A 56,624-nucleotide genomic window follows, 5' to 3' on the forward strand; every position below is an offset into this window, starting at 1 on the left:
CCAGGCGCGGGACGCGGAGGCGCCGCTGAAGGGCGCCGTCCCGTGTGCCCACCCGTCCCGCCCCAGCGGGACGACTGCCCACACGGGCAGCGGGGAGCCGCCCCGCAGGGCGCGGCCCAACGGCGGGTGGGAGCCGCCCAGGCGGGCGCGGCCCACACGGGCAGGGGGCACCGCCCCGCAGGGTGCGGCCCGCGCGGGCCGAGGTGCCGACCCGCGGGGTGCGGGCTCGTGCGGGTGGGGGTGTCGGCCCGGAGAGTGCTGGGGGTCAGGAGCGGGTGGCCGGCGCCTTCGTCCGGTGAGGGTCAGGAGCTGGTGGCCGGCACCTTCGTCCGGTGGGGGTCCGGCGTCTCGTCGTCCGGGCGGATCCCCCGCATCCGCCCGTACGCGTACACACACCCCGCCAGCGCCAGGTCCGACAGCAGCATGAAGCCGATCGAGTACGACCCCTTCGCGCTGTAGATCGCGCCCATCACCAGCGGCGGCAGGAACCCGCCGAGTCCGCCCGTCGCGCCGACGATGCCGGTCACGCTGCCGACCTTGGCCTGCGGGGTGACCTGGGAGACCAGGGCGAAGACGGAGCCGCTCGCCGTGCCGAGCCCGGCGGCCATGACGAGGAGGGCGACGGTGCCGCCGGGGTTCAGGGGCGGGTCGAAGGCCTGGACGATGGCGAGGAGGGCGACGACCCCGAGGGCGACGGCCGTGACGAGCGCCGGGTGGACCCGGTCCGAGAGCCAGCCGCCGATCGGCCGGAACACCACCGTCACCAGCGCGAAGCCCGCCGCCTTGGTGCCCGCGTCCGTCGGGCCGAGTTCGTACCAGGTCTTCAGGTACGTCGGCAGGTAGACGCCGAACGCGACGATGCCGCCGAACCCGATCGCGTACAGCGCCGACAGTTCCCACGTCACCCGCAGCCGTGCCGCCGAGCCCAGGCGGGCGGCCAGGGAGGCGGTGGGGACCGGGCGGTCGGGGCGGTCCGTGATGAGGAACGCCGCGAGCACCGCGTACGCCGCCAGCGCGATCGCGACCACGAGGAACGGCAGGTTCTCGCCGTGCTCGGCGATCCGGGGCGTGAAGTAGCCGGAGAGCGCGACTCCGCCCATGCCCATGCCGAACACCCCGAGCGCGAGCCCGCGCTTGGCGGGCGGGAACCAGGAGTTGACGAGCGGGATGCCGATGGCGAACGTCGTGCCGCCGAGGCCGAGGAGGAAGCCGACGACCAGCAGCAGACCGTAACTGTCCTTGACGACGACCAGGAGCAGCACCGGAACGATCGTCAGCGCCGAGACCAGCGGGAACATCAGCTTCGCCCCGTACTTGTCGGTCAGCGCCCCGGCCGGGATGCGGCCGACCGAGCCGACCAGGACGGGTACCGCGACGAGCAGGGACTGCTGGAAGGAGCTGAGGCCGAGCCGGTCGCCGTACCAGCTCGCGATCGGCGCGATGAGGTCCCACGCCCAGAAGGTGAGCGTGAAGCCGATGGTGGCCGTCACCAGGTTGCGGTAGGCCGCCGCTGTGGGGGACTCGGTCTCGGTGGTCACCCCTCCAGTCAAGATCCGGGGGAGGGGCCCGGCGCGCCGGACTGGGCCGTACGGGCGTCGTTCAGGGCCAGGTCACCGTGGTCGGAGGCGTGCCGTCGTCCTCGACGCGCAGCCGGGCGCCGTCGTTCCCGGCCGACACCTCGACCGTGATCGCGCCGACGCCCGGCCGCCGGTGCGCCGCGGCGAGCGCCCCGCGCAGCGCGGCGAGGAGCCGGTCCGCCGTCTCCTCGTCGACGAGCGTGTCGACCGCGCCGGAGAAGTGCACGGACGGCTGGAAGCCGAGCGGGACCGCGGCCCCGCCGGTCTCGCGCAGCACCCGCCCCCGGAAGGAGGCCGGCGCGTCCGCCGGCGGCTGCTGGAGGGCGAAGATGGTCGTCCGGACCTCCTGGATCGTCGAGTCCAGTTCGTCCACGGCCCGGCCGAGCAGTTCGTCCTCGTCGGAGGAGCCGCCCGCCCGCCGCCGCGTCGACTCCAGCATCATCTCGGTGGCGAACAGCCGCTGCACCACCAGGTCGTGCAGGTCCCGCGCGATCCGGTCGCGGTCCTCGAAGACGGCGAGCCGCTCCCGGTCGTGCCGCGCGTCCGCGAGGACCAGGGCGAGCGCCGCCTGCGAGGCGAACTGCGAGGCGAGCAGCCGGTCCACCGCCGAGTACGGCCGGCCGCCGCGCCGCCGGGGCAGGGCGAGGGTGCCGATGAGCTTCCCGCCGCTCTGCAGCGGCAGCATCATCGACGGGCCGAAACGGGACCGGACGTGGGTGGTCATCCGGGGGTCGGTCGCCGAGTCCTCCACGAAGACGGGCTCCCCGCCGAGGAGTTGGACGAGGACCGGGGAGCCGGGCGCGATCGTCGTGCCGACCAGGTCGCCCGGGTCGTCCGTGGTGGAGGCGGCGACGATCTCCATCCCGCCCTCCCCGGTGGGCTGGAGGACCACGCCGGCCGAGGCGCCGGCGAGGATGCGGGCCTGCTCGGCGACGGTCGTCAGGGCGTTCTCGGCGGTGGCGCCGGTGAGCAGGGCCGTGGTCACCGCGGCCGCGCCCTCGATCCAGCGCTCCCGCTGCCGGGCCGTCTCGTACAGCCGGGCGTTGCCGATGGCGATCCCCGCCTGGGAGGCGAGGACCCGGAGGAGGGCGAGGTCCTCCTCGGTGAAGGGGCCCCCGCGCTTGTCGGTGAGGTACAGGTTGCCGAAGACCTCGGTGTGGACCCGGATCGGGACGCCGAGGAAGCCGTGCATCTCCGGGTGGCCCTCGGGCACGCCTGAGGAGCGCGGGTCGGCCGTCAGGTCGTCGAGCCGCAGCGGCCGCGGGTCCCGGACGAGGACGCCGAGCAGTCCGGTGCGGCCGTCGGGGAGGCGGCCGATCCGCCGCCGCTCCTCGTCGGTCATGCCGGAGGTGAAGAGCTCGGTGAGGCGGTGGCGCTCGGGGTCGACGACCCCGAGCGCCCCGTAGCGGGCTCCGGTCAGCTCGGTCGCGGAGTCCACGATGTGCTGGAGGGTGGTGCGGAGTTCGAGGTCCGTGCCGACGCCGAGGACCGCTTCGAGCAGCATGGGCAGGCGGGGGGAGTCCTCGTCCGTGTCCGCGGCCCCGGCGCCTTCGTCCATGAGTGTCATGGTCTCATCGTCGTACGAATCACCCGGTTCCGGATGGTTCAGTCCTCGTCGGCGAGCGGGTCCCGCTCCGCCAGCGGGTCCAGGACCATCGGCTGGACCTTGCCCTCCAGCATCGCGCCCAGCCCCAGGACCGCGCACACGTCCGGCCGTTCGGCGATGTGCACCGGCATCCCGGTCGCCTCCCGCAGCATCTGGTCGAGGCCCGGCAGCAGGGCGCTGCCGCCGACCATCATGATCCCGCGGTCCGCGAGGTCGGCCACGAGGTCCGGCGGGCAGTCCCGCAGCACCTTCCCGATGCCGTCGAGGACCGCCGTCAGCGGGGTGTGGATCGCGTCCCGTACGGCGGCGGTGTCGACGGTCACCGAACGCGCCAGGCCCGTGGCGACGTCCCGGCCGTGGATCTCCGTCCAGGCGGGCCCCTGCGCCGTCAGGCCGTTCCCGCTGAGGGCCAGTTGCAGCGGGCGCACCGACTGGCTCGGCAGCATCAGCTCGTGGTGGTGGCGCAGGTGCTGGATGACGGCGTGGTCGATGGCGTCGCCGCCGACAGGCATCCGCTCCGCCGTGACGATCGCGCCGAGCGAGAGCACCGCGACCTGCGTGGTCGCCGCCCCGCACACCAGGATCATGGTCGCGGTCGGCTGCTCGACGGGAAGCCCGCAGCCCACGGCCGCCGCGATCAGGGTGTCGACCAGCTCGACCCGGCGCGCCCCGAGACCGACGAGGGTCTCCACGGCGGCGCGCTGCGCGAGCGGGTCGCTGTCGTGCGGGGTGCAGGCGGCCGCGCGCAGCCGGGGCTTGCGGCGCAGCTGTCTGCGCAGCTTCTCGCCGAGGAGGTGACGGAGCATCCGCTGCGCCATCTCGATGTCGACGACCGTGCCGCCCGAGACCGGGCGCACGACCCGGATGTAGTCGGGGGTGCGGCCGGTCATCTTCTCGGCGAGCGCGCCGACGGCGATCAGCGCTCCGGTACGGGTGTTGACGGCGGCGACGCTGGGCTCGTCGACGACGAGCCCGACGCCCTTGACGAAGACCCGGGTGCGGGCGGCACCCAGGTCGACGGCGACATGGCAACGACGCAGCTGATCAAGGCTGACGGTCACGGCGGATCCTCCGGAGTGCGGTGCTGGCACGGGCGAGGGGGTCGCGATTCGCGGTCCTGTTCGCATCGTCCGGCCCTCCGGGGCGCGGCGCGCGCTGGGCTGCGCCGCCCGGGGCCCCGCGTGCGGGCCGTACCGGAGCCCCCACTCCCCGTGAGGAGGCTCCGGAGGCGATCCCTCCCGAAGCGGGCGAATCGCGGCGCACCGCCGTCGACCTGCGGTTTCCACACAGGATCCTCACGTTCGCGCCTACCTGACGCCGCACCGGGCCGCATAGCCTGCGGGCCCCATGGACTACTGCCACGCGTGCCGGCGGCATCTCAACGGGGCCCTCGCCTGTGCCGGGTGCGGGACTCCCGTCGAGGAGCTGCGGTACGAGACCCCCCGCACACCGGACCCCACCCCGGTCCACGCCCCGGCCTCCGCACCGGTCCACACCCCGGACCACGGTCACGGCGCCCCGACCCGTCCGGCGATCTACAGCGCTCCGGACGGGTCCTCGCCCTATGGAGCTCCCGGCGTCCACGGCGCCCCTGGCGTCTACGGCGCGAGCGCGCACGGCCAGGCCGCGGCCTACGGCATCCCGCACCAGGCCGGGCCCCATGGCGCTTCGGGCCGGCCCGCCGCCCACGGCGTCCCCGGCCATCCGGGGGCCTACGGCGACCCCGGCGGGTCCACCTCCTACGGCGTCCCCGATGGATCCACCGGGGACGCCGAACCGTCTCCGGGTGACGGCGTCGACGTCGATGACGACCCCGGCCGGCCCGCGCCCGAGCACGTCTACGAGCTGGACATCCTCGAACCGCCGCGCCCGGCCCCCGGCGGGCGCCGCGCCGCGGCCCGGGGCCGCTCCGCCGCGCGGCGGGGGCGGAAGGCGGGCCCGCGCCGGGGCCGCACGGTCCTGGTGGGGACGGTGGGCCTGGTCCTCGCGGCCGGGACGCTGTCCCTGGCGAAGATCGCCCTGGAGGAGCCGCCGCAGGACGGCGCCGCCACCGCCGTGGAGGAGCTGGAGGTCACCGAGACCCCGCTCTCGCCCGCACCCGCCGAGACCACCGAGCCGCCGGAGGGGTCGAGCCCGGCCCCGGCGACGGACGCGCCGAGCTCCGTTCCGACGCGCCCCCGCCAGGTCGGCACGGGCTCGGGGCCGGGCCCCGGCTCCGGCAGGGGTACGGACCCGGGACGCGGCACGGGTGCGGGTACGCGCCCCGGCGCGGGCGCGGGGACCGGCACCGGCACCGGCCAGGGAGGCGGCGGGGCCCCGGATCCCGCCCCCACGGCCACCGGCCCGGCCTCCCCGTCCGTCACGTCCACCGCGACCTCGTCGGCGACGCCGAGCGGCCCGACGCCGACCGGCCCGGGGACGCCCGGCGGCCCCGCGCCGTCGACCGCCGGCCCCACGCCGACGCCGACCCCGACGCCCAGCCCCACGCCGACGTGCACCCGCTTCCTCTGGTGGTGCGTCTAGGGAACCGGCCCCGAGGGGGGCTAGGCCACGTCCACGCCCAGCATCCGCTTCAACAGGTCGCGCAGCAGGGTCCGTTCGGTCTCGGTCAGTTCGCCGAGGGGCTCGCGGGCGAAGCCGAGGGAGTCGCGCAGCCGGCGGGCGGTGTCCAGGCCCTCGTCCGTGGGGACGGCCAGCTTGACCCGTCGGTCGTCCGGGTCGGGGCGGCGCTCGACCAGGCCGCGGGCCTCCAGGCGGTCGACGATCCCGGTGATGTTGGAGGGCTCGCACCTGAGCTTCTGGGCGATGTGCCGCATCGGCAGCGGGTCCAGGGCGAGCAGGCCGAGGACGCGGGCCTGGGCGCCGGTCAGCGCGTGTCGCGCGGCCGCCTGCTCGTACTCCTCGTAGTAGCGCGCCACGACCGTGCCGATCAGCTCGACGACTTCGAGGGTCAGGGGGTCCGTGCGTGAGGTGGCCATGGGGAGGAGTCTACCCAGATACTTGACAACATGAAATATCAAGGCGCATGGTTGTTTGAGGTAGTAAACCTTTTGTGATCTCAAGCTTTCCTGGAGGCCGTGCTCATGTCCGTTCTTCCCGCGTCCAGCCGTGAGTGGCACCTCGTCGCCCGTCCGCACGGCTGGCCCGTGCCGGCGGACTTCGCCCTGCGCGAGACCCCGGTCACCGAGCCCGCCGAGGGCCGCATCCTCGTGCGCAACCTGCACTTCTCCGTCGACCCGTACATGCGCGGCCGGATGAACGACGTGAAGTCGTACATCCCGCCGTTCAAGCTCGACCACCCGATGGACGGCGGTGCGGTCGGCGAGGTCGTGGCGTCCAACGCCGAGGGCTTCGCCGTCGGCGACCATGTCCTGCACGGCCTCGGCTGGCGCGAGTACGCCGACGTCCCGGCCCAGCACGCCACCAAGGTCGACCCGGCGCTCGCCCCTCTCTCCGCCTACCTCGGTGTGCTCGGCATGACCGGCCTCACCGCCTACGCCGGCCTCTTCGAGGTCGCCTCCTTCAAGGAGGGCGACGCCGTCTTCGTCTCCGGCGCGGCCGGCGCCGTCGGCAGCCAGGTCGGCCAGATGGCGAGGCTCAGGGGCGCCTCCCGGGTCATCGGCTCCGCCGGCTCCGACGAGAAGGTCAAGTTCCTCGTCGAGGAGCTCGGCTTCGACGCCGCCTTCAACTACAAGAACGGCCCGGTCAAGGACCAGCTCCGCGAGGCCGCCCCGGACGGCATCGACGTCTACTTCGACAACGTCGGCGGGGACCACCTCGAAGCCGCGATCTCCTCGCTCAACGTGCACGGTCGCGCCACCATCTGCGGCATGATCGCCCAGTACAACGACACCGAGCCGGTCCCCGGCCCGCGCAACATGGCGATGATCATCGGCAAGCGGCTGCGGCTCCAGGGCGTCCTCGTCGGCGACCACTACGGCCTGCAGGACCAGTTCGTCCAGGAGGTCGGAGGCTGGCTCGCCTCCGGCGAGCTGAAGCACCGCGAGACCTTCGTCGAGGGCATCGAGAACGGCGTGGACGCCTTCCTCGGCCTGCTCCGCGGCGACAACACCGGAAAGATGATCGTCTCGGCGACCCGCTAGTCTTCCCTCAGCCGTCGCGATCGTGGGCGCGAGTCGTCGGCGGAACGAACAAGGAAGACACCAGCATGTCCATCCAGCAGTCGGACGTCCTCTACACCGCCGTCGCCACCGCCGAGAACGGCCGTGACGGACGCGTCGCCACCGACGACGGTCAGCTCGACGTCGTCGTGAACCCGCCCAAGGCCATGGGCGGCTCCGGCGCGGGCACCAACCCCGAGCAGCTCTTCGCGGCCGGCTACAGCGCCTGCTTCCAGGGCGCGCTCGGCGTCGTCGCCCGCAACGAGAACGCCGACGTGTCCGGCTCGACGGTCACCGCCGAGGTCGGCATCGGCAAGAACGACGACGGCTTCGGCATCATCGTCAAGATCTCGGCGACCATCCCGAACGTGGACGCCGAGACCGCCAAGAGCCTGATCGAGAAGGCCCACCAGGTCTGCCCGTACTCCAAGGCGACCCGCGGCAACATCACGGTCGAGCTCGCCGTCTGAGGCACGGACGCGCACACCGGGCGAGGACCGCACCCCGAACGACCGGGGTGCGGTCCTCGCCGCGTGCGGAGGGCTGCGGCATCATGTCCGTGTTCTGAGGACGGGGGAGCCGAGTGGTGTCGAACAACGGGTCGGAGCAGGCCGGTCACGAGCTGATCGGCGGACGCTACCGCCTGGGCGAGCGGATCGGCCAGGGCGGCATGGGCGTGGTCCGGCGGGCCACCGACGAACTGCTCGGCCGCCCGGTCGCCGTCAAGACCCTCGCCCTCGACTCCGGCGCCGATCCGGCGGACGCCCTCCGGGAGGCCCGGGTCGTCGCCCGGATCCGCCACCCCCACGTGATCGTCGTCCACGACGTCGTCGAGCACGACGGCCTGCCCGCCCTGGTGATGGAACTCGTCGACGGCGGCTCGCTCGCCGACCGACTGGCGGCGGGCGAGGTGCTGAGCCCGCGGGAGGCCGCCCGGCTCGGCCTCGACCTGCTCGACGCGCTGTCCGCCGCGCACGCCCGCCACGTGCTGCACCGGGACGTGAAGCCCGCCAACGTCCTCCTGGAGAAGGACACCGGCAGGGCGGTCCTGACCGACTTCGGCATCGCCAGTCTCCCCGGGGCGACGACCCTCAGCCGGACCGGGGTCTTCATCGGCACCCCGGAGTACACGGCGCCGGAGCGGATGCAGGGCGGCGACGCCGGACCCGCCTCCGACCTGTGGTCGCTCGGCGCGCTGCTGTGCGCGGCGGCCACGGGCACCTCGCCGTTCCGCCGGGACTCGATCGGCGCCGTCCTGCACGCGATCGTGTACGAGGAGATCCGGCCGTCCGAGCGGATGGGACCGCTCGTCCCCGTCGTCCGGGGCCTCCTCGAACGGGACCCGGACCGGCGCCTGGGTGCCGCCGAGGCCCGCCGGATGCTGGCCGCGTGCGCGGCGGGGGAGGACCCGGAACCGGTCGCGTACGCCCCGACCGCCCGCGAGACCGGTCCGTCCGCCGCGCCGGTGCCGGTCACGGCCGGCGCGGACCCGGCCGCCGGGACCACGGAGACCGGACGGCGCGGCAGGACCGTGCCGCTCGTGGCCACCGCCGTCGCGCTGTGCGTCGCGGCGGCGACCGTGATGGCGCTGCGCGCCGTCCAGGGCGGTCCCGCGACGGGGGCGTCGCCGTCCGGCTCGCGGGGCCCCTCGGCGGCGTCCGCCCCCGCGACCGCGCCGACTCCGGCCCCCGGGGCGTCCGGATACCGGGAGGTCGCCGACGCCGGCGGGTTCACCGTGAGCGTCCCGTCCGGCGCGCTCCGCTCCACCGACGGGGAGCGGGTGTTCTACACGACGGGGGACGGGGCCGTACGGGTCGGGATCAGGATCAGGCCGCTGCCGCCCGGCGGCGCGCTCGGCGTGATGCGGTCCTCCGACGAGAGCGGCCCGAAGGACTACCCGGGGTACCGCGACGCCACGGTCGAGGAGACGACGCACCAGGGACTGCCGGCCGCGCGCTGGGAGTTCACGTGGAGCGGGTTCACCCCGGCCGAGGGCGCCCGCCACACCGTCGACGTCTGCTGGGAGCGGGGCAGCATCCTGTACGACCTGTGGGCCTCCGCGCCGGAGGGCCGCGCCGACGAGTCCAGAAGGGCCCTCGATACGGCGCTCGACTCCTTCCGTACGACCGGCGGCTGACCTGCCCCGGGGCCCGCCGGAGGCCCCGATAGGGTGACCCCCATGCGTGATTTCGGGGCGGGTTTCGGTTACTTGGTGCGGGGCCAGAAGTGGGTCGGCGGGCACGGACGTTGGTTCGGGTTCGGGCTGTTGCCCGGCCTCGTGACGCTCGTCCTCTACGCCGGCGCGCTCGTCGGCCTCGGCTACGGCGCCGACGACCTGACCGCGTGGGCGACGCCGTTCGCCGACGACTGGTCCTCGCCCTGGCAGGGCGTCTTCCGCGGCGCCCTGACGGGGCTCGTCTTCGCCTTCGGGCTCTTCCTCGCGGTGATCACCTTCACCGCCGTCACCCTCCTCGTCGGCCAGCCCTTCTACGAGTCGCTCTCCGAGGAGGTCGACCGCAGCGAGGGCGGCGAGGTCCCCGAGTCGGGCCTGCCGCTCTGGCGCGAGCTGTGGATCTCGGCCCGGGACAGCCTGCGGATCCTGGTGCGGGTCGCGTTCTACGGCATCCTGCTCTTCGCCTGCGGGTTCATCCCCGTCGTCGGCCAGACCGTCGTCCCCGCCATCGGCTTCTGCGTCTCCGGCTTCTTCCTCGCCGAGGAGCTGACGGCCGTCGCGCTCCAGCGGCGGGGCGTCGAGCTCAAGGAGCGGCTGCGGCTGCTCCGCGGGCGCCGGATGGCCGCCCTTGGCTTCGGCGTTCCCCTGACGCTCTCCTTCCTCGTGCCGTTCGTCGCCGTCTTCCTCATGCCGGGAGCGGTCGCCGGAGCCACCCTGATGGCCCGCGACCTGCGCGGCGAGAACGCCGACCGGGACGAGGACCCCGAGGAGAACGACCGTGAAGGCGGCAACCTTCCTCCCTTCGGTGGCGACCAGGGGGTGCACCACATCCCCCACTGGAGAAGGAACCCATGACGTCACACAAGCGGAAGACGGGCCGCCGGCGCGCGGTCGTCGGCGGCCTCGGCGCCCTCGCCGTCACCGGCGCGGCCGTCGTCGCCGGCGGTCTGCTCGCCCCGGCGGGCGCGGCGGGAGCCGTCGCGGCCTGGCCGCAGGCGAAGGGCGACAAGCCGGTCGCCACGACCATCGAGGTCTCCGGCACCTACGACGGCAGGCTGAAGCGCTTCCACGGCACCGGTGAACTCGGCTCGGACGGCCAGGACGAGGACCAGAAGCCGCTCTTCGTCCTCCAGGACGGCGCCGTCCTCAAGAACGTGATCCTCGGGACGCCGGCCGCCGACGGCGTCCACTGCCTCGGCAGCTGCACCCTCCGGAACGTCTGGTGGGAGAAGGTCGGCGAGGACGCCGCCACCTTCAAGGGCACCTCCGCCTCGTCGGTGTACGCGGTGTACGGCGGCGGCGCGAAGAGCGCCTCCGACAAGGTCTTCCAGTTCAACGGCGCGGGCAAGCTGGTCGTGACCAGGTTCCAGGTCTCCGGCTTCGGCAAGCTCGTCCGCTCCTGCGGCAACTGCGGGAAGCAGTACGCGCGGACGATCCTGATCGACGACGTGGACGTCACCGCGCCCGGCAGGTCCGTCGTCGGCGTCAACGCCAACTACGGCGACACGGCGACCCTGCGGAACGTCCGGATCCACGGCGACGCCCAGCGGAAGATCAAGCCGTGCACCCGCTTCACCGGGAACAGCACCGGCAAGGAGCCCGAGGAGACCGGCACCGGCCCGGACGGCACCACCTGCCGCTACTCGGCCGGGGACCTCTCGTACGACTGATCCCGCACGAGCCGCCCGGTCCTCAGTCGCCGAGGACCGGGTGCAGCTCCGGGCGCGCGTCCCACCAGGCCCGGTGGAAGGCGTTGTTGTCGACGTTCGCCAGGTACGCGCGGGCCGCCGCCCGGTACAGCAGCTCCGCCTGCGGGGCCGGTACGGCGGCCCGGTTCCAGGCGAGCCGGATCCGTCCCGTCACCGGATCGCCCTCCAGGGGACGCAGCACCGTGCCCTCCGCCGCCGGAGCCGTCGGCTGGCTCATCGAGATCGCCCGGCCCGACGCGATCAGGTCGTAGTGCATCTTGCGGTCGGCGACCCGGTGCCGCAGCGAGGGGGTGAACCCGGCCTTCCCGCAGGCCGCGACCAGCGCCTCGGGGCCGCCGTCGTCGTCCTCCACCAGCGTCATCCAGGACTCGCCCGCGAGCTCGGCGAGCGCGATCCGCTCCTTGCCGGCCAGCGGGTGCGCCGCCGAGAGACGCACGCAGAACGGCTCCTTGGGGACGAGGGTGCGGGCCGTCGTCCCCTCGGGCAGCGGCACCTCGTGGTCGTTGACCTCCCCGTACAGGACGGCGTCGTACCGTCCCGCGCCGAGCTGTCGGGTCAGCGTCGTCGCCGAGTGCTCCACGGTGACGGCGATCTCCCGCCCCGTCACGACCCGCTCCAGCTCCCCGAGCAGCCGGTCGACGAGGACGAGCAGGATGCAGCCGAGCCGCAGCGGGGTGTGCGGGGCGACGGCCCGGGCCCCGGCGACCAGCGCGTCCATCTCGCCGAGCACGAGCCGCGCCTTGGCGAGCACGAACTCGCCCAGCGGGGTGGGCTCCACACCGTGCCGGCCGCGCAGGAACAGCTCCCCGCCGGCGACCCGCTCGATCCGCCGCAGCTGCGCCGAGAGGGCCGGCTGCGAGACCCCGAGCCGCCCGGCGGCCCGCCCCAGACTGCCCGCTTCCGCTATCCGGCAGACGGCTTCGAGATGCCTCAACTCCAGCTGCATTTCAGCAGCGTACGCAGCGGCGCGCGGGCGCACCATAACCCGCGTCTTATGCCGGATGAGATGTCCCGAACTGGCCATGTCCACGCCCATACTCGGCGCGATGATCCGTCTCCCCCACCCTTGAACGGAGCACGACCTTGCACCCGACCAGACTCACGGCGGCCGTGGCCGCCCTGGCGCTCTCGGCGAGCCTCGCGACCGCCCTCGCCGGCCCGGTGGCCGCGGCGACCCCGCAGGCGCAGCCCGTGCCCCCGGGCCACGGCAAGGCGCTCGCCCTCGCCGCCGCCGACGAGGCCGCGGCCAGCGGCCTCGACGAACTGCGGCACGGCGCCGACGAGGACCTCGTCCGGACGTCCGTCACCCCCTGGACGAACGGCCTGTACTACGCCTCGTACGAGCGCACCTACCGCGGCCTGCCGGTCGTCGGCGGCGACGCGGTCGTCGTCTCCGACAGCTCCGGCAGGGTCCGCGAGGTCACCGGCGCCCCCGCCCCCGCCCTCCGGCTCTCCACGAAGGCGAAGGTGACGGCCGGGGCGGCCCTCGCCACCGCCCGGAAGCAGCTGGCCTCGGTCGAGAGCGCGAGCGCCCCCGAGCTGACCGTGCTCCTCAAGGGCGGCAAGGCCGTCCTCACCTGGCACACCCTGGTCATCGGCCGGACCGCGCAGAACGCCCCCAGCTCCCTCGACACCTACGTCGACGCGCGCACCGGATCCGTCGCCCGCGCCACCGACAAGATCCTGCACGCCGACGGCCGCGGCTACCACAACGGCAACGTCACCATCGACACCGCCGCCACCTCCATGACCGACACCAGCCGCGGCTCCTTCAAGTGCGGCGGGCAGAACGGCAGCGCCTACACCGGCTCCCCGCCGTGGGGCAACGGCACCGCCAACGACCTGGTGACCGCCTGCGTCGACATCATGTACGCGGCGCAGAAGGAACACTCCATGCTCAAGGAGTGGTTCGGCTACAACGGCCAGAACGGCCAGGGCGGCATGGTCCCGGCCCGCGCCGGCCTGAGCGAGGTCAACGCGTACTACGACGGCACGAAGACGACCTACGGGCGGTCCCAGACCGGCTCCAACCAGCTCACCGGCATCGACGTCGTGGCGCACGAGTACGGCCACGAGATCTTCGACCGGACGCCGGGCAGCTCGGGCTCGTCCAACGAGAACGGCGGCATGAACGAGTCGACGGGCGACATCTTCGGCGCGCTCACCGAGCACTACGCCAACAACCCGAACGACACCCCGGACTACACGGTCGGCGAGAAGGTCAACTTCTTCGGCGACGGCAAGCCGATCCGTTACATGTACAACCCCTCGCTCGCCGACAACGCCCCCAACTGCTACCCGCAGTTGACCTCGGGCACCGAGGTGCACGCGGCGGCCGGCCCGCAGAACCACTGGTTCTACCTGCTCGCCGAGGGCTCCAACCCGGGCGGCGGCAAGCCCAGCAGCCCGATATGTTCCGGCGGGCCCTCCTCCGTGACCGGCATCGGCATCCAGAAGGCCGGCAAGATCTTCATGGGCGCCCTGCTCATGAAGACCTCCTCCTGGAACCACCCCGCCGCCCGCAAGGCGACCCTGGCCAGCGCCAAGAACACCTACGGCAGCGCCGAGTGCAACGCCGTGAAGGCGGCCTGGAACGCGGTCGGCGTGCCGGCCCAGTCCGGTGAGACCGACTGCGGCGGCACCACCACCCCGGACTTCTCGCTCGCCCTGAACCCGTCCTCGGGCTCGGTCCAGCCGGGCGCCTCCGTCACCTCCACGGTGAACACCTCCACCACCGGCGGCAGCGCGCAGACCGTGCGGCTCTCCGCGAGCGGCGCCCCGAGCGGGGTCACCGTCTCCTTCAGCCCCTCCTCGGTGACCTCCGGCTCCTCGTCCACGATGACGGTGCAGGTCGCGGCGGGCACCGCCAACGGCACGTACCCGATCACCGTCACCGGTACGGGCTCCGCCACGCACACGGTCACCTACCAGCTGTCGGTCGGCACCACGACCCCGCCCACCGGCTGCGACAGCACCGAGCACACCTACCAGGGCACCCTGGCCTCCGGTCAGGCCCAGGCCCAGCCGGACGGCTCGTACTACTACTCGGCGACCTCCGGCACCCACGTGGGCTGCCTGCGCGGTCCGGCCGGCGCCGACTTCGACCTGTACCTGCAGAAGTGGAACGGGTCGACGTGGGCGGACGTGGCCGTCGGCGGCACGGCGACCGCCGACGAGGACACCAGCTACTACGGCACCGCGGGCTACTACCGGTACGTGGTCCACGCGTACAGCGGCTCCGGCGCGTACACGCTGGGTCTGAGCGCCCCGTAAGGGGGTGAGCGGGGCGCCGTCGCGGACCGGGGGTTCCGTGACGGCCGCCCCGGAGGGCCGGACGGTCGTATGTCCCACGACCGTCCGGTCCTTCCTCCGTGCTCAGCCCACCTCGGCCAGCACGAACCCCGGCTCCTCGGACCCCGCGTCCGCGATCCGCCCGCCGTCCGGGCCCCAGGCGCCGGCCAGGCCGCAGCCCGTCCCGTCCTCGTTGGGTCCGAGCACGTTGCCGAGCACCACGTACAGGCCGAAGTCCCGGGCCCGCGCCGGGTACACCTTCTCGAAGGAGTCGTTGTCGGCGCCGAGCACCGAACTCGCCAGATACACGGCGCAGTCGTCGGCGGCGGCGCGCTCGGCGAGCTCGGGGAAGCGGTTGTCGTAGCAGGTGGCCAGGGCGAAACGGACCCCGTCGAGCGCGAACCGCCCGTCGGCGGAGCCCGGCTCGAAGACCTCGGCCTCGACGCCGTACAGGTTCCGCTTGTCGTAGCGGGCGAGGAGGCCGCCGTCCGGGCCGATCACGAGCGTGGTGATCCCGGCGCCCGAACCGCCCGTCCGCACCGGCCCGTTGACCACGGCCGCCGCACCGGCGGCCCGACAGGCCTCCCGTACGGGGTCGAGGCGGGGGTCGTCCTCGGTGAGGACGAGGCCGGGCGCGTCCCGGATCAGGGACGGCTCGTACCCGGTGAGCGAGAGCTCGGCGAAGACCACGACCCGGGCCCCCTCCGCCCCGGCCGCCCGGACCAGACCGGCGATCGTACGGACGTTGGCGTCGATGTCCCCGGCGACAGGGATGAACTGGGTGGCTGCGACGATCATGACGGCCATCATCCCGCGCCCGACTGTAAGGGTCAAGATCGGCCGGAGGGTATTAACGTCAGTCGGCGGGCACGAGCCGCTCCGCCGTCTCGCGGAGCACGCCCAGGAACGCGGTCGCCGCGACCGTCGGGGTCGTGGGCGCCGCCGCGCAGATCCGGCGGTGCGGGACGTCCTCCGGGTGGACCGCGACGAGGGCGACGTCCCGGCGCACCGAAGCCGCCGCGAGCGCGGGCACGAGCGTGACCCCGAGACCCGCCGCCACCGCCCCCAGCTTGGCGATCCAGTCGTGCGCGAGCAGCCCCGTGCGCGGCCGGAACCCGGCGGCGACGGCCGGCCGGAACAGGGTGTCCTCCAGGCGCTCCCGGCCGACGATCCACTCCTCGTCGGCCAGCTCCGCGAGCCGCACGGCCCGCCGCCCCGCGCACGGATGCCCCCGCTCCAGGGCCACCAGCATCGGCTCGTCCAGCAGGCGGTGCAGGACCACCCCGGGCGGCGAGGGCGCCCCGGGCGCCGGGGCGACCACCGCGAGGTCCTCCTCTCCCGTGGCCACGAGCCCGAGGTGCTTGGCCGACGGCCCCTCGACGCGCGTGACCACGACCCCCGGGTGCCGCTCCCGGAAGGCGGCCTGCGCGCGCGGCACGAGGGAGGCGGTGGCGCTGGAGAAGGCCCCGAGCCGCAGCAGCCCGCCGTCGAGCGTGCGCAGCGAGGCCAGTTCGGCCCGGGCCGCGGCCAGCCGGTCCCGTACCGCCTCGGCGTGCGGCAGCAGCACCCGGCCCGCCTCGGTGAGTCGCACCCCGCGCGGCAGCCGCTCGAACAGCTCCGCGTCCATCTCCTCCTCCAGGGACCGCACTTGGCGGGAGACCGCGGACTGCGTGTAGCCGAGGTCGTGGGCGGCGGCGGTGAAGGAGCCGGCGCGGGCGACCGCGAGGAAGGCCTCGTACAGGCCATGCGAGACGGGCATGGCGGCCATGCTAGACATTCGCTTGTCGCATGTCCGGGGTGGGCCTAGCGTCGACGGCATGGACACCACGCCCCAGAAGATCGCCTTCCTCGGCCTCGGCTCCATGGGGCTCCCCATGGCCCGCCGCCTCCTCGACGCCGGACACCCCCTGACCGTCTGGAACCGCACCGCCGCCAAGGCCGACGCCCTCGTCGCCGACGGCGCCGTCCGCGCCGCGACCCCCGCCGAGGCCGTCCGGGACGCCGACGTCGTCGTCACGATGCTCGCGGACCCGGCCGCCGCCCTCGCCGTCGCGGACGAGCTGATCCCGGCCCTGCGCCCCGGCACCCACTGGATCGACACCTCGACCGTCGGCCCGGACACCGTCGCCGCCCTCGCCGCCCGGCTCCCCGCCGGGGTCACCCTCCTCGATGCCCCCGTCATGGGCAGCGTCGACCGGGCGGCCGTCGGCGAACTGCTGATCCTCGCGGGCGGCGACACCGCGCCCGTCGCCGGCGTCCTCGACCGGCTCGGCACCGTCACCCCCTGCGGAGGCCCCGGCACGGGCGCCGCCCTCAAGCTCGTCCTCATCAACGCCGTCATCGGCGGGGTCGCGCTCGTCGCCGAGACCCTCGCGCTCGCCGACTCCCTCGGCCTGCCCCGCGAACTCGCCCTGCGCACTCTCGGCGCGGGCCCGCTCTCCGGCGCCGTCGGCCGGGCCACCGCCACCGGCTCGCACTTCCCGGTCGCGCTGGCCGCGAAGGACGTCGCCCTGGCGACGGCCACGACGAAGCTCCCCGTCCTGGAGGCCGTCCACGCGGCCCTGACCGAGGACCCGTCCCTCCTCGGCGAGGACCTGGCGGCGCTCGCCCGCTAGCCGCGGTCCCCGGAGCCGGACAGCAGGCGCAGGAAGTCCCGGAAGGCGCCCGGCATGTCGACCGACGCCGGGTCCAGGAGCCACTGGTACTGGAGGCCGTCCATCACCGCCGTGAGCAGGGGCGCGGCCCGCTCCGGGGTGAGGCCGCCGGGCAGTCGCTCGCCGAACTCCAGGCGCAGGACGTCCGCCATGTTGGCCCGCACCTGCGTGTACCGCTCGGTGAAGAACTCCCGCGCGGGGTGCCCGTCCGTGACGCTCTCGCCGAGCAGCGCGGAGAAGGTCTGCACGATCCCGGGCCGCATCGCGTTGTACTCGACGAGCGACTCCAGGAGGTCCAGCCGCCAGCCCTCCCGGTCCCGGCCCCCGCTCGTGTCCCAGCGGTCCCGCTCCTCCAGGACCGCGACGAGCAGCGCCTCCTTCGTCGGGTAGTAGTGCAGCAGCCCCTGCTGGGTCAGCCCGACGCGCTCGGCGACGGAGCCGAGGGTGGCGCCCCGGTAGCCGCGCTCGGCGATCACTTCGAGGGCGGCGCGCAGGATGTCCGCGCGCCGCTCCTCGCTCCTGGCCCGCACCATCGCCGTGGCCCCCTTCTCAGGTTCGTCCGTCCGACAGGACCGTACCCGCTCCCTCCGCCCCATGAGTAACGAAAACATCACGGAACCTACCGATCTACAGGTAGGTGGGTGCACGATGGGCGCCATCGGGGTCATCGGCACGTCAACGAGGAGGTACGGCCATGGCGGAGAACACCGCGGAGACCGTGGAGAACACCGCGGAGACCGTGAGGAACGCGGTCGTCGAGGCGGCGCTCGGCAAGCTCGACCTGGACGCCAAGACCCGGCTGCTCGCCGGCCAGGACATGTGGTCCCTGCCCGCCCTGCCGGAGATCGGCCTCAAGTCCCTGGTCATGTCCGACGGCCCCATCGGCGTCCGCGGCGTCCGCTGGACCGCCGACGACCCCTCGATCGCGCTCCCGTCCCCGACCGCCCTCGCCGCCGCCTGGGACCCCGCCCTCGCCCGCCGGGCCGGCCGGCTCCTCGCCCAGGAGGCCCGCCGCAAGGGCGTCCACGTCCTCCTCGCGCCCACGGTCAACCTGCACCGCACCCCGCTCGGCGGCCGCCACTTCGAGGCCTACAGCGAGGACCCGTACCTCACCGGCGCCATCGGCACCGGCTACGTCCAGGGCGTCCAGGACGGCGGCGTCGGCACCACCGTCAAGCACTTCGTCGCCAACGACGCCGAGACCGACCGCTTCACCGTCGACAACAGGATCGCCCCGCGCCCCCTCCGCGAGCTCTACCTCGCCCCCTTCGAGGCCATCGTCAGGAACGCCCGCCCCTGGGGCATCATGACCGCCTACAACCAGGTCAACGGCGTCACGATGACCGAGCACCACGAGCTCGTGAACGAGGTCCTGCGCGGCGAGTGGGGCTTCGACGGCATCAACGTCTCCGACTGGATGGCCGCCCGCTCCACCACCGCCGGCATCGCGGGCGGCCTCGACGTCGCCATGCCCGGCCCGCAGACCGTGTACGGCCCGGCCCTCGCCGCCGCCGTCCGCGCCGGCGAGGTCGAGGAGTCCGCCGTCGACACCGCCGTGCGCAACGTCCTGCGGCTCGCCGCCCGCGTCGGCGCCCTCGAAGGCGCCCCGCCGGCCGTCGCCGAGCCCCCCGCCGCCGTCGACGGCGACGCCCTCGCCCGCGAGATCGCCCGCCGCGGCTTCGTCCTCGTACGGAACGAGAACGGCGCCCTGCCCCTCGCGAGCGGCCGGACCGTCGCCCTCTCCGGCGCCGCCGCCCGTGACGCCCGGGTCCTCGGCGGCGGCTCCGCCCAGGTCTTCCCCGACCACGTCGTCTCCCCGCTCGACGGCCTCGCCGCCGCCCTCCCCGAGGGCGCCCTCACCTTCACGACCGGCGCCGACCCCAGCGAGGAACTCGCCCCCGCCGATCAGGGCTTCACCCTCCGCGCCCGCTGCCGCGACGCCGCCGGGAACGTCATCGGCGAGGGCTCCCTGCCCAACGGCCAGGTCCAGTGGATCGGTGACGACCTCCCCGAGGGCGTCACCCACGAGGCCCTCGCCTCCGTCGAGGTCGTCGGCACCTTCACCCCGCGCGAGTCCGGCGAGCACGCCTTCGGCACCCGCGGCCTCGGCGCCTTCACCCTCACCGTCGCGGGGGAGACCGTCTTCGACGGCACCCAGGTCATGGGCCCCGAGACCGATCCCTTCGAGGCCTTCTTCGGCTCCCCGGTCGAGCGCGGCAAGGTCGCGCTCACCGCCGGCGAGACCGTCGAGGTCTCCCTGCTGCACACCCTCGACAAGGAGTTCGCGGCCCCGCTCCCGGCCGTCATGTTCTCCTTCGTCCACCTCGGTCCCCGCCGTGACCCCGACGAACTGATCGCCGAGGCCGTCGAGGCCGCCCGCGCCGCCGACACCGCCGTCGTGGTCGTCGCCACCACCGAACGCGTCGAGTCCGAGGGCTTCGACCGCAAGGACCTCGCCCTCCCCGGCCGCCAGGACGACCTCGTACGGGCCGTGGCCGCCGCCAACCCGAACACCGTCGTCGTCGTCAACGCCGGCTCCCCGGTCGAGCTGCCCTGGCGCGAGGACGTGGCCGCGATCCTGCTCGGCTGGTTCCCCGGCCAGGAGGGCGGCGCCGCCCTCGCCGACGTCCTCACCGGCGCCGAGGAGCCCGGCGGCCGCCTCCCCACCACCTGGCCCGTCGCCCTCGCCGACGCCCCCGTCACCGAGGTCGCCCCGACCGGCGGCGAACTGCACTACACCGAGGGCGCCTTCATCGGATACCGCGCCTGGGACAAGGCCGGAGCCGTCCCCGCGTACCCCTTCGGCCACGGCCTCGGCTACACCACCTGGTCGTACGACTCCCTGGTCACGACCCCCGACGCGGCCACCGTCCGGATCACCAACACCGGCGACCGGCCGGGCCGCGAGACCGTCCAGATCTACCTGGCGCCCGTATCGGACTCCGTGGAACGCCCCGCCCGCTGGCTCGCCGGCTTCGCGGGCGTCGAGGCCGCGCCCGGCGAGAGCGTCGAGACCCGGATCGCGCTGCCCCGCCGCGCCTTCGAGATCTGGGACGAGGAGAAGAACGGCTGGACCCTCGTCACCGGGACGTACGAGGTCGTCGCGGCCCGCTCCCTCACGGACGCCCGCCTGACCGCCACCCTGGAGGTCTGACCTCCGCCGGACCGGCCCCGGGGCGGCACCTGACAACCGCCCCGGGGCCCCTCACTCCTTCGTGATCCGCCGGTACGCCAGCTCCGCGAGCCGCGCCTGCCCGTCCCTGCTCGGATGGAACCAGTCCCAGGGACTCAACTGCCCGCCGTCGAAGCGGAACCCGAAGACCGCCCCGCCGTCGTACCGGCAGCGCGCGTCCTTCGCGCAGACCTCCTCCAGGACCTCGTTGTACGCCACCACCCGGTCCCGCACCGCAGACCGCCGCCGCTCGGCCGCCGGACCCAGGTCCTCCGCGTCCGCCAGCATCGCGCCGCAGATCCCCAGCTTCCACACCTCCAGCCCCATCGGACTCACCCGCCCCGTCGACCACAGGTGCTTGAGGTCCGGCACGCTCGCCACGTACACCTGCGCCTTCGGCGCGCCCGCCCGCAGCCGGGCGAGGGCCTTCTCGAAGGAGGCGCGGAAATCGGCGACCGGGGTCATGAGGTCCGGGGTGGGCCGGCAGGCGTCGTTCGCCCCCATCATCACCGTCACCAGCTCGGGCTTCTCGGCGGCCGCCCCCGCCATCTGCGCGGGGAGGTCCGCCATCCGCGCACCCGTCCTGGCCAGGTTCCAGCTGCGGGTGGCCACCTTCTCGGGACCGAGCAGCCGCAGCGCCAGACTGTTGACGGCGGTGTCCGTCCCGGTCGCCCAGGACACCTCGGGGCAGTCCGCGAGGACGGAGCAGGCGTCGAAGGCGCGGGTCATGGAGTCGCCGACGGCGGCGACGGAGGCGGGGGAGACGTCCCACAAGGGCGCCGGCCTCGGCCTCGGCTTGGGGGCGGACGCCTTGACCGGTGGCTTCTCCGGTTCCCCGGCGGTGCAGCCGGAGAGCGCCCCGCCGCACAGCAGCGCGGCCGTCGCGGCGGCGACAGCGGTACGGAATCGGCGTCGGCCGCGCATCCCCGGCCCCTCCTTCGGCGTCCTGGCGGGTGAAAGCTTGGTGTTCACCCGCCCCCGGACCGACCGTACGTCACACCGATGACGGTGCGGCACGGTAGCTTTTCCCCCGTCGAACCAGAGGCGCCTTTGCCGACCGGCTCCGGTAAATTACATCACGTCACATGCTGTCCCTTTTTTGATGGTTTGCGATGTCCTGCTCCTGATGCTGTTTACTGAGGCCGCTGGGAAGGCGAACCTCGTCCCACACTGGAGGTCCCGGTGACGACACGTGGAGTCCTGTACGTTCACTCCGCACCGCGCGCGATGTGCCCGCACGTCGAATGGGCGGTCGCGGGTGTCCTCGGTGCGAGGGTCCAGCTCGACTGGATCCGCCAGCCGGCGTCCCCCGGCACCTGGAGAGCCGAGTTCTCCTGGCAGGGCCAGACCGGCACCGCCTCCAAGCTCGCCTCCGCGCTCCGCGGCTGGCAGATGCTCCGCTTCGAGGTCACCGCGGAACCCTGCCCCACCGCCGAGGGCGAGCGCTACAGCGCCACCCCCGACCTGGGCATCTTCCACGCCGTCACCGGCATGCACGGCGACATCCTGGTCCCCGAGGACCGGCTGCGGGCCGCCCTCGCACGCTCCGCGCAGGGCGAGACCCAGCTGGAGACGGAGATCGCCAAGCTGCTCGGGAAGCCCTGGGACGACGAGCTGGAACCCTTCCGGTACGCGGGCGAGGGCGCCCCCGTTCGCTGGCTGCACCAGGTCGTCTGACGCGGGTAGATTCCGCCCGGACGCGCAGGGGGCGCGCCGGGTGGGAGAGAAGTGACGCGTGACGGTCTGCCGGGCGCCGCGTTCGGCGCGGCGGCGGTCTTCCTGGGAGCGGGGGTCGCGGGCGGTGCCTGGCCGACGGGCTGGGCGGCGCTGGTGTGCGCCCTGGCGTGCGGGGCGGTGGGGGCGACGCTCCTCGCGACACGACGGGGCCGTGCGGCGGCCCCGGAGGCACGGGACGCGGTCCCGGAAGCGCTGGGCAAGACCGACGCGAAGCCGGTGCGGCCCGGCCGCTCCTCACTCGTGGCCGCCGCCCTGGTCTGGGTCCTGGCCCTGCTCGCCGGAGGCGTCTGGGCGCTCGCGGCCGGGGACGACGACGCGGACGGCACGAGGGCGGACGCGCGGCCCACGGCGAAGCCCGCCGCCTCCCGCGACCCCCGGCCGGTCGTCGCCTGGACCGTCCCGCCCGCGGGTCAGAAGTACGACGAGGGCGTCGGCTCGTGGGGCCTCGGCTCCGCCGTCGCCCAGGGACGCATCGACGGACTCTTCGCGTACGACGGCGCCGACGGCTCCGTCCGGTGGAGCGTGCCCGCGCCCGCCCGCGAGGCCCTGTGCGCGATGAGCCAGGACGTCGAGGAGGGCGTCGGCCTCATCGCGTACGGACGCCACGAGAAGCCCTGCGCGACCCTGCTCGCCGTCCGCACCTCCGACGGGAAGGTCCTGTGGAAGCGCGCCCTCGGCGGCAAGGGCCTGGCCGGCGACGAGCGGCCCCTCGCCGTGGGCGGCGCCACCGCCGTCAGCGCGGAGGACGGAGCCGTACGGGCCAGGTCCGCCGGGACCGGGCGGCAGCGCTGGGAGCACGAGCTCGGCAAGGACTGCGCGGCCCTCGCCGTCGACGCCGACGCCGGCCGCACCCTCCTCGTCGAGCAGTGCGGGGAGCGCGCGCGGCTCCTCGCCCTGGACACCCGTACCGGTGCACGGGAGTGGGCCCGCGACCTGCCCGTCGAGTCGAAGGCCACGGCGGCCGTGGTCTCCCTCTCCCCGGTCGTCCTCGCCGTCGACGAGGCGGACGCCCGGGGCACCCACGCCTTCCTGGGCTTCGACAACGAGGGCGCCCCGACCGTGACCGTGCCGCTCTCCGGACCCGAGGGGGTCCTCGCCGCACCCGTCGGCGACGGCGACTCCCGCCGGCCCGTCGTCCGCGACGGCCTCCTGGTCACCCTCGCCGAGGCGGAGGAGCTCGTGCCCGACGTCGTCGTCGCGTACTCCCTGAAGGACGGCCGGAAGGCGTGGTCGTACCGCGCGGAGAACCAGACGATGACGCTGGCGGCGGAGCCGGACGGCCGCGTCGCCGTCCTGGAGAACCACGACAAGGGCCGGATCCTGCTGCTCGACCGCGCCACGGGCAGGGTCGACGCCCGGATCGAACCGGACACGGCCGAGGGCGTGGCCCTCTCCATCCACCCCGAACTCGTCCCCGTCACCGGCGGCCACGTCGTCCTCAACCAGATCCTGATGCAGGCGGAACCGGCGGCCTTCGCCCTGCGCTGAACACCGAAAAGGCCCGCCCCCGGCCGGGGGCGGGCCTCACGTGTGGAGCGCGGGTCAGACCGTGCGGAACGCCAGGACCACGTTGTGGCCGCCGAAGCCGAACGAGTTGTTGATCGCGGCGATCGTGCCCTGCGGCAGCTCGCGCGGCTCGCCGCGGACGATGTCGGCCTCGACCTGCGGGTCCAGGTCGTCGACGTTGATCGTCGGCGGGGCCACGCGGTGGTGGAGCGCCAGGACCGTCGCGACGGTCTCGATGCCGCCCGCGCCACCGAGGAGGTGACCGGTCATCGACTTCGTCGCGGAGATCGCGACGTGGTCCAGGTCGTCGCCCAGGACCTTCCGCAGCGCCTTGATCTCGGCGACGTCGCCCTGCGGCGTCGACGTGGCGTGCGCGTTGAGGTGGACGACCTCGGACGGCTTGAGGTCCGTGGAGTCCAGCAGGTTCTGCATCGCGGCGGCGATGCCCCGGCCGGTCGGCTCGGGCTGCGCGATGTGGTGGCTGTCGGCCGACAGGCCCTGGCCGAGCACCTCGCAGTAGATGCGGGCGCCGCGGGCCTTCGCGTGCTCCTCGGACTCCAGGATCACGACACCGGCGCCCTCGCCGAGCACGAAGCCGTCGCGGCCGGTGTCGTAGGGGCGCGAGGCCTTCGTCGGCTCGTCGTTGTTCTTGGACATCGCCATCATGTTGGCGAAGGCGGCGATCGGCAGCGGGTGGATCGCGGCCTCGGTACCGCCGGCGACGACCACGTCGGCACGGCCGGTACGGATCATCTCGACGGCGTAGCCGATCGCCTCGGCACCCGACGCGCACGCGGAGACGGGGGTGTGGACGCCCGCCCGGGCGTTCACCTCCAGACCCACGTTCGCGGAGGGGCTGTTGGGCATGAGCATGGGCACGGTGTGCGGGGAGACGCGGCGGACGCCCTTCTCCTTCAGCACGTCGTACTGGTCGAGCAGCGTGGTGACACCGCCGATGCCGGAGGCGATGACGGAGCCGAGCCGCTCGGGCACGACCTTCTCGTCCTCGCCCGCCGGGGCGGTGTAGCCCGCGTCGGCCCAGGCCTCACGGGCCGCGATCAGCGCGAACTGCGCCGAGCGGTCCAGCTTGCGGGCCAGCGGGCGGGGCAGCACGTCGCCGGGGTCGACCGCGGCGAGCGCAGCGATCTGGACGGGCAGTTCGGCGAACCGCTCGCCTTCCAGGGGCTTGACGCCGGAGCGCCCCGCGAGAAGACCTTCCCAGGTCGACGCGGAGTCGCCACCCAGCGGTGTGGTTGCGCCGATACCGGTGACGACCACGGTGCGATTGGTCGAGCTCACAGGAATTCGTTCTCCATGTGTGTGATGGTCGGAATACGGCGCCACCGCCGGGTGGCGGACCGAGTCAGCGTGGACCGAGTCGGCAGGGGCCGAATCAGTCCTGGTGCTTCAGGATGTAGTCGGCGGCGTCGCCGACCGTCTTGAGGTTCTTGACGTCCTCGTCGGGGATCTTGACGTCGAAGCGCTCTTCGGCGGCCACGACGACCTCGACCATGGACAGGGAGTCGACGTCCAGGTCGTCGGTGAAGGACTTGTCGAGCTCGACGTCCTCGACCGGGATGCCGGCGATCTCGTTCACGATCTCGGCGAGACCCTTGACGATCTCTTCCTGGGTGGCGGCCATGGTGGCGCTCCTTCTTGTGTCTGTACTGAGGAAAAACGGCTTCCGGAAGGTCCGGAGTGCCTAGGGGAGAGTAACGACCGTCGCGGCGTAGACGAGACCCGCCCCGAAGCCGATGACGAGCGCGGTGTCGCCGCTCTTCGCCTTCCCGGTCGCCAGGAGCCGCTCCATCGCGAGCGGGATCGAGGCGGCCGAGGTGTTGCCGGTGGTCTCCACGTCACGGGCGACCGTGACGTGCTCCGGCAGCTTCAGGGTCTTCACCATCGAGTCGATGATCCGCATGTTCGCCTGGTGCGGGATGAAGACGTCCAGGTCGTCCGCCGTGATGCCGGCGGCGTCCAGGGCCTGCTGGGCGACCTTCGCCATCTCGAAGACGGCCCAGCGGAAGACCGCCTGACCCTCCTGCGTGATGGCGGGGAACTTGATCTCTCCGGCCGAGTTCAGCGGCAGGTTCGAGACGTCGCCGACCTGGAACTCGTTCCACGGCACGGTCTGCTTGATCGTCTCGGACTTGTCGCCCTCGGAACCCCAGACCGTGGGGCCGATGTGCGGCTCGTCGGAGGGGCCGACGACCACGGCGCCGGCGCCGTCGCCGAACAGGAAGGCCGTCGCGCGGTCCTCCAGATCCGTCAGGTCGCTGAGCCGCTCGACGCCGATGACGAGGACGTACTCCGCGGAACCCTCGACGATCATGCCCTTGGCGAGGGTCAGCCCGTAGCCGAAGCCCGCGCAGCCGGCGGAGATGTCGAACGCGGCCGGCTTCCCGGCGCCGATCTTGTCGGCGATCTCGGTGGCGACGGCCGGGGTCTGCTTGAAGTGCGAGACCGTGGAGACGATCACGGCGCCGATCTGCTCGGGGGTGATCCCGGCGTCGGCGATGGCCTTGCCCGAGGCCTCCACCGACATGGCGGCGACCGTCTCCTCCGGAGAGGCCCAGTGGCGGGTGGCGATGCCGGAGCGCGAGCGGATCCACTCGTCGGACGAGTCGATCTTCTCGAGGATCACCTCGTTCGGCACGACCCGGGTGGGGCGGTAACCGCCGACACCGAGGATCCGTGCGTACGGGGCGCCCTTGCTGGGCTTGATCTTCGACATGTTTCTCGACACTCCTTGTCAGACGGCCGCGTGCTCGGCGATGAGCGTACGGGCCGCGTCCAGGTCGTCGGGAGTCTTGAGGGCGACCGTGGCCACCCCCGGCAGGGCGCGCTTGGCGATCCCGGTCAGGGTGCCGCCGGGGCACACCTCGATCAGCGCGGTCGCGCCGAGCTCTTGGAAGGTCTCCATGCACAGGTCCCAGCGGACCGGGTTCGCGACCTGGCCGACCAGACGGGCCACGACCTCGGCGCCGTCGGTGACGACCTGCCCGTCCTTGTTGGAGACGTAGCGGACGACCGGGGCGGCCGGCGACAGCTCCTTCGCCGCCTCCTCCAGCGTCGCCACGGCCGGGGCCATGTGGTGCGTGTGGAAGGCGCCCGCGACCTTGAGCGCGACGACCCGGCGGACGCCCTCGGGCTTGTCCGCCTCCAGGGCGGCCAGCTGCTCCAGGGTGCCGGCGGCCACGATCTGGCCGGCGCCGTTCACGTTGGCGGCGGTCAGGCCGAGCTTCTCCAGGTGAGGGACGGTCACCTCGGGGTCGCCGCCGAGCAGCGCCGACATGCCCGTCGCGGTGATCGCGGCGGCCTCGGCCATCGCACGACCGCGGGTACGGACGAGACGGAGCGCGGCGGTGTCGTCGAGGACACCCGCGAACGCGGCGGCCGTGAACTCGCCGACGCTGTGACCGGCGACGACACCGGGGGTCACCTCGCCGAGAGCGGCCGCGGAGAGCAGGCCGGCGGCGACGAGGAGGGGCTGGGCCACGGCGGTGTCACGGATCTCGTCCGCGTCCGCCTTCGTGCCGTAGTGGACGAGGTCGAGCTCGATCGCGTCCGACCAGGCCGCGATGCGGTCGGCGGCGCCGGGGAGTTCGAGCCAGGGGGTCAGGAAGCCGGGCGTCTGGGCGCCTTGGCCGGGAGCGACGAGTACGAGCACCCTCACACTCTCTCTTGGGGACGGCTCCGAGCGCCCGTGAGGACAAGGACGAAGAACCGTCGGGGGAATTGTTGGTGTTCGACAAAAGTCTAGGACTGCTGATCTCCGTCGGCCAAGCGCCCCAGGATCAGGGCGATCCGCAGAGTGAACGCGGAACGAACGTCGGAGGGTGACCAGCCGGTGACGTCGGTCACACGTCGAAGCCGGTAGCGCACGGTGTTCGGGTGGACGAAGAGCATCCGGGCCGCGCCTTCCAGACTGCTCGCCTGCTCCAGATAGACACTGAGAGTTTCGAGCAGCGCCGACCCGGCCTCCTCCAGCGGTCTGTAGATCTCCTCCACCAGCTGCTCGCGCGCCGAAGGGTCGGAGGCGATGGCGCGCTCCGGAAGGAGATCGTCCGCCAGAACCGGCCGGGGCGCGTCCTGCCACGCCGAGCAGGCCTTGAGACCGGCCGCCGCCGCCTGCGCGGAGCGGGTCGCGGCCAGCAGGTCGGGCACGACGGGCCCGGCGACGACGGGCCCCGCCGCGTACGGTCCGATCAGCGCCTTCGCGACGGCCAGCGGATTGTCGTTGCCGCCCGCGATGACGACGAGCCGGTCGCCGAGGACGCCGGTGAGGACCTGGAGCTTGGCGTGGCGCGCGGCCCGGCGGATCGCCTCGACGGTCAGCTCGCTGTCCCCGTCGGGCGCGGTGCCGAGCACGACGCACACGTGGTCGGGCGAGTTCCACCCGAGGGCGGCGGCCCGGGACACGGCCCCCTCGTCGGCCTCCCCCGAGAGCACCGCGTTGACGACGAGCGATTCCAGCCGCGCGTCCCAGGCGCCCCGGGCCTCGGCGGCCTGCGCGTACACCTGGGCGGTCGCGAACGCGATCTCGCGCGCGTAGACGAGCAGCGCCTCCCGGAGGACGCCCTCGTCGCCGGGGGCGGCGACCTCCTCGATCGCCGACTCCATGACCTCGATCGTGGTGCGGACCATCTCCACGGTCTGTCGCAGGGTGATCGCGCGGGTCAGCTCCCGGGGCGCCGTGCCGAAGACGTCGGTGGAGATGGCCTGCGGGGTCTCCGGGTGCCGGAACCACTCGGTGAACGCGGCGATGCCGGCCTGGGCGACCAGACCGATCCACGACCGGTTCTCGGGCGGCATCGCGCGGTACCACGGCAGCGTCTCGTCCATGCGGGCGATGGCGCCGGCGGCGAGCCGCCCGGACGACTGTTCGAGGCGTTTCAGGGTCGCGGCGTGCGGATGGGCGGCGTTCACGGGTTCAGGCACGGGGACAAGACTGCCTTATCGGGACGCCGGCGTGCGGGGTCGGGGCTACGGTACGTCCCGTGATACGCATCCAGCGCGCCGCCGAGCGCCACCCCGGGGGCGACCCGGCGGCCGGGATCGAGACCCGGCACGCCTTCTCCTTCGGCCCCCACTACGACCCCGACAACCTCCGCTTCGGCGCGCTCCTCGCCGTCAACGAGGAGCGGCTGGCCCCCGGCGCCGGCTTCGACGAGCACCCCCACTCCCACACCGAGATCGTGACGTGGGTGACGGAGGGCGAACTCACCCACCACGACTCGGCCGGCCACACCACGGTCGTCCGCCCCGGCGACCTCCAGCACCTCAGCGCGGCGTCCGGCGTCCGCCACGTCGAGCGCAACGACGGCCCCGCCCCCCTGGCCTTCCTCCAGATGTGGCTCGCGCCGCTGGAGCCGGGCGGCTCGCCCTCGTACGAGGTGGTCCGGGGCGTCGGCGACACGTACGCGGTCCCGGCGGCGGGCGCGGTGCTGCGGGTGGACCGCCTGGAGGCGGGCTCGCACCTCGCCCTCCCGCCCGCCGACTTCACGTACGTGCACGTGGTGCGGGGCGAGGTGACGCTGGGCGCCGAGACCTTGGGCCCGGGCGACGCGGCCCGGGTGACGGGAGGGGAGCCGCTGCCCCTGACGGCCGCCGCCCCCGCAGAACTCCTGACCTGGCACATGCGGACCCCGTAGCCAGGCACCCGCTCCACGTCCGCCACGGTCACCCACCTACCGACGCGCCCTCCACCCCCATTGCGGACGCGCCCCCCTGCTGGGGCGGCGCCCCCCCCGTTTCGGTCCGAGCCCGCCGATACGGCGCCCCCGCCGTTGTGGGCTGCGCCCGCCGAGCGGTGCCCACCCCCGCGCCCCCCCCGTTGTGGGCAGTCGTTCCGCTGGGGCGGAACGGGTGGGCACAACGGACCCGCGCCCTGCCGGCGCCAGAGGCTGTGGTGCCTGGACCCGCACCCCGTGTGCACCGCCGCTGGTGGTGCGGGTCAGGGCGCGGAACGCGGAGGCGCCGCTGATGGGCGCCGTCCCGTGTGCCCACCCGTCCCGCCCCAGCGGGACGATTGCCCACACGGCGGGTGGGCGGGAGAGCCGCCCAGCAGGGCGCGGGCCCACACGAGCAGGGGGCACCGCCCCGCCGGGCGCGGGCCCGCACGGGCGGGAGGAGCCGCCCGCCCGGGTGCGGGCCCCACACGCGAGGGCGCCCCGCCGGGTGCGGGCCCGTGCCAGACGGTGGCGCACCGGCCGGGCGCCGTCCGCGCGGGCCAGGCCGCGTCAGCGCAGCGCGCTCTTCGTCTTCCACGCGCCCCAGCTCAGATTCCACGCCCCGTACCCGTTCCCCTCCGCCACCACCCCCTTCGTCTCGCGCCCCGTGATCTCGAAGGGATCGCCCACGTTCACCGACGAGTAGAAGGCGGCCGCATCGGCGTCGCTCATCCCGATGCACCCCGAACTCCGGTTCGCCCGCCCGAAGTACGCCGCGTTCCACGGCGCCGCGTGCGCGTACATCCCCGACCACGTCAGCCTCATCGAGTAGTCGACGTCCTTGTCGTACGCGTCGCCGAGCCCCACCGTCTCGGAGTTCATGTTGATGGTGCCCTCCTTGGCCATGAGGACGGCCGTCCCCCGCCAGGACCGCTTGTCGCCGCCGGGGGTGCCGCCGGAGACCGGGATCGTACGGACCGTCCGCCCCTCCCGCTCCAACCTCAGCCGATGGGCGTCGAGGTCGACCTTCACGACCTGCGCCGCGCCGATCGTGAAGCCCGTGCGGTAGTCCCGTACGAACCAACCGCCCCCCGAGTCCGTGCCGTCGAGGTCCGCTTCGAGGGTGACCTTCGTGCCCGGCTTCCAGTACTCCCGGGGACGCCAGTCGACCCGGTCCCGTCCCGAGTAGTCCTTGACCCAGCCCCAGGAGCCCTCGGTGCCGTTCGAGGTGGTGACCTTCAGCTGCCGTTCCACGTCCGCCTTCCGCGTCACCGGCAGGTCGAAGACGATGGAGAGCGGCTGCCCGATGCCGACCGTGGTGTTCTTGCCGGGGGCCAGGGTCACCTTGTTGACCTTCCCGGGCTCCGGGGTCGTGAAGGACGACCGGCTGGTCGACTCCTTGCCGTCGGCCGCACGGGACGTCACCTCGACCGTGTACGAGGTGCCGGGCGCCGCCTTCCGGTCCGACGCCCAGCGCGTACCGCCCGCCCCCGTACGGCCCACGAGGCGCCCGCCTTCGCCGTCGACGACCTTCACCTCGGTGAGCGTCCCGCCGGTCGCGGTCACGGTCACCGGCTTGCCGGCCACCCGGTCCACGACGGTCACCTCGGCCGGGGCCGCCGCCCGCGCCGGATCCTGCGCCCCGGCGGGCCCGCTCGCCGCCTGCGCGGAACAGGCGGTCAGGGACACGGCGAGCGCGACGGCCGCCAGGGCGGGACGGGATGTGCGTATCGGCAGCACGGAAGACCTCCGCAAGGGAAAGAAAGGTGGGATCTTCCGGACTGTAGATCGCCCGGAGCCGCACGCGGCCGCCGCAGGCCCATGTGACGAGGCCTGCGGCAGAACGGTCATCGTCCGGTCACAATCACCGCGCGGATCCGTCGCATCCGGCTGTGAGCCTGCTGTGCGCCCCGACCACCGAGGGGCGGAACAAGGAGGCTCCCGTTGTGTCAGCGCTGCTCGTGACGGCCGCACCCACCGACCGCCGCGCCCCCGCAGGACCGGTCAGGATCGGGCCCGTGACCCCCGAGGCGTACCGCGCCTTCCTCGGTTCCCGTACCGGAGCGGACGGCCCCAGCTTCCTCCAACTCCCCTCCTGGGCGCAGGTGAAGGACGGCTGGAGCCACCAACTCCTCGGCTGGGGAAGGGAGGGCGCCGAGCTCTCGGGCGTCGCGCTCGTCCTCCTCCGCTCCTTCCCCGGCACCCGGAAGTACTTCGCCTACCTGCCCGAAGGACCCGTCGCCGACTGGGCCGACCCCGACCTGGACGACTGGCTCTCCCCGCTCCTCGGCCATCTGCGCTCCCTGGGCGCCTTCGCCGTCCGCATGGGCCCCGGGCCCGCCTACCGCCGCTGGAACGCCCCCACCGTCAAGGCCGCCACCGGGCCCGGCCGTCGGCTCGCCGACGTGCTCGCCGACGAGGTCGACCCGCTGGGCACCGCCGTCGCCGAACGGCTGCGCGCCCGCGGCTGGCGCAAGTGCGGCGGCGACTCCGAGGACGGCGCCGACGCCCAGCCCCGGCACGTCTTCCAGGTCCCGCTCGCCGGCCGCTCCACCGACGACCTGTGGACCGGCCTCAACCAGGAGTGGCGGCGCAACGTCCGCAAGGCCCGCAAGTCCGGCGTCGAGGTCGTCGTCGGCTCCGCCGCCGATCTGCCCGAGTTCTACCGGCTCCTGCGCATCACGGAGGAACGCGACGGGTTCCGGCTCGGCCGCTCCCTCGCGTACTACGAGCGCCAGTACGCCGTCCTCAACGCCGAGCAGCCCGGCCGCATGAAGCTCTACCTCGCCCGCCACGAGGGCGAGATCCTCGCCGCGCACACCATGCTCGCGGTGGGCGGCCGCGTCTGGTACCAGACCGGCGCCTCCGCCGACCACCGCCGCGAGGTCCGCCCCTCCAACGCCCTCCAGTGGCGGATGCTGCTCGACGCCCACGCCCTCGGCGCCGCCGTCTACGACCTCCGCGGAGTACCCTCCACCCTCGATCCGGACGATCGCGCCCACGGCCTCCTCCGCTGGAAGCTCGGCACGGGCGGACAGGTCGTCGAAACACTGGGGGAGTGGGAGATTCCGATGCAGGGCACGACCAACGGGGCGCTGTACCGCGCCTTCCAGGCCTATCTGGCCCGCCGATGACGGCGACGATCGCCGCCGCCCCGCCGGAGCGGAAGGCCTCCGCCGTCCGCAGCGGCGCCCTCATGGCCGCCGGCTCGCTCGTCTCCCGCGCCACCGGCTTCGTACGGGCCTCCGTCGTCGCCGCGGCGCTCGGCGCGGGCTACGTCGCCGACGGATACGCCGTCGGCAACTCCGTCCCCACCATCGTCTACATGCTGCTCCTCGGCGGAGCGCTCAACGCCGTCTTCGTCCCCGAACTGGTCAAGGCCGCCAAGGAACACGAGGACGGCGGCGTCGCCTACACCGACCGCCTCCTCACCCTCTGCGCCCTCGCCCTCGCCGCCCTCACGGCGGTCGCGGTCCTCGCCGCACCGCTGATCGTCGACACGTACACCGACTACGTGGGCGCCCAGCGCGAGATGACCATCACCTTCGCGCGCACCTGCCTGCCGCAGATCTTCTTCCTCGGCCTCTTCACCCTGCTCGGACAGGTCCTCAACGCCCGGGGCCGGTTCGGCGCCATGATGTGGACCCCCGTCCTCAACAACGTCGTCGCCGTCACCGTCTTCGGCCTCTTCCTGGCCGTCGGCGACGGCGGCGAACTCACCCCCGGGGAGACCGCCCTCCTCGGCTGGGGCACCACGGCGGGCATCGCGCTGCAGGCCCTGGCCCTGCTGCCCTCGCTGCGCGCCGCCGGCTTCCGCTGGCGGCCCCGCCTCGACTGGCGCGGCAGCGGCCTCGCCGCCCCGCTCCGGGCGGCGGGCTGGCTCGTCCTGCTCGTCCTCACCAACCAGGGCGCGTACTGGGTGACCACCTGGCTCGCCACCTCCGCGGGCACGGACCCGACGGTCAGCGGCGGAGGCATCGCCGCGTACAACAACGCCTACCTCCTGTGGACCGTCCCGCACGGCATCATCACCGTCTCCCTCGTCACCGCGCTGATGCCCCGGATGAGCGGGGCGGCGGCGGACGGCGACACGGCGGGGGTCCGGCGGGACGTCTCGTACGCCCTGCGGACCAGCGCGGCGGCCGTGGTCCCCGCCGCCTGCGCGCTCCTCGCGCTCGCCGTCCCGCTGATGACGGTCGTCTACCGGTACGGGGCGACCACCGGCGACGACGTGCGCGCCATGGCCTGGACCCTGGCGGCCTTCGCGCCCGGCCTGGTCGCCCTCTCCGGCCAGTACGTGTGCACCCGCGCCTTCTACGCCCTGCGCGACACCCGCACCCCGTTCCTGCTGAACCTCGTCATCGCCGTCCTGAACGCGGGCCTCTCCCTGGCCGCGTACCACTACCTCCCCGTCCGCTGGGCGGTCACGGGCATGGCGGCGGCGTACTCGCTGGCGCTCTGGGCGGGCTGGGCGGTGACGGCGTACGCGCTCCGCCGCAGGCTGGGCCGGGGCACGGGCGACGCGCTCTCCGCACTGGCACGCCTCCTCGCGGCCGCGCTGCCGGCAGCGGGGTACGGGCTGTTCGTCGCGGACGCGGTGGGGGCGATGGGGACGGCGGGGACGGGGAGTGCGGTGATGGCGGGCCTGGCGGGAGCGGCGACGATCCTGGTGGTCTCCGCCCTCCTCGCCCGCCCTCTCCGCCTGACAGAACTGCAAGCCCTCCTCCACACCACCACCACCCGCCTCCGCCGCACCTGAACCCCCACCCACACGAGCCCACACCGTGCGGGCGCGCCCTGCGGGGCGGTGCCCCGCCCACCCGCCGCGTGGGGCCGCGCCCGGCGGGGCGGACCCCACCCGCCGTGTGGGCAATCGTCCCGCTGGGGCGGGACGGGTGGGCACACGGGACGGCGCCTATCAGCGGCGCCTCCGCGTTCCGCGCCTGGACCCGCACCACTGGTGCGCTGTGCACGGGGTGCGGGTTCAGGCACGTGAGCCTCTGGCGCCGGCAGGGCGCGGGTCCGTTGTGCCCACCCGTTCCGCCCCAGCGGAACGACTGCCCACAACGGGTGGGCGGGGGCACCGCCCTGGCGGGCGCAGCCCACAACGGGGGGCGCGGGGGTGGGCACCGCCCCGGCGGGCGCGCCCACAACGGCGGGGCGCCGTACCGGCGGAGGCGCCGCCCGGCAGGCGCGCGCCCACCGCGGCGGGCACCGCCCAGCAGGACCACCGCCCGTAACAGCGGGGCACCGCCCAGCAGGATCACCGCCCGCCACGGCGAGGGCGCCGCCCGACGGCGTGGGCCCGCAGCGGGTGGGACGACCGATCAGCACGAGGCCCCGCCGAGGGGGCCGACCCGACCTTGGGATACTTCACGACATGCCCCGCGTGCTCCTCATAGAAGACGACCCCTCCGTCCGCGAGGGCGTCGAACTGGGCCTGCGCCGCCGCGGGCACGAGGTCCGTACCGCCCCCACCGGCGAAGCGGGCCTCGCCGCGCTCGGCGAGTTCCGGCCGGACCTGCTGCTCCTGGACCTGATGCTGCCCGGCATGAACGGCGTCCAGGTCTGCCGCCGCGTCCGCGAGAGCAGCCAGCTGCCGATCATCATGCTCACCGCCCGCGGGGACGACTTCGACGTGGTCGTGGGCCTGGAGGCCGGCGCCGACGACTACATCGTCAAGCCCGCCCGTACGGAGGTCATCGAGGCCCGGATACGGGCCGTGCTGCGGCGCATCGAGGAGCCCGGCACGGGCCGGTCGGCCGTGGAGTTCCACGGGGAGCTCGCGATCGACCGGGCGGGCCTGACCGTCGCGAAGGCGGGCGAGCGCGTCGCCCTCGCCCCCTCCGAGCTGAAGCTGCTGCTGCACCTGACGGCCGCCCCGGAGCAGGTCTTCAGCCGGCAGCAGCTCCTGGAGCACGTCTGGGAGCACAGCTACCACGGGGACGCCCGGCTGGTGGACGCCTGTGTCCGCCGTCTGCGGAACAAGATCGAGGACACGCCGGGCGAGCCCCGGTACATCCAGACCCTGCGGGGCTTCGGCTACCGCTTCGGCCCCCTGTGAAGGCCTGCGTGAGCCCGGAGCCGGGCACGGACACGGACCCGGCCATGGACCCGGCCGTGGGCCCGGGCGCGGACCCGGACACACGGCGGGCCCGCCGCAGAGCCGGCACCCCTCGCCTCCACCCCTTCGGCCTCCGTACCCGCCTCGTCCTCGCCTTCCTCCTCGTCGCCGCCGTGGGCTGCGGCACCACCGCCGCCCTCACCTACCGTGCCGCCCGCAACGCCATCCTGGAGCAGACCCAGAACACCGCGGTCTCCGCCTTCCGCGACCAGGTCGACCCGCTGGTCATCAGCCTTCCGGTCAACGCGGACTCGCTGCGGGACACGGTCCTGTCCATCGCCCGCCAGGGCAAGCCCCGCCCCTGGCGGGTCTACGCCGAGTACGGCACGGTCCGCGTCTCCTCCACCGACCGCCCCACCTCCTCCGTCGTCACGCCCGAGCTGCGGGCCCGCGCCCAGGCCCGGTCGGCCACCCCGCACGGCAGCTTCCAGCGGGTGGTGAAGAACGGCACGCCGTACCTGACGATGGCCGTCCCCGCCGTGTTCCGCACGCACGTGAGCCAGGGGACGGCCCAGCCGACCGGTCTGGTCTTCTACGCGGTCATGGAGCTCGACGAGGAGGAGGCGAACATCGAGGCCATGGTGACCGCGGCCCGTGACGGCGCCCTGCCGGCGCTGGCCGTGGCGCTGATCCCCGCGCTCATCGCCTCGCGCGGCGTGCTGCGCCCCGTGCGGGAGCTGCGGCGCGCGGCCCACAGCATGGGCCGGGGCCGCCTCGACACCCGCATCCACGCCAAGGGCAGCGACGAACTGGCCGATCTGGCCCGCACGTTCAACGAGTCCGCCGCCGAGCTGGAGCGTTCCGTGACGGAACTGCGCAACGCCGAGGCCCGCGCCCGCCGCTTCGCCTCCGACGTCTCGCACGAACTGCGCACCCCGCTCGCCGGCATGCTCGCGGTCACCGAGGTCCTCGACGAGGACGCCGCCGGGCTGGACAGCGACACCGCCCGCGCCGTCCGGCTGATCAGCGCCGAGACCGGGAAGCTCGCCGTGCTCGTCGAGGACCTGATGGAGATCTCCCGGTTCGACGCGCGGGCGGCCGAGCTGCACACCGACGAGGTCGACGCCGCCGACTGCGTCCGCAAGACCCTCCAGCACCGCCACTGGACCGATCCGGAGCAGGTCGTCCCGTACCTTGGGGAGGGGATCAGGGCGCGGCTCGACCCGCGCCGTTTCGACGTCGTCGTCGCCAACCTCGTGGGCAACGCGCTGCGGCACGGGGCCGCGCCGGTGACGGTCAGGCTGTACGCGGAGGGGGACGAGCTGGTGACGGAGGTCGCCGACCGGGGGCCGGGCATCCACCCGGACGTCCTGCCGCACGTCTTCGACCGCTTCTACAAGGCGGACCAGGCCAGGACCCGCTCGGCGGGCAGCGGCCTGGGCCTGGCGATCACCCTGGAGAACGTCCGGCTGCACGGCGGCACCGTCCACGCCGCCAACCACCCGACGGGCGGGGCGGTCTTCACCGTACGGATGCCCCTGTGAACCGCCGGACGGCCCTGAACCGCCGGACGGCACCGGGCCGCCGGACGGCCCCGCGGCACCGGAGGGCCATGTCCCACCGGGCGGCCGCCCTCGTCCTGCTCGGCACGTTCGCGCTCGCCGCCTGCGGCATCCAGGAGAGCGACGTCGTCGAGGCGGGCGGTGCCGCGACCGTCGCCGTCGCCCCGGCGCCCGAGTTCCGCATGGTGCTCTACTTCCTCGGGCCGGACGGCCGCCTGGTCCCGGTGGTCCGCGAGCTCGGGCCGCCGTACCCCGAGACGACGTTCGCCTGGGGCGCCTCCGAGTCGACCGAGGACCGCAAGGCCCAGGGGCCGGGATCCGGGGCGGCGCAAAACACCGGCGGCACCCGGGGCGCCACCGACAAGGTGATCGCCGCGCTCCTCGCGGGCCCGGCCGGTGCCGAGACCGCCGCGGGTCTGACCACGGACCTCCCGGTGTCCCGGAAGGCGCCGCACGCCGAGGAGGTCGGGAAGCTGTCCCCGGAGGGCCGCCGGGTGATCCGGCTCCGGTCGCCGTTCCCCGTCAAGGACCTGTCGGAGACGGCCGTCCAGCAACTGGTGTGCACGACGGCGTACGCCGAGGACGGCGGGGGCATGGTCGACGTGAGCCTGATGGGCGTCGACGGCACGCTCCCCACGGCCCGCTGCGAAACGACCTGAACCGAGGGCCCCGCCGAACCGGGGACCCCGCCGGACCCAGGGCCTGTCGGACCGGGCCCCGCCGAACCGGGGCACCCGTCGAACCGAGACCCCGTCGGACCGAGGCCCCGTCAGCGCCCGCGCAGGTCCGCGAGCACCGCGTCCGTGAACGGCGGCCACGCCTCGACCGCCCACGGCCCGAAGGGCCGGTCGGTGAGGGCCACGCACGCGGCCCTCGCGTCCGGGTCGATCCACAGGAAGGTGCCGGCCTGTCCGAAGTGCCCGAAGGTGCGCGGCGAGGAGCTCGCGCCCGTCCAGTGCGGGGACTTGCCGTCGCGGATCTCGAAGCCGAGCCCCCAGTCGTTCGGCTTCTGGTGCCCGTAGCCGGGCAGGATGCCGGTCAGACCGGGGTACGTGACGGTCATCGCGTCCAGGACGGTCCGGGCGTCGAGCAGTCGCGGCGCCTGCACCTCGGCGGCGAACCGCACCAGGTCGTCCACGGTGGACACGCCGTCCTTCGCGGGCGAGCCCTCCAGGGTGGTGGAGGTCATGCCGAGGGGCTCCAGGACCGCCTGGTGCAGATACTCGGAGAAGGGGATGTCGGTGGCCTTGGCGACGTGGTCGCCGAGCGCCTCGAAGCCGGCGTTGGAGTAGATCCGGCGGGTGCCCGGCGCCGCCATGACCCGGTTCTCGTCGAAGGCGAGCCCCGAGGTGTGGGCGAGGAGGTGGCGGACGGTCGAGCCCTCGGGCCCGGCCGGCTCGTCGAGGTCGACCGCCCCCTCCTCGTACGCGACGAGGACGGCGTACGCCGCCAGCGGCTTGGTGACGGAGGCGAGCGGGAAGCGCTGCCCGGTGGGGCCGTGGGACCCGGCCAGGGTGCCGTCCGCGCGGACGACGGCGGCGGCCGCGGTGGGGACGGGCCAGTTCTCGATCGACGCCAGGCTCGGCAGGCTGCTGTGCATGGGGCCGAGCCTACTTGCTTCGAGTGCACTCGAACGTTCTAGCGTGGGGCCCATGAGCGTGATCGAGAGCATCGCGAGCACGACCGGGCTTACGGGGAAGGACCGTTACACCATCAGCGAGGTGGCGGCCCTGACCGGGCTCACCGCGCACACCCTGCGCTGGTACGAGCGGATAGGACTGCTGCCGCAGGTCGACCGTTCGCACACGGGACAGCGCCGCTTCACGGAGCACGACCTCGGCTGGCTGACCTTCGTCGGCAAGCTGCGGCTGACCGGGATGCCGGTCGCCGACATGGTCAGGTACGCCGAGCTGGTGCGCCAGGGCGACCACACCAGGGACGCCCGGCGGGAGCTCCTGGAGGCCACCCGGCGCGACGTCCTCGCCCGGATCACCGAGCTCCAGGACACGCTCGCCGTGCTCGACATCAAGATCAGCCACTACGGGACCGCAAGCGGAGGAACACCTTCATGACCAGCGTGACCAAGATCGACACCGTACGTCTGGGCGGTCAGGACGGACCGGAGGTCGGCGTCCAGGGCTTCGGCGCCATGGGCATCAGCGAGTTCTACGGCGACACCGACGAGGCCGCCGCCCGCGACACCCTCGACGCGGCCCTGGAGGCCGGCGTCACCCTGATCGACACCGCCGACATCTACGGCAGCGGCGCCAACGAGGAGTTCCTCGCGCCCTTCCTCGCCGCCCACCGCGACGAGGTCACCCTCGCCACCAAGTTCGCCATAGAGCGCCGCGCCGACGATCCGACCTACCGGGGCGTCCGCAACGACGCCGCCTACATCAAGAAGGCCGCCGAGGACAGCCTGCGCCGCCTCGGCGTCGAGACCATCGACCTCTACTACATGCACCGCCGCGACCCGGAGATCCCCTTCGCCGAGTCCGTCGGCGCCATGGCCGAGCTCGTCCAGGAGGGCAAGGTCCGCCACCTGGGCCTGAGCGAGGTCACCGGCGCCGAGCTGCGCGAGGCCCACGCGGTGCACCCGATCGCCGCCCTCCAATCGGAGTGGTCGCTCTTCTCCCGGGACGTGGAGCGCAGCGCCGTCGGCGCCGCCGCCGAACTCGGCGTCACCTTCGTGCCGTACTCGCCGCTCGGCCGCGGCTTCCTGGCCGGCTCCTTCGCGGACGCCGCCAAGGAGCTGTCGGACAGCGACTTCCGCAAGCACCAGCCCCGGTTCTCCGGCGAGAACGCCGAGCGGAACGCGACCCTCCTCGACCCGGTCCGGAAGATCGCCGCCGCCCACGGCGCGACGCCGGCCCAGATCGCCCTCGCCTGGGTCCAGCAGCGCGCCGCCGTGCACGGCCTCACCGTCGTCCCCATCCCCGGCACCCGCAAGCGCTCCCGCCTCCTGGAGAACGCCGCCGCCACCCGCATCGTCCTCACCGACGCCGAACTCGCCGCACTGGAGCCGATCGCCGGCCTGGTGGCGGGCGACCGCTACCCGGACATGCGCTTCACGTCGGTGAGCCGCGAGGCCTGAGCGGCACATCTAGGCCAGCCCCAGGGCGAAGACCGCGAAGCCCGCCGCGAGGAGACCCGCCAGGGTGCGGCGGGCCGGCCCGGTCTTCGCCCACGGGGCCTCGAAGACGCGCGCGTACCGTCCGATCAGGACGAGGAGCCCGGCGAAGACGGGCATCCAGGCGAGCCGCGCCAGGATCCAGCCCGCCGAGTCGGGCGCGCCGACCAGGCCCGGGACCTCACCGGCGTACGACGCGGGGATCGCGGCGGCGAGCATCGCCGTCTGGTGCCAGCACAGGACCGTCATGGCCGAGAGGTTGACGACCACGACCGGCGCCCACAGCGCGGGCCGCCGCAGGAGCGCGCCGATCCGGTCCCGGAGCAGGATCGCCGCACCGCTCTGCGCGGCGGCGAGGGCGAGGACGAGCAGCGACGGCGGGTGCGAGTTGGTGCGGGCCTCGCCGGGGACGCCGACCATCGACGCCGGGTAGCCGAAGACCAGCAGCAGGGCGGCGAAGAGCGCGGCGCCGCCGAGCAGCAGCCCCCACGCGTGGCGCCGGGTCACGCGGCCCTCGCCCCAGGAGACACCGAGCTGGTACGCGAACAGCCAGCCGGGCAGGATGTTGAGGACGCTCAGCCAGGACGGCACGGCGTCGGCGTACGGTCCGTACCGCAGGAAGTCGACGACGGCGACCGAGCCGAGCAGCGGCGCCGCGGCCCAGACCCCCAGGCGGCGGGCCGCCCGCACGCACAGCGGGGTCAGCGCCGTGACCACCGTGTACACCCCGACGAACCACAGCGGCTGGATCACCAGCGTGGACGCCGTCCGCAGCGTGTCCACGGGCACCCCGAGACCGAAGTGCAGCACCGGGAGCAGCGCCGCCCACACGGCGGTGACCCCGAGCACCGGCCGCCCGAGCCGGGCGAGCCGCCCACCGAGCCACGCGCGCGTGGAGCCCTTCCGCCGCCGGTACGACAGCACCGACGCGTACCCGCCGACCAGGAAGAAGATCCCCAGCATCTGCAGGACCCAGCTGACGGGCGCGAGACCGGAGAAGGTGCCGAGCGGGCTCGCGTTGTGGATCGCGCCGTCGGCGGAGAGCGTGAAACCGCCGAGCAGCCAGTGCCCGGTCGGCACGGCGAGCAGCGCGAGGGCACGCAGTCCGTCGACGGCCCGGTCGCGACGGGCGGGCGTGGAGGCCTCGATCTTCTCGGCCAGCCGGTTCATCGGACGTCCCCCTCGGCGATCGCGGCGAACGCGCGGAGGGAGGCGGTGCCGGGCGCGAAGTAGCCGCCGTGCCCGACGGCGTCGCCGGCCGGGACCGGACGCGCCCCGAAGGCCGGATCGGTGGGATCGGCGCCGTGCCCGAGCCCCCCGAACTCGACGTTCGGGACCCGGTCGATCCAGTCGGTGGGATCCTTCGCCGCCCAGACGCGGGCGGAGGTGCCGAGCTCGGAGACGTTCTCGGCGCGCATCCCGGGGGAGCCGAAGACCACCAGGTCCTTGGCCTTCAGCTCGTGCGCGGCGAGACCGCAGACCACGGAGCCGTAGCTGTGGCAGAACACGGACGGCTCGGCCGCGCCGACCGCCGCCAGGCCGTCGGCGAACCGGGTCAGCCGCTCGGCCCCGGCCTCGGCGAGCCGGCCGGTGGCCGCGTCCAGGCCGACCCCGACGGGCGTCGTGTACCCGGCCCAGGCGACCACCGCCGTACGGCCGCCGGTCGCGCGGCGCAGGGACGCCGCCATGTCCGCGAGCGGCCGCACGTGGCCGGCGTCGACGTCGGAGCCGGGCACGATCACGGCCACGTGCTCGGCCCGCGCCAGGTCCCCGTAGACCAGGGCCACCTGCCCCCGGCCGCGCGGATCGTGGGCGAGGACCCGCGCCCCGCCGAACTCCCCCCGCGCGGAGCGGGCGTTGGCCTCGTACCGCAGCTCCAGGGGCGCCCCGTCGAGGTTCCCGACGACCATCGGGTACGACCGGGCCAGCTCTTCCTGTCGTACGGGACTCAGCCCGGCGAAGAACCGCGCGACCTCGGCCGGCCCCATCCGCTCCGGGTCGGGCAGCCCCGCGGCCCGCCACGCCCCGGTCCCGACCGGGGTCCCGGTCACGGCCTCCTGGCTGTTCCCGGACGCCCAGCCGGCCGTCCCGGCGATCACGCCGGTCACCACCGCGGCGGTGATCAGGGTCCTCGTGAAGCGGCGCATCGGCCCGCCCTCCCTCGCTCTCGTCGTTGGCGAGAGGAAGGTAGGAAGACGGTGCGTGACGACACGTCACACCGGAGGGCCAAGTCCCCGGTGATACCGGGGTAGGGGGCGGACGAGCAGCCAACACCAGCCCGGGGGTGGGGATTTCCCCCGGGTGCTAGGGGGTGTCTTGTCGATCAGGCCGGGCTCGCGGCGTCTGGCACCGCGCCTCGCCGCGTTGTCGTCGGTCGACAACGCTCCTTCCCCAAGTTCTCGGCTTCGCTCGAACAGGGGAGACCCCACTGCCTCCCTCCTCCGCCTTGCGATGCACGGCACCAGACGCCGCTCCCTGATCCGGCCTGATCGACAAGACACCCCCTAGCGCGAATCCCCGGGCGTGACCAGGCCCGACTCGTACGCGAAGACCACCGCCTGCGCCCGGTCGCGCAGGTCCAGCTTGGCGAGGACCCGGCCGATGTGGGTCTTCACCGTCTGCTCGGCGAGGACCAGGCTGCCCGCGATCTCCTGGTTGGACAGGCCCCGGGCGATCAGCTCCAGGACCTCCGTCTCGCGCGGCGTGAGCCCGTTCAGGCGCAGCGCCGTGGTGTCCCGGCGGGGAGCCGGGCGCGAGGCCGCGAAGTCGGCGATGAGGCGGCGGGTCACGGACGGGGCGAGCAGCGCCTCGCCCGCCGCCACCACCCGTACCGCCGCGATGAGATCGGCCGGCGGCGCGTCCTTGAGGAGGAAGCCGGACGCGCCCGCGCGCAGCGCCTCGTACACGTAGTCGTCGACGTCGAAGGTGGTCAGCATCAGCACCTTCGGCCGGTGCGTGACCCCGACCGGCGGATGCAGGATCTCCCGGGCCGCCGCGAGCCCGTCCAGCTCCGGCATCCGCACGTCCATCAGGACGACGTCCGGATGCGTCGAGCGCGCCACCTCCACGCCCTGCCGCCCGTCCGGCGCCTCGCCGACCACGTCGATGTCGGGCTGCGCGGCGAGCAGAGCGGCGAAACCGGCCCGCACCATGGCCTGGTCGTCGACGATGATCACGCGGATGGTCACTCGGTGTCCTTCGTACGCAGGGGAAGCCTGGCCGCGACGCGGAAGCCGCCGTCCGGCAGCGGCCCGGTGTCCAGCGAGCCGCCGGTCAACCGTACGCGTTCCCGCATGCCGACGAGCCCGTGCCCGGTGCCGGGGGCGCCCCGCTCGACGGAGGAACCCTCCTCCAGGGACGGCCCGTTGACGACGAGAACGGTCAGCCATCCGTCCTCGGCCCGCACGGAGACCCGGGTCGAGGCTCCGGGCGCGTGCCGTACGACATTGGCCAGGGCCTCCTGCACGATCCGGTACGCGGACAGGTCCACCGCCTGCGGCACCTCGCCGAGGTCGGCGGCGAGCCGCAGCTCGGCCGGGACCCCCGCCCGTACGGTCGCCTCGACGAGCTGCTGGACCCGGTCGAGGCCCGGCTGCGGGGCCCGTTCGCCCTCGCCGCCGTCACTGCGCAGGACGGAGAGGAGCCGGCGCATCTCGGTGAGCGACTCGCGGGCGCTGGCGGCGATCGACGAGAACTCCTCGCGGGCCGCCTCGGGGAGTTCGGGAATGCGGTACGGGGCGGAATCCGCTTGCACGGTGATCACGGACATGTGGTGGGCGACGACGTCGTGCAGCTCGCGCGCGATCCTGGCCCGCTCCTCCAGGAGCGTGCGGCGGGCCCGCTCGGCCTCGCTGATGGTCTCCTGCTCGGCGAGGCGCCGCTGGGCGTCGCCGCGGGCGCGGACGGCCGAGGCGAGGAGCAGCAGGACGCCGCTGAGCACGAGCAGCAGGGTGTGGACGCTGGTGTACCCGGCGGGCCGGAAGGCCTCCAGGACGTAACCGGCCGCGCCGGTCGCCAGCCACACCCCGAACAGCGCCCGGCGGGACTCGCGCAGCCCGAGCGCGAGCATCAGGGCGCAGTAGCCGACGACCAGCGGCGGGGTCCACGGCCAGTACTCCGCGCGCGTGCCGTCCGCACCGAGCAGCACGAGCGCGCCGAGCACATCGGCGGCGAAGACGATCCACCAGGCCTCCAGGGGCCGGGCGACGGCGAGCAGCAGCGGCAGCGTCTGGGCGGTGCCGACCGCCCCGGCGAGGGCGCCGTTGACGCCGTAGTCGTTGATGAGGAGGACGACGGTGGAGGGGAGGAGCGCGGCGACGAACGAGAAGGCGACGACGTACGGCAGCAGCCGCACCCAACGACCGGGCGCGCCCGCGAGGAGCGGGGCGCCCGGCGTGGTGGGGGTGGTGAGCGCGGCCCCGAGCCCCTGGAACACCTCCCGCGTCCGGGTGACCACCCACCGGCGGGCGACGGGCGGGGGAGCGGTGGGCGGCCGGTGCCGCGATTCGATGTCCATGACGCCCCCAGCGTAGGCAGCCCCCTCCGACAAGGCGTCATACCAAGGACCGGCCTCCCCCCTGCTACCGGGGTATGACCCACCCGCCACTCCACCAGGACGACACCCCCACGCCCCCGCTGCGAGCAACCGTCCCGCCGGGACGGCGCCTCCCCCGTTGCGGGCGCACCCGCCCTCGCACCCCGTCGCGGGCGCGCCCGCGGGGCGGCGCCCCCGCCGTTGTGGGCAGTCGTTCCGCTGGGGCGGAACGGGTGGGCACAACGGAACGGCGCCCTGCCGGCGCCCGAGGCTCATGTACCTGGACCCGCACCCCGTGCACAGCGCTCCGGTGGTGCGGGTCAGGGCGCGGGACGCGGAGGCGCCGCTGAAGGCGCCGTCCCGTGTGCCCACCCGTCCCGCCCTGCGGGACGATTGCCCACACGGGCGGGGGGCACCGCCCACCCCGGGCACGGCCCGCACGGGCAGGGGGGCAACGCCCAGCAGGGCGCGGGCCCCGCGCGGGCCGGGGCGCCGCACCGCCGGGCGCGGGCGCGGCCCGCACGGGCAGGGGGGCAACGCCCAGCAGGGCGCGGCCCGCGACGTCCCGCTCAAAGCTCCGCCAGAAGCTCCGCCTTCTTCGCCGAGAACTCCGCATCCGTGACCAACCCGGCCCGATGCAACTCCCCCAAGTGACGAATCCTTTCAGCCACCGCCCCGGGATCCCGCGACTCCGCCCCCCGCCCCCCGGCCGGAACCGCGACGGGCACAGGGACGGGCACAGGGACACGGTCCTTGCCCCGGACCGCCGCGAGGACCGCCGCGGCGAAGGTCAGCGACTCGTACACCGGCCCGTACCGGCCGAAGACGACACACGCCGGGTCCTGATCGGGCTGGACGTCGAGGGACCGGGACCCGCCGTCCCGGGGCACGAGCCGCAGGTACCCGTCGACCCCGTCCGGTGAGCGCCATTCGACCCCGCAGAGGTCCCGTACCGAGAAGACCTGGTCGCCGGCCTTCCACTTCTCCGAGGACGCCCCCGTCCAGGACCAGCGGAAGGCGACCTCGGAGGTCCCGTCGAAGCTGGCCTTCCCGTCGTACGCCTTGAAGGACTGCGGCCCCGGCGGCGGCGCCACCAGGAACCGGTCGGCGGGCGCGACACCCCCCGCCCCGCCGTCGCCCGGCGCGAACCCCTCGTGGCCCTCGTACCCGTCGTACCCGGCGGCCCCCGCGGCCCCCGGGCGCGACGCGAGGAGCGCCCGCAGCTCGTCCCGGTAGTACTCGGCGAGCGTCTCGCGTTCCGCCGGGAGCACCAGGCGGTACGGATCGCTGCCCTCCTTGAGCTGCCCCGCGGCCGCCTCCATCAGCGGATCGGCGCCCGGCCTCGGCACGGCGTGCAGCACGACGGTGCCCCGCTTGCCGGGCGTGAGCGTCACGGACGCCAGCGCCTCGTGCGGTACGCGTCTCTCGCGCAGCGCCCCGAAGAGCTTCGGCGTACGGATCCCCCGGTCGAAGCGGATGACGAGGGCGTCGCTCTCGAGCTCCCAGGTGGCATGAATTCCGGCCAGCACATCACCCATGCGCCTCATCGTAAGCGGCGTGTGCCCTTGCGTCGCCCCTGTGAAAGGTCCTGAAATTGCGTGATCTACGCGCGTCAGAGCCCTTCCGCACCGGATATTCCGTCGTGGCAGGCGCCGTCGGCAGGTGCGCAGACCAGGCTCGGGTACGCCCCGACGCCTATCGCGGCGAAGTTGCCGAGGCTCTGCGTCCCCGGTTCGAAGTAGCCGCTGTGACCGAGCGCGCCGCGCGCGGAGAGCAGCCTCGCGCCGAACTCCGGCGCGACGGGATCGGCTCCGTGTCCGACCCCGCCCACCTCCAGGTGCGGCACGTCCGCTATCCAGTCGTCGGCGTCCCGCATGGCCCACACGCGCGCGTGGCTGTCGAGGTCGGCGGCCCGCTCGACCCGCATCCCGGGGCTTCCGGCCACGGCCAGGTCGGTCACCCGGGCGGGCAGGCGGGGCGCGGCGGCCCCGCAGAGCACGGAGCCGTAGCTGTGGCAGAAGAGCGCCACGCGCGCGTCCGGGGGCAGGGACTCGGTGAGGCCCACCAGGCGTACGGCCCCCTCCTCGGCCAGCCGGCCGGTGACCGCGTCGACGCCGAGCCCGACGGGCGCGGTGTAGTCGGCCCAGGCGATGACCGCCACGCGCGCGCGTGGCGAGGTCCGCCGCTCGGCCGCGTAGAGGGCCTCGGCCATGCCGGCGGGGGCGCCGTACCGGCCGTGGGTCTTCTGGAAGGTGAGCAGGTTGGTGTCGACGCCGGGCACGATCACCGAGACGCGCTGGGCCCGCTCCAGGTCCCCGAGGACCTCGGCGGCCCGTCCCGTACCGGTCGGGTCGAAGGCGAGGACCTGGCGGCCGGGGCGCATCAGCGAGGCGAAGCGGTCGATGCGGCGCCGGGCCTCGTGCCGGCCCTCGGGGGAGAGCCTGGCGTCGTCGACCCTGCTCCGCTCGGCGGCGTACGCGCGCGCGAGGGTGATCCGGTTGGCGCGGTAGCGCAGGGTGACCGGGGCGCCGTTGAGGTTGCCGACGACGAGCGGGTGGCGGGCGGCGAGCCGGGCGCCGCGCGCCGGGCCGAGCCCCGCGAAGAACGCGGCGACGGTACGGGCCGGGGCGGCCGGGTCGGGCAGCGGCCGGTGGTCGATCCGGTCCCGCGCCCAGGCGGCGAGCGCGGCCTCGCGGGACGGCCACGGAACGGGCTGGTGCCGGATCGTGGTCCACCCTGTGGTCGCGAGGAGCACGAACACGACGGCGAGCGCCAGGAGCGCGCGCGTGGCGACGAGAGTGGGCGAGGCATCGGAGGTCACGGGCGGCCACCCTACGGGGCGCGGCGCACGCCTCCGCACACGGCGGCTCTCGTACGGGGAGGCCGAGGGCCTACGGGGCTGCTTCCGGCCCCTTCCCGGGCCGGTCCCGCCAGGGGGAGACGAGCGCCGGGCCGAGGTGGTCGAGGTACTCCTCGGTGAGCGCGCGGATGGCCTCCAGGCTCCCGTCCGTGCCCCGGCCCCACATCTGCCCGGTGACCCGCATCACCCCGCTGAACGCGGCCACCGCGATCCGGGGGCGCGGGTCTTCGTCGACGTCGAGGCCCTCGCGCGCGGCGATGATCCGGGAGATGGTCTCCTCCATCTCGGTGGAGCGGCGCAGGTGGACGGCGAGCAGCGCGGGCGTCGATTCGATCATGCGGTACGCGCGCAGGTGCAGCTCGACGGGGACGACCTCGGCGATCGCCTCGCCGATGGTGTCCCAGGCGGACAGGACGGCGTTGCGCATCGCGTCGAAGGGGGCCTCGGCCGGCGGCCGCTGTCCGAGGGCGTGCACGAACCGCTCCTCCACCATGTGCTGGACGGCGAAGGCGACCTCCTCCTTGGAGGAGAAGTAGCGGAAGAAGGTGCGCTGGGAGACCTCCACGGCGTCGACGATCTCGTCGACGGTGGTCCGCTCGTACCCCTGGTCGGTGAAGAGCTCCAGGGCGACCCGGATCAGCGCGTCGCGCGTGCGTTGCTTCTTCCGCTCGCGCAGTCCGGGAACGGTCACGTCGTGGTCCTCTTTTTCGGCATTTCGTCCTGCTCAGCGTACCTGTGAGCTACGTGACAGTTACCGACGCGTGAATCGCTTTGTCAATTGTCAGTGACTGTCACTAGCCTCGTTCGCATGACTAGTCAGACCACCGTGGAAAAGGCCCCGCAGGGTCAGGGGGATGCCCGGGAACCCGTACCGGTCCCGGCGAGGGGACTGCGCGGCCACCCGTGGTTGACGCTGTTCAGCGTTGCCGTCGGCGTGATGATGGTCGCGCTCGACGGCACGATCGTCGCCATCGCCAACCCGGCCATCAAGGAGGACCTCGGCGCCACCCTCGCCCAGGTCCAGTGGATCACCAACGGATACCTGCTCGCGCTCGCCGTCGCCCTGATCACCGCCGGCAAGCTCGGTGACCGCTTCGGCCACCGCCAGACCTTCCTCATCGGCATCGCCGGCTTCGCCGCAGCCTCCGGCGCGATCGGCCTGTCGAACTCCATCGGGGCCGTGATCGCCTTCCGCGTCCTGCAGGGCCTCTTCGGCGCCCTGCTGATGCCGGCCGCGCTGGGCCTGCTGCGCGCCACCTTCCCCGCCGAGAAGCTGAACATGGCCATCGGCATCTGGGGCATGGTCATCGGCGCCTCCACGGCGGGCGGCCCGATCCTCGGCGGCTTCCTCGTGGAGCACGTCAACTGGCAGTCCGTCTTCTTCATCAACGTGCCGGTCGGCGTGCTCGCCCTCGTGCTCGGCCTGGTCATCCTCAAGGACCACCGCGCCGAGAACGCGCCGCGCTCCTTCGACCTCCTGGGCATCCTGCTGCTCTCCGGCGCCATGGCCGCCCTCATCTGGGGCATCATCAAGGCCGGTGAGTCCTGGGGCTGGGCGAGCGGCAACACCTGGGGCTGCCTGCTCGGCGCGGTGGCCCTGTTCGCGGTCTTCGCCTTCTGGGAGACGAAGGTCGGGGAGCCGCTCATCCCGCTGGGCATGTTCCGCTCCGTGCCGCTCTCGGCCGGCGTGGTGCTGATGGTCCTGATGGCCTTCGCCTTCATGGGCGGCCTCTTCTTCGTGACCTTCTACCTCCAGGGCGTGAAGGGGCTCGGCCCGGTCGACGCCGGCCTGCACCTGCTGCCGCTGACCGCGATGATGATCGTCTCCTCGCCGCTGGCCGGCGCGCTGATCACCAAGTTCGGGCCGCGCGTGCCGCTCGTCGGCGGCATGGTCTGCACGGCCGTCGCGATGTTCGGCATGATCACGCTCACCGCCGGCACCGGCACCCTCGCCATGTCCCTCTGGTTCGCCCTGCTCGGCCTGGGCCTCGCCCCGGTCATGGTCGGCGCGACCGAGGTCATCGTGGGCAACGCGCCGCTGGAGCTCTCCGGCGTGGCCGGCGGTCTGCAGCAGGCCGCCATGCAGGTCGGCGGCGCGCTCGGCACGGCGGTGCTCGGCGCGGTCATGTCCTCGAAGGTCTCCGACTCCTTCGCGGGGAACTGGAAGGAGGCCGGCATCCCGGTCCCGGCCGACCCGCGCCTGGAGCAGGCCGCCGAGTTCGGCATGACCCCGCCGGAGCTGGCCCAGGCGCCGGGGATGACCCCCGGCCTCCTCCAGCAGATCACCGGGGTCATCCACGACACCTTCCTCGACGGCATGGGGCTGGCCTTCACCGTCGCCGGTGGCGTCGCCGTCGTCGCGGCCCTCGTCGCCACGCTCACCAAGCGCGGCGAGAACGCGGAGGCGGGCGGCATGGGCGGTCACATCTGAGGCTCGCCCGTCAGGGTTCCCGTAGGGGGCCGTCACCCGTTCGCGTGAACGGGGGCGGCCCCTCTTCCGTCGCCGGGAGACCTCCGCCATCCTCGTGATTACACAGAGTGACGAAACGGGGGTTCATCAGCATGTATACGAAGACCGTCCTCACCGGTGCGGCCATCACGGCCCTCCTCCTGACCGCCCTCACAGCGGCACCGGCGGCCCCGGCGGCTCCAGCAGCACCGACGACTCCGGCGGCACCGCCGGTCGCGCCGACCGGGACCGTGCTCGGGGCCTGCGGTCCCGGCCGGCTCTGTCTCTGGCCGAAGCCCGACTTCAGGGGCAGGCCGTGGACGCACGAACTGGCCACGACCGACATCGACAGCTGCGTCGCCCTGCCGCCGGGCACCTCGGCCCAGTCCCTCGCGAACCGCACGGGCAGGCCGGTCACCACGTACCAGTCGGCGGAGTGCGGGGAGACGGGGGAGTTCGAGACGTACCCGGGGAGGGGGACCTGGGTGCCGCAGACGGCCTACGAGGTCAGAGCGTTCAAGCTCTGGGAGCGGTAGGCGAGGGGACATCGCGCGGCTCGTCCGTCCCCGGCGCCCCCGGCGCTCCCGGAACTTCAGGTGTCTCCTGCCGGGCCGAGAGCCGGGCCACCTCGGCGCGGAGCTCCCGGACCTCAAGGGTGAGCGCCTCCAGGAGTTCCGTCTGCCGGCGCTCCACCGCGTCGTCCCGGTCGAAGCGGGAGATGAACCAGGCGGCGATGTTGGCCGTGACGACACCGAGCAGGGCGATGCCCGAGAGCATCAGGCCCACCGCGAGGACCCGGCCGAGGCCCGTCGTCGGGGCGTGGTCGCCGTAGCCGACCGTGGTCATCGTGGTGAACGACCACCACACCGCGTCCCCGAGCGTCTTGATGTTGCCGTGCGGGGCGTCCCGTTCCACGTGCAGCACGGCCAGCGAGCCGAACATCATCAGTCCGACCACCGCGCCCGCCACATACGTGGTGAGCGTTATCTGCGGGGCCATCCGGGCCCGCCGGCCCACGAGGAGGAGCGTGGAGACGACCCGCAGCAGCCGCAGCGGCTGCACCATCGGCAGTATCACCGCCAGCAGGTCCAGCGGATGGCCGCGCACGAAGCGCCAGCGGTCCGGGGAGAGCCCGAGACGGACGAGATAGTCGAGCGCGAAGGCACCCCAGACGGTCCATTCGACGTGGGTGCACAGCCGGTGCACCCACGGCTGGGCGCCGGGGGCCACGATCGGCACCGCGTAGGCCAGGCCGAACGCGACCGCGAGCACCAGGAGCGGCGTCTGGGTGCGCTCTTCCCAGCGCAGCTTCTTGACGGGCATGACCGGCATCGTAAGGAATGCCGAAGGGCGGCGGGACCGCGTCCCACCGCCCTCACCAGCCGAAACGAACGGCCGACGGCATCCGTCAGGCGTCGCCGCCCGCGGCGCCCGGGTCGGCCGCCGCGACGTCGAGCAGCTGGTAGCGGTCCACGGCCTGCTTCAGGGCCGAGCGCTCGACCTTGCCCTCGCGGGCGAGTTCGGTCAGCACCGCGAGCACGATCGACTGGGCGTCGATGTGGAAGTAGCGGCGGGCCGCACCGCGCGTGTCCGCGAAACCGAAGCCGTCCGCGCCCAGCGAGGTGTACGGGCCGGGCACCCAGCGGGAGATCTGGTCCGGCACCGACCGCATCCAGTCCGAGACCGCGACGAACGGGCCCTCGGAGCCCTGGAGCTTGCGGGTCACGTACGGGACGCGCTGCTCCTCGTCCGGGTGGAGCAGGTTGTGCTCCTCGACGGCCACGGCCTCGCGGCGCAGCTCGGTCCAGGAGGTCGCGGACCAGACGTCGGCCTTGACGTTCCACTCCTCGGCGAGGATCCGCTGCGCCTCGATCGCCCACGGCACGGCGACGCCCGAGGCCATGATCTGCGCCGGGATCGTGCCGGCCTCGGCGGCCCGGAAGCGGTGGATGCCCTGGAGGATGCCCTCGACGTCCACGTTCTCGGGCTCGGCCGGGTGCTGGATCGGCTCGTTGTAGACGGTCAGGTAGTAGAAGACGTCCTCGGCCTCGGGGCCGTACATCCGCCGCAGACCGTCCTTGACGATGTGCGCGATCTCGAAGCCGAACGCCGGGTCGTAGGCGATGCAGGCCGGATTGGTCGAGGCGAGGAGGTGCGAGTGGCCGTCCGCGTGCTGGAGGCCCTCGCCGGTCAGCGTGGTCCGGCCGGCGGTGGCGCCGAGCACGAAGCCGCGCGCCAGCTGGTCGGCCATCTGCCAGAACTGGTCGCCGGTCCGCTGGAAGCCGAACATCGAGTAGAAGACGTACACCGGGATCAGCGGCTCGCCGTGCGTGGCGTACGCCGAGCCGGCGGCGATCAGCGAGGCCGTGCAGCCGGCCTCGGAGATGCCGTCGTGCAGCATCTGGCCGGTCGGCGACTCCTTGTAGGCGAGGAGGAGTTCGCGGTCCACCGCCTCGTACTGCTGGCCCAGCGGGTTGTAGATCTTGGCGCTCGGGAAGAAGGCGTCCATGCCGAAGGTGCGGTACTCGTCGGGGGCGATCAGCACGAAGCGCTTGCCGATCTCCTTGTCCCGCATGAGGTCCTTCAGGATGCGGACGAAGGCCATCGTGGTGGCGATCGACTGCTGCCCGGAGCCCTTCTTGGCCGCCGCGTAGGCCTTGTCGTCGGGGAGGACCAGGGGCTTCGCCCGCACGACCCGGGTCGGGACGTACCCGCCCAGCGCCTTGCGGCGGTCGTGCATGTACTGGATCTCCTCGGAGTCCCGGCCCGGGTGGTAGTAGGGCGGCAGGCCCTCCTCCAACTGCCGGTCCGTCACCGGGATGTGCAGCCGGTCGCGGAAGCGCTTGAGGTCGTCGACCGTCAGCTTCTTCATCTGGTGGGTCGCGTTGCGGCCCTCGAAGTTCGGGCCCAGCGTCCAGCCCTTGACGGTCTGGGCGAGGATCACGGTCGGCTGGCCCGCGTGGGCCTTCGCCGCCGCGTAGGCCGCGTAGATCTTCTTGTGGTCGTGGCCGCCGCGGCCCAGGTGCAGGATCTGCTGGTCCGACATGCCCTCGACCATGGCCCGCAGCCGGTGGTCGTCGCCGAAGAAGTGGTCCCGGATGTAGCCGCCGGTCTCCGTGGCATACGTCTGGAACTGGCCGTCGGGAGTGGTGTTCAGCTTGTTGACCAGGATGCCGTCGCGGTCCTGCGCGAGCAGCGGGTCCCAGGAGCGGTCCCAGATCAGCTTGATGACGTTCCAGCCGTTGCCCCGGAAGATCGACTCCAGCTCCTGGATGATCTTGCCGTTGCCGCGGACCGGGCCGTCGAGCCGCTGGAGGTTGCAGTTGACGACGAAGGTGAGGTTGTCCAGGCCCTCGCGGGCGGCGATGGACAGCTGGCCGAGCGACTCGACCTCGTCCATCTCGCCGTCGCCGAGGAACGCCCAGACGTGCGACCTGGAGGTGTCGGCGATGCCGCGCGCCTCCATGTACCGGTTCATCCGCGCCTGGTAGATCGCGCCGAGCGGGCCGAGGCCCATCGACACCGTCGGGAACTCCCAGAAGTCCGGCATCAGCCGCGGGTGCGGGTACGACGAGAGGCCGTTCGGGAACTTCGACTTCTCCTGGCGGAAGCCGTCGAGCTGGGCCTCGTCCAGCCGGTCCAGGAGGTACGCGCGGGCGTAGATGCCGGGGGAGGCGTGCCCCTGGAAGAAGATCTGGTCGCCGCCGTCGCCCTCGTCCTTGCCGCGGAAGAAGTGGTTGAAGCCGACGTCGTACAGGGAGGCCGAGGAGGCGAAGGTGGCGATGTGACCGCCGACGCCGATGCCCGGGCGCTGGGCGCGCGAGACCATCACGGCCGCGTTCCACCGGGTGGCGTTGAGGACCTTGCGCTCGATCTCCTCGTTGCCGGGGAAGAACGGCTCGTCCCTGGTGGCGATGGTGTTGACGTAGTCCGTGCTGCGCATCTCGGGCACGGCCACGCGCTTCTCGCGGGCCCGCTCGATCAGGCGGAGCATGAGGTAGCGGGCCCGCTCACGGCCCCGCTCGTCGACGGCCGCGTCGAGGGAGTCGAGCCATTCCTGGGTCTCTTCCGGGTCGAAATCCGGGACCTGACTGGGAAGGCCGCCAATGATGATCGGGTTGCGATCGGATCCGGGAGCCACGCTCTTCCTTCGCTGTTCGGTGGCGCCCACGGGGCCACGGGCTGGTCAGGAGATGTCCATCGTGTACCCCACCGGCGCCGGACGTCACATTTACCGGGGGGTAACCCCCGGGGGGTGCCTCGCCTGCCTTCCGGAAGTCCGGGTGCGCTCAAATCGCAACCTTACGCCCAACCCGCGCATGCGTTTCGTCCGGGCGTTCGGCAGACTGAAAACTCAGAAGTCGCCAAACCGGGACGAACCATGTGCACCTGATCACGGAGGAGGGATCGGCGGTGCCGGAAGTTGCGGCGAGACGGCCCCAAACGTCACCGTTTCGGCGGTCTCGGCGGCCGGGTACTTGCGCGATCCGCCCCGGCACGTGTGGACTACGGCCAGCGCCACGCGCATACGCGTGGCCCACAGCATTTACCGAATGAGCAGGAGGCAAGCCGTGAGCGCGACCGCGGACCACGCGGAGGAGCGGACCAACCCGGCAGCGAGGCTGGGGTTCGAGCCCGGACAGGTGGTCCAGGAGATCGGCTACGACGAAGACGTCGACCAGGATCTCCGTGAAGGCATCGAGTCCGTCATCGGACAGGACCTCGTGGACGAGGACTACGACGACGTCGCCGACGTCGTCGTGCTGTGGTTCCGCGACGAGGACGGCGATCTCACCGACGCACTGGTGGACGCCATCGGTCTTCTGGAGGACGGCGGCAACATCTGGCTGCTGACCCCGAAGACCGGCCGCGACGGCTACATCGAGCCGTCCGACATCCAGGATGCCGCGCAGACAGCGGGTCTCTCCCAGACCAAGAGCATCAGCGTCGCCAAGGACTGGACGGGCACCCGCCTGGCCGCCCCCAAGCGCTGATCACCACGCTGCGAGAAGCCCCCGCCGGCCTGCCGGCGGGGGCTTTCGTGCGCAGGCCGTAGGCTGGGGTCCACCCGGGTTCACCGGAACGGCCCAAGGCCCGGGCCCGTCGAAAGGGACGCGTACGCGATGGCGATCGAGGTCGGCACCAAGGCCCCGGAGTTCGAGCTCAAGGACAACCACGGCCGGACCGTGCGGCTCTCCGACTTCCGCGGCGAGAAGAACGTGGTGCTGCTCTTCTACCCCTTCGCCTTCACCGGCGTCTGCACCGGCGAACTGCGCGAGCTCCGTGACGACCTCCGGGCGTTCGTCAACGACGACACCGAGCTCCTCGCCGTCTCCAACGACTCCATCCACACCCTCCGCGTCTTCGGCGACCAGGAGGGGCTGGAGTTCCCGCTGCTCTCCGACTTCTGGCCGCACGGCGCGGCCTCCCGGGCCTACGGCGTCTTCGACGAGGAGAAGGGCTGCGCGGTCCGCGGCACCTTCGTCATCGACAAGGAGGGCGTCGTCCGCTGGACCGTCGTGAACGCCCTGTCGGACGCCCGCGACCCGCGCGACTACGTCAAGGCCCTGGAAGCGCTCTGAGGGTCCCGGGGCCGACACCCTCGGATTCACCGGGCGAATCGACTGTTTCGACCGGGAACCCGTCACTAGGATCCAGACGTTGATCCGATGCCAACGCACGACTGGGGGCGCTGCCCCTGGAAACCTATGGAGGGACTCGTGGGAGTCAGCCTCAGCAAGGGCGGCAACGTCTCGCTGACCAAGGAGGCCCCTGGCCTCACCGCCGTGACCGTCGGTCTGGGCTGGGACGTCCGCACCACCACCGGTACGGACTTCGACCTCGACGCCAGCGCCATTCTGGTGAGCGAGGCGGGGAAGGTCCGCAACGACCAGGACTTCGTCTTCTTCAACAACCTGAAGAGCGCCGACGGCTCGGTCGAGCACACAGGTGACAACCTCACCGGCGAGGGCGAGGGCGACGACGAGCAGGTCAAGGTCAACCTGGCCGGCGTGCCGGCCGACGTGGCCAAGATCGTCTTCCCGGTCTCCATCTACGACGCGGAGAACCGCCAGCAGTCCTTCGGCCAGGTGCGCAACGCGTTCATCCGCGTCGTGAACCAGGCCGGCGGCGCCGAGATCGCCCGGTACGACCTCTCCGAGGACGCCTCGACCGAGACCGCCATGGTCTTCGGCGAGCTCTACCGCCACGGCGCGGAGTGGAAGTTCCGTGCCGTCGGCCAGGGGTACGCCTCGGGCCTGCGCGGCATCGCGCAGGACTTCGGCGTCAACGTCTGAGCCGAACCGTTCGAACCGTCCGGCGCCGCACCTCCCGTGCGGCGCCGGACGTGCCTCATCACCACCGGGGAGGAACCGAATCATGGGCGTCACGCTCGCCAAGGGAGGCAACGTCTCCCTCTCCAAGGCCGCACCCAACCTGACCCAGGTCCTCGTCGGGCTCGGCTGGGACGCGCGCTCCACCACCGGAGCCCCCTTCGACCTCGACGCCAGCGCCCTGCTGTGCCAGGCCGGCCGGGTCCTCGGGGACGAGTACTTCGTCTTCTACAACCAGCTCCGCAGCCCCGAGGGATCCGTCGAACACACCGGCGACAACCTCACCGGCGAGGGTGACGGGGACGACGAGTCCCTCATCGTGGACCTCACCAAGGTGCCGGCCCACTGCGACAAGATCGTCTTCCCGGTGTCGATCCACGACGCCGACAACCGCGGCCAGAGCTTCGGCCAGGTCAGCAACGCGTTCATCCGCGTCGTGAACCAGCTGGACGGCCAGGAGCTCGCCCGGTACGAC

Annotated in this window: 50 protein-coding genes (1 of these 50 running past the window's edge); 25 read left to right on the forward strand and 25 right to left on the reverse strand. The window is 73.4% G+C overall.

What is annotated here, in order from left to right; genetic code table 11:
* Window positions 1–302 precede the first annotated feature (302 nt).
* The 3 genes from ACIGW4_RS22480 to ACIGW4_RS22490 all read right to left on the reverse strand — a co-directional run bounded on the left by ACIGW4_RS22480 (window position 303) and on the right by ACIGW4_RS22490 (window position 4,244).
* Window positions 303–1,538 (reverse strand): nitrate/nitrite transporter, encoded by a 1,236-nt coding sequence (locus ACIGW4_RS22480; RefSeq protein WP_399582485.1) that lies wholly within the window; start codon window positions 1,536–1,538, stop codon window positions 303–305.
* A gap of 61 nt (window positions 1,539–1,599) precedes the next feature.
* Window positions 1,600–3,144, reverse strand: a complete 1,545-nt coding sequence (locus ACIGW4_RS22485; RefSeq protein WP_399582488.1) for a GAF domain-containing protein — start codon at window positions 3,142–3,144, stop codon at window positions 1,600–1,602.
* Between the two features lie 38 nt (window positions 3,145–3,182).
* Window positions 3,183–4,244, reverse strand: coding sequence for a rod shape-determining protein (locus tag ACIGW4_RS22490; RefSeq protein ID WP_123452010.1), 1,062 nt, complete (start codon window positions 4,242–4,244; stop codon window positions 3,183–3,185).
* 286 nt (window positions 4,245–4,530) lie between these two features.
* Between ACIGW4_RS22490 and ACIGW4_RS22495 the strand changes: the two genes are divergently transcribed.
* Window positions 4,531–5,706, forward strand: coding sequence for a hypothetical protein (locus ACIGW4_RS22495; protein WP_399582490.1), 1,176 nt, complete (start codon window positions 4,531–4,533; stop codon window positions 5,704–5,706).
* A gap of 20 nt (window positions 5,707–5,726) precedes the next feature.
* On the opposite strand, the gene ACIGW4_RS22500 is transcribed toward ACIGW4_RS22495, so the two are convergent.
* The gene (locus ACIGW4_RS22500) at window positions 5,727–6,161 is read right to left on the reverse strand and encodes a MarR family winged helix-turn-helix transcriptional regulator (RefSeq protein WP_123452006.1); all 435 of its coding nucleotides are present in this window, start codon (window positions 6,159–6,161) and stop codon (window positions 5,727–5,729) included.
* 105 nt (window positions 6,162–6,266) lie between these two features.
* On the opposite strand from ACIGW4_RS22500, the gene ACIGW4_RS22505 reads away from it, so the two are divergent.
* The 5 genes from ACIGW4_RS22505 (at window position 6,267) to ACIGW4_RS22525 (ending at window position 11,147) form a co-directional block, all read left to right on the forward strand.
* A complete protein-coding gene (locus ACIGW4_RS22505) occupies window positions 6,267–7,286 on the forward strand; it encodes an NADP-dependent oxidoreductase (RefSeq protein WP_399582493.1) in 1,020 nt (339 codons plus the stop codon).
* Between the two features lie 65 nt (window positions 7,287–7,351).
* Entirely contained in the window at window positions 7,352–7,774 is a 423-nt protein-coding gene (locus ACIGW4_RS22510; RefSeq protein ID WP_086831271.1) for an organic hydroperoxide resistance protein, read from the forward strand.
* A 116-nt stretch (window positions 7,775–7,890) separates the two neighbouring features.
* The gene (locus tag ACIGW4_RS22515) at window positions 7,891–9,441 is read left to right on the forward strand and encodes a serine/threonine-protein kinase (RefSeq protein ID WP_399582495.1); all 1,551 of its coding nucleotides are present in this window, start codon (window positions 7,891–7,893) and stop codon (window positions 9,439–9,441) included.
* 42 nt (window positions 9,442–9,483) lie between these two features.
* On the forward strand, window positions 9,484–10,332 hold the full coding sequence (locus tag ACIGW4_RS22520) for an EI24 domain-containing protein (protein WP_399582497.1): 849 nt from the start codon (window positions 9,484–9,486) through the stop codon (window positions 10,330–10,332).
* On the forward strand, window positions 10,329–11,147 hold the full coding sequence (locus ACIGW4_RS22525; RefSeq protein WP_399582499.1) for a pectate lyase: 819 nt from the start codon (window positions 10,329–10,331) through the stop codon (window positions 11,145–11,147). The genes ACIGW4_RS22520 and ACIGW4_RS22525 overlap by 4 nt, the downstream gene beginning before the upstream one ends.
* 22 nt (window positions 11,148–11,169) lie before the next feature.
* Here ACIGW4_RS22525 and ACIGW4_RS22530 read toward each other — a convergent pair whose 3' ends face one another.
* Window positions 11,170–12,132 (reverse strand): LysR family transcriptional regulator, encoded by a 963-nt coding sequence (locus tag ACIGW4_RS22530; RefSeq protein ID WP_399582500.1) that lies wholly within the window; start codon window positions 12,130–12,132, stop codon window positions 11,170–11,172.
* A gap of 137 nt (window positions 12,133–12,269) precedes the next feature.
* Between ACIGW4_RS22530 and ACIGW4_RS22535 the strand changes: the two genes are divergently transcribed.
* Window positions 12,270–14,459: a M4 family metallopeptidase gene (locus ACIGW4_RS22535; protein WP_260174346.1), complete on the forward strand. Its 2,190-nt coding sequence runs from the start codon at window positions 12,270–12,272 to the stop codon at window positions 14,457–14,459.
* Between the two features lie 102 nt (window positions 14,460–14,561).
* Here ACIGW4_RS22535 and ACIGW4_RS22540 read toward each other — a convergent pair whose 3' ends face one another.
* On the reverse strand, window positions 14,562–15,275 hold the full coding sequence (locus ACIGW4_RS22540; protein ID WP_399582501.1) for a carbon-nitrogen hydrolase family protein: 714 nt from the start codon (window positions 15,273–15,275) through the stop codon (window positions 14,562–14,564).
* A gap of 58 nt (window positions 15,276–15,333) precedes the next feature.
* Window positions 15,334–16,245, reverse strand: coding sequence for a LysR family transcriptional regulator (locus ACIGW4_RS22545; RefSeq protein ID WP_123451998.1), 912 nt, complete (start codon window positions 16,243–16,245; stop codon window positions 15,334–15,336).
* A 49-nt stretch (window positions 16,246–16,294) separates the two neighbouring features.
* Between ACIGW4_RS22545 and ACIGW4_RS22550 the strand changes: the two genes are divergently transcribed.
* On the forward strand, window positions 16,295–17,092 hold the full coding sequence (locus tag ACIGW4_RS22550) for an NAD(P)-dependent oxidoreductase (RefSeq protein WP_399582503.1): 798 nt from the start codon (window positions 16,295–16,297) through the stop codon (window positions 17,090–17,092).
* On the opposite strand, the gene ACIGW4_RS22555 is transcribed toward ACIGW4_RS22550, so the two are convergent.
* Window positions 17,089–17,664: a TetR/AcrR family transcriptional regulator gene (locus tag ACIGW4_RS22555; RefSeq protein WP_398708887.1), complete on the reverse strand. Its 576-nt coding sequence runs from the start codon at window positions 17,662–17,664 to the stop codon at window positions 17,089–17,091. The genes ACIGW4_RS22550 and ACIGW4_RS22555 overlap by 4 nt on opposite strands.
* A 161-nt stretch (window positions 17,665–17,825) precedes the next feature.
* Here ACIGW4_RS22555 and ACIGW4_RS22560 point away from each other — a divergent pair, with 161 nt between their 5' ends.
* Window positions 17,826–20,285 carry a glycoside hydrolase family 3 protein gene (locus tag ACIGW4_RS22560; protein ID WP_399582505.1) on the forward strand — a complete coding sequence of 820 codons (2,460 nt, stop codon included), beginning with the start codon at window positions 17,826–17,828 and terminating at the stop codon, window positions 20,283–20,285.
* A 51-nt stretch (window positions 20,286–20,336) separates the two neighbouring features.
* Here ACIGW4_RS22560 and ACIGW4_RS22565 read toward each other — a convergent pair whose 3' ends face one another.
* A complete protein-coding gene (locus ACIGW4_RS22565; protein ID WP_123451990.1) occupies window positions 20,337–21,227 on the reverse strand; it encodes an SGNH/GDSL hydrolase family protein in 891 nt (296 codons plus the stop codon).
* 258 nt (window positions 21,228–21,485) lie between these two features.
* Between ACIGW4_RS22565 and ACIGW4_RS22570 the strand changes: the two genes are divergently transcribed.
* Together ACIGW4_RS22570 and ACIGW4_RS22575 are read left to right on the forward strand one after the other, a co-directional pair.
* Window positions 21,486–21,980: a DUF3145 domain-containing protein gene (locus ACIGW4_RS22570; RefSeq protein WP_123451988.1), complete on the forward strand. Its 495-nt coding sequence runs from the start codon at window positions 21,486–21,488 to the stop codon at window positions 21,978–21,980.
* A 51-nt stretch (window positions 21,981–22,031) separates the two neighbouring features.
* Entirely contained in the window at window positions 22,032–23,528 is a 1,497-nt protein-coding gene (locus ACIGW4_RS22575) for a PQQ-binding-like beta-propeller repeat protein (protein ID WP_399582506.1), read from the forward strand.
* Between the two features lie 54 nt (window positions 23,529–23,582).
* Here ACIGW4_RS22575 and fabF read toward each other — a convergent pair whose 3' ends face one another.
* The 5 genes from fabF to fasR form a co-directional block, all read right to left on the reverse strand.
* Window positions 23,583–24,845 carry a beta-ketoacyl-ACP synthase II gene (gene fabF, locus ACIGW4_RS22580; protein ID WP_123451984.1) on the reverse strand — a complete coding sequence of 421 codons (1,263 nt, stop codon included), beginning with the start codon at window positions 24,843–24,845 and terminating at the stop codon, window positions 23,583–23,585.
* Between the two features lie 94 nt (window positions 24,846–24,939).
* Window positions 24,940–25,188, reverse strand: coding sequence for an acyl carrier protein (locus ACIGW4_RS22585; protein ID WP_225799734.1), 249 nt, complete (start codon window positions 25,186–25,188; stop codon window positions 24,940–24,942).
* Window positions 25,189–25,248: 60 nt separating this feature from the next.
* Complete coding sequence (locus ACIGW4_RS22590; protein WP_359592278.1) at window positions 25,249–26,280, reverse strand: ketoacyl-ACP synthase III; 1,032 nt, start codon at window positions 26,278–26,280, stop codon at window positions 25,249–25,251.
* Between the two features lie 18 nt (window positions 26,281–26,298).
* Window positions 26,299–27,216, reverse strand: a complete 918-nt coding sequence (locus tag ACIGW4_RS22595; RefSeq protein WP_359592276.1) for an ACP S-malonyltransferase — start codon at window positions 27,214–27,216, stop codon at window positions 26,299–26,301.
* Between the two features lie 89 nt (window positions 27,217–27,305).
* A complete protein-coding gene (gene fasR / locus ACIGW4_RS22600; protein ID WP_123451976.1) occupies window positions 27,306–28,487 on the reverse strand; it encodes a fatty acid biosynthesis transcriptional regulator FasR in 1,182 nt (393 codons plus the stop codon).
* 59 nt (window positions 28,488–28,546) lie between these two features.
* Here fasR and ACIGW4_RS22605 point away from each other — a divergent pair, with 59 nt between their 5' ends.
* Window positions 28,547–29,200, forward strand: coding sequence for a pirin family protein (locus ACIGW4_RS22605; RefSeq protein ID WP_359592275.1), 654 nt, complete (start codon window positions 28,547–28,549; stop codon window positions 29,198–29,200).
* A gap of 588 nt (window positions 29,201–29,788) precedes the next feature.
* Here ACIGW4_RS22605 and ACIGW4_RS22610 read toward each other — a convergent pair.
* Window positions 29,789–30,958 carry an Ig-like domain-containing protein gene (locus ACIGW4_RS22610; RefSeq protein WP_398708893.1) on the reverse strand — a complete coding sequence of 390 codons (1,170 nt, stop codon included), beginning with the start codon at window positions 30,956–30,958 and terminating at the stop codon, window positions 29,789–29,791.
* Window positions 30,959–31,164: 206 nt separating this feature from the next.
* Between ACIGW4_RS22610 and ACIGW4_RS22615 the strand changes: the two genes are divergently transcribed.
* The 5 genes from ACIGW4_RS22615 to ACIGW4_RS22635 all read left to right on the forward strand — a co-directional run bounded on the left by ACIGW4_RS22615 (window position 31,165) and on the right by ACIGW4_RS22635 (window position 37,503).
* Window positions 31,165–32,352 carry a peptidoglycan bridge formation glycyltransferase FemA/FemB family protein gene (locus ACIGW4_RS22615; protein ID WP_123451973.1) on the forward strand — a complete coding sequence of 396 codons (1,188 nt, stop codon included), beginning with the start codon at window positions 31,165–31,167 and terminating at the stop codon, window positions 32,350–32,352.
* Entirely contained in the window at window positions 32,349–33,977 is a 1,629-nt protein-coding gene (gene murJ, locus ACIGW4_RS22620) for a murein biosynthesis integral membrane protein MurJ (protein ID WP_399582509.1), read from the forward strand. The genes ACIGW4_RS22615 and murJ overlap by 4 nt, the downstream gene beginning before the upstream one ends.
* Window positions 33,978–34,598: 621 nt before the next feature.
* Window positions 34,599–35,282: a response regulator transcription factor gene (locus tag ACIGW4_RS22625; protein WP_123451969.1), complete on the forward strand. Its 684-nt coding sequence runs from the start codon at window positions 34,599–34,601 to the stop codon at window positions 35,280–35,282.
* Between the two features lie 44 nt (window positions 35,283–35,326).
* Complete coding sequence (locus ACIGW4_RS22630; protein WP_399582646.1) at window positions 35,327–36,826, forward strand: sensor histidine kinase; 1,500 nt, start codon at window positions 35,327–35,329, stop codon at window positions 36,824–36,826.
* Between the two features lie 68 nt (window positions 36,827–36,894).
* A complete protein-coding gene (locus tag ACIGW4_RS22635; RefSeq protein ID WP_399582510.1) occupies window positions 36,895–37,503 on the forward strand; it encodes a hypothetical protein in 609 nt (202 codons plus the stop codon).
* 110 nt (window positions 37,504–37,613) lie between these two features.
* Here the strand turns inward: ACIGW4_RS22635 and ACIGW4_RS22640 are convergent, their stop codons facing one another.
* On the reverse strand, window positions 37,614–38,444 hold the full coding sequence (locus ACIGW4_RS22640) for a serine hydrolase domain-containing protein (protein WP_359592514.1): 831 nt from the start codon (window positions 38,442–38,444) through the stop codon (window positions 37,614–37,616).
* 52 nt (window positions 38,445–38,496) lie between these two features.
* Here ACIGW4_RS22640 and ACIGW4_RS22645 point away from each other — a divergent pair, with 52 nt between their 5' ends.
* Both ACIGW4_RS22645 and ACIGW4_RS22650 read left to right on the forward strand, forming a co-directional pair.
* Window positions 38,497–38,916, forward strand: coding sequence for a MerR family transcriptional regulator (locus ACIGW4_RS22645; RefSeq protein WP_123451965.1), 420 nt, complete (start codon window positions 38,497–38,499; stop codon window positions 38,914–38,916).
* Window positions 38,913–39,938, forward strand: coding sequence for an aldo/keto reductase (locus ACIGW4_RS22650; RefSeq protein ID WP_359592516.1), 1,026 nt, complete (start codon window positions 38,913–38,915; stop codon window positions 39,936–39,938). The genes ACIGW4_RS22645 and ACIGW4_RS22650 overlap by 4 nt, the downstream gene beginning before the upstream one ends.
* A gap of 9 nt (window positions 39,939–39,947) precedes the next feature.
* Here ACIGW4_RS22650 and ACIGW4_RS22655 read toward each other — a convergent pair whose 3' ends face one another.
* The 7 genes from ACIGW4_RS22655 to ACIGW4_RS22685 all read right to left on the reverse strand — a co-directional run bounded on the left by ACIGW4_RS22655 (window position 39,948) and on the right by ACIGW4_RS22685 (window position 48,059).
* Window positions 39,948–41,144, reverse strand: a complete 1,197-nt coding sequence (locus ACIGW4_RS22655; protein ID WP_359592517.1) for an acyltransferase — start codon at window positions 41,142–41,144, stop codon at window positions 39,948–39,950.
* Window positions 41,141–42,121 (reverse strand): alpha/beta hydrolase, encoded by a 981-nt coding sequence (locus tag ACIGW4_RS22660; protein WP_399582513.1) that lies wholly within the window; start codon window positions 42,119–42,121, stop codon window positions 41,141–41,143. The genes ACIGW4_RS22655 and ACIGW4_RS22660 overlap by 4 nt, the downstream gene beginning before the upstream one ends.
* A gap of 357 nt (window positions 42,122–42,478) precedes the next feature.
* Entirely contained in the window at window positions 42,479–43,162 is a 684-nt protein-coding gene (locus ACIGW4_RS22665; protein WP_399582515.1) for a response regulator, read from the reverse strand.
* Window positions 43,159–44,490 carry a sensor histidine kinase gene (locus tag ACIGW4_RS22670; protein WP_123451955.1) on the reverse strand — a complete coding sequence of 444 codons (1,332 nt, stop codon included), beginning with the start codon at window positions 44,488–44,490 and terminating at the stop codon, window positions 43,159–43,161. Before ACIGW4_RS22670 ends, ACIGW4_RS22665 begins: the two co-directional genes overlap by 4 nt.
* A 587-nt stretch (window positions 44,491–45,077) precedes the next feature.
* Window positions 45,078–46,046: a DUF4429 domain-containing protein gene (locus ACIGW4_RS22675; protein ID WP_399582517.1), complete on the reverse strand. Its 969-nt coding sequence runs from the start codon at window positions 46,044–46,046 to the stop codon at window positions 45,078–45,080.
* A gap of 74 nt (window positions 46,047–46,120) precedes the next feature.
* The gene (locus ACIGW4_RS22680) at window positions 46,121–47,329 is read right to left on the reverse strand and encodes an alpha/beta hydrolase (RefSeq protein WP_399582519.1); all 1,209 of its coding nucleotides are present in this window, start codon (window positions 47,327–47,329) and stop codon (window positions 46,121–46,123) included.
* Window positions 47,330–47,399: 70 nt separating this feature from the next.
* On the reverse strand, window positions 47,400–48,059 hold the full coding sequence (locus ACIGW4_RS22685; protein WP_399582521.1) for a TetR family transcriptional regulator: 660 nt from the start codon (window positions 48,057–48,059) through the stop codon (window positions 47,400–47,402).
* Between the two features lie 117 nt (window positions 48,060–48,176).
* Between ACIGW4_RS22685 and ACIGW4_RS22690 the strand changes: the two genes are divergently transcribed.
* Both ACIGW4_RS22690 and ACIGW4_RS22695 read left to right on the forward strand, forming a co-directional pair.
* Complete coding sequence (locus ACIGW4_RS22690) at window positions 48,177–49,799, forward strand: MFS transporter (protein WP_398710764.1); 1,623 nt, start codon at window positions 48,177–48,179, stop codon at window positions 49,797–49,799.
* Between the two features lie 131 nt (window positions 49,800–49,930).
* Window positions 49,931–50,353, forward strand: coding sequence for a peptidase inhibitor family I36 protein (locus tag ACIGW4_RS22695; protein WP_399582523.1), 423 nt, complete (start codon window positions 49,931–49,933; stop codon window positions 50,351–50,353).
* Here ACIGW4_RS22695 and ACIGW4_RS22700 read toward each other — a convergent pair.
* Together ACIGW4_RS22700 and aceE are read right to left on the reverse strand one after the other, a co-directional pair.
* Window positions 50,334–51,149 carry a potassium channel family protein gene (locus ACIGW4_RS22700; RefSeq protein ID WP_398710766.1) on the reverse strand — a complete coding sequence of 272 codons (816 nt, stop codon included), beginning with the start codon at window positions 51,147–51,149 and terminating at the stop codon, window positions 50,334–50,336. The genes ACIGW4_RS22695 and ACIGW4_RS22700 overlap by 20 nt on opposite strands.
* A 76-nt stretch (window positions 51,150–51,225) precedes the next feature.
* Window positions 51,226–53,958: a pyruvate dehydrogenase (acetyl-transferring), homodimeric type gene (gene aceE, locus ACIGW4_RS22705; protein WP_399582525.1), complete on the reverse strand. Its 2,733-nt coding sequence runs from the start codon at window positions 53,956–53,958 to the stop codon at window positions 51,226–51,228.
* 430 nt (window positions 53,959–54,388) lie between these two features.
* Between aceE and ACIGW4_RS22710 the strand changes: the two genes are divergently transcribed.
* The 4 genes from ACIGW4_RS22710 to ACIGW4_RS22725 form a co-directional block, all read left to right on the forward strand.
* Window positions 54,389–54,811, forward strand: a complete 423-nt coding sequence (locus tag ACIGW4_RS22710) for a DUF3052 domain-containing protein (RefSeq protein WP_123451942.1) — start codon at window positions 54,389–54,391, stop codon at window positions 54,809–54,811.
* Between the two features lie 129 nt (window positions 54,812–54,940).
* Window positions 54,941–55,399 (forward strand): peroxiredoxin, encoded by a 459-nt coding sequence (locus ACIGW4_RS22715; protein ID WP_123451940.1) that lies wholly within the window; start codon window positions 54,941–54,943, stop codon window positions 55,397–55,399.
* A gap of 138 nt (window positions 55,400–55,537) precedes the next feature.
* Complete coding sequence (locus ACIGW4_RS22720; RefSeq protein WP_030495317.1) at window positions 55,538–56,113, forward strand: TerD family protein; 576 nt, start codon at window positions 55,538–55,540, stop codon at window positions 56,111–56,113.
* 82 nt (window positions 56,114–56,195) lie between these two features.
* Window positions 56,196–56,624 carry the 5' portion of a TerD family protein gene (locus ACIGW4_RS22725; protein ID WP_041129058.1) on the forward strand. 147 nt of this gene lie beyond the right edge of the window, so the window shows 429 of its 576 coding nt (coding positions 1–429); the start codon lies at window positions 56,196–56,198; the stop codon falls past the right edge of the window.

Origin of the sequence: Streptomyces sp. NPDC053513 (assembly GCF_044544765.1) — a bacterium.
GTDB classification, from domain to species: domain Bacteria; phylum Actinomycetota; class Actinomycetes; order Streptomycetales; family Streptomycetaceae; genus Streptomyces; species Streptomyces litmocidini.

What these genes read in the sequence shown, in the direction of transcription:
- ACIGW4_RS22485 (WP_399582488.1), bottom strand. Translation starts at nt 3,144, where the DNA reads ATGACACTCATGGACGAAGGCGCCGGGGCCGCGGACACGGACGAGGAC.
- ACIGW4_RS22495 (WP_399582490.1), top strand. Translation starts at nt 4,531, where the DNA reads ATGGACTACTGCCACGCGTGCCGGCGGCATCTCAACGGGGCCCTCGCC.
- ACIGW4_RS22500 (WP_123452006.1), bottom strand. Translation starts at nt 6,161, where the DNA reads ATGGCCACCTCACGCACGGACCCCCTGACCCTCGAAGTCGTCGAGCTG.
- ACIGW4_RS22505 (WP_399582493.1), top strand. Translation starts at nt 6,267, where the DNA reads ATGTCCGTTCTTCCCGCGTCCAGCCGTGAGTGGCACCTCGTCGCCCGT.
- ACIGW4_RS22510 (WP_086831271.1), top strand. Translation starts at nt 7,352, where the DNA reads ATGTCCATCCAGCAGTCGGACGTCCTCTACACCGCCGTCGCCACCGCC.
- ACIGW4_RS22520 (WP_399582497.1), top strand. Translation starts at nt 9,484, where the DNA reads ATGCGTGATTTCGGGGCGGGTTTCGGTTACTTGGTGCGGGGCCAGAAG.
- ACIGW4_RS22525 (WP_399582499.1), top strand. Translation starts at nt 10,329, where the DNA reads ATGACGTCACACAAGCGGAAGACGGGCCGCCGGCGCGCGGTCGTCGGC.
- ACIGW4_RS22530 (WP_399582500.1), bottom strand. Translation starts at nt 12,132, where the DNA reads ATGCAGCTGGAGTTGAGGCATCTCGAAGCCGTCTGCCGGATAGCGGAA.
- ACIGW4_RS22540 (WP_399582501.1), bottom strand. Translation starts at nt 15,275, where the DNA reads ATGATCGTCGCAGCCACCCAGTTCATCCCTGTCGCCGGGGACATCGAC.
- ACIGW4_RS22545 (WP_123451998.1), bottom strand. Translation starts at nt 16,245, where the DNA reads ATGGCCGCCATGCCCGTCTCGCATGGCCTGTACGAGGCCTTCCTCGCG.
- ACIGW4_RS22550 (WP_399582503.1), top strand. Translation starts at nt 16,295, where the DNA reads ATGGACACCACGCCCCAGAAGATCGCCTTCCTCGGCCTCGGCTCCATG.
- ACIGW4_RS22555 (WP_398708887.1), bottom strand. Translation starts at nt 17,664, where the DNA reads ATGGTGCGGGCCAGGAGCGAGGAGCGGCGCGCGGACATCCTGCGCGCC.
- ACIGW4_RS22560 (WP_399582505.1), top strand. Translation starts at nt 17,826, where the DNA reads ATGGCGGAGAACACCGCGGAGACCGTGGAGAACACCGCGGAGACCGTG.
- ACIGW4_RS22565 (WP_123451990.1), bottom strand. Translation starts at nt 21,227, where the DNA reads ATGCGCGGCCGACGCCGATTCCGTACCGCTGTCGCCGCCGCGACGGCC.
- ACIGW4_RS22585 (WP_225799734.1), bottom strand. Translation starts at nt 25,188, where the DNA reads ATGGCCGCCACCCAGGAAGAGATCGTCAAGGGTCTCGCCGAGATCGTG.
- ACIGW4_RS22590 (WP_359592278.1), bottom strand. Translation starts at nt 26,280, where the DNA reads ATGTCGAAGATCAAGCCCAGCAAGGGCGCCCCGTACGCACGGATCCTC.
- murJ (WP_399582509.1), top strand. Translation starts at nt 32,349, where the DNA reads ATGACGGCGACGATCGCCGCCGCCCCGCCGGAGCGGAAGGCCTCCGCC.
- ACIGW4_RS22625 (WP_123451969.1), top strand. Translation starts at nt 34,599, where the DNA reads ATGCCCCGCGTGCTCCTCATAGAAGACGACCCCTCCGTCCGCGAGGGC.
- ACIGW4_RS22630 (WP_399582646.1), top strand. Translation starts at nt 35,327, where the DNA reads ATGGACCCGGCCGTGGGCCCGGGCGCGGACCCGGACACACGGCGGGCC.
- ACIGW4_RS22635 (WP_399582510.1), top strand. Translation starts at nt 36,895, where the DNA reads ATGTCCCACCGGGCGGCCGCCCTCGTCCTGCTCGGCACGTTCGCGCTC.
- ACIGW4_RS22640 (WP_359592514.1), bottom strand. Translation starts at nt 38,444, where the DNA reads ATGCACAGCAGCCTGCCGAGCCTGGCGTCGATCGAGAACTGGCCCGTC.
- ACIGW4_RS22645 (WP_123451965.1), top strand. Translation starts at nt 38,497, where the DNA reads ATGAGCGTGATCGAGAGCATCGCGAGCACGACCGGGCTTACGGGGAAG.
- ACIGW4_RS22650 (WP_359592516.1), top strand. Translation starts at nt 38,913, where the DNA reads ATGACCAGCGTGACCAAGATCGACACCGTACGTCTGGGCGGTCAGGAC.
- ACIGW4_RS22655 (WP_359592517.1), bottom strand. Translation starts at nt 41,144, where the DNA reads ATGAACCGGCTGGCCGAGAAGATCGAGGCCTCCACGCCCGCCCGTCGC.
- ACIGW4_RS22660 (WP_399582513.1), bottom strand. Translation starts at nt 42,121, where the DNA reads ATGCGCCGCTTCACGAGGACCCTGATCACCGCCGCGGTGGTGACCGGC.
- ACIGW4_RS22670 (WP_123451955.1), bottom strand. Translation starts at nt 44,490, where the DNA reads ATGGACATCGAATCGCGGCACCGGCCGCCCACCGCTCCCCCGCCCGTC.
- ACIGW4_RS22675 (WP_399582517.1), bottom strand. Translation starts at nt 46,046, where the DNA reads ATGGGTGATGTGCTGGCCGGAATTCATGCCACCTGGGAGCTCGAGAGC.
- ACIGW4_RS22690 (WP_398710764.1), top strand. Translation starts at nt 48,177, where the DNA reads ATGACTAGTCAGACCACCGTGGAAAAGGCCCCGCAGGGTCAGGGGGAT.
- ACIGW4_RS22695 (WP_399582523.1), top strand. Translation starts at nt 49,931, where the DNA reads ATGTATACGAAGACCGTCCTCACCGGTGCGGCCATCACGGCCCTCCTC.
- ACIGW4_RS22700 (WP_398710766.1), bottom strand. Translation starts at nt 51,149, where the DNA reads ATGCCGGTCATGCCCGTCAAGAAGCTGCGCTGGGAAGAGCGCACCCAG.
- ACIGW4_RS22715 (WP_123451940.1), top strand. Translation starts at nt 54,941, where the DNA reads ATGGCGATCGAGGTCGGCACCAAGGCCCCGGAGTTCGAGCTCAAGGAC.